Here is a 56,858-nt window from a genome sequence, read left to right on the forward strand (position 1 = left end):
CATACGACCCTCTTTATTATGCTTATTAACCAATCAATCAACATCGCACTTTCAATAAGGCGGGTAGCGATCAGTGCGAGTACGCTTGGCAGTCCGTTCAAATTCGAACGTGAGTCAAAACCGGCACGCAGCATGTCCTGCTTCAAAAAGTTATCCGACATCGATGTCTCGAATGTCGCGCCGTGGCGTTAACGTTAGGCCCAGCGCCAGAGCGGGTCCAACGACATTTGTATGGCGCTAACCATTACCTGAGGTTATCGATTGCGGGCAAAGTGCCGACGCAGAGCCTGCCGGAGTGCGCTTGACTGTAGGAGCAGCCTTGTGCTGCGAAGAGGCCGGCTCATACACTAGGGTTGGGGGCCTCTTCGCAGCACAAGGCTGCTCCTACAATTTGCGGCGCCTGGGCGGGCCTCTTCGCAGCACAAGGCTGCTCCTACAATTTGCGGTGCCTGGGCGGGCCTCTTCGCAGCACAAGGCTGCTCCTACAGAAGACCGCGTGGGCTACACCGGTATCACAAAGGACCTGCACCCTACCGACATGGTCAGACACTCCGAACCCGATCAGACGCTGATCAAGATGCCCTCGCTGCGTGCGGTCAAAGTCTTCGTCGCCGCTGCCAAGTACCAGAACTTCACCCGTGCCGCCGAGGCACTGTGCGTGACCCAGGCCGCAGTGAGCCGGCAGATACGCGAGCTGGAGACCTACCTGGGCGCCGAGTTGTTTACCCGTGTGGGGCGTGCTGTGGAGCTGACGGTGGCCGGTTCGATCTTCTTCGATGCGGTGCAGTTATCGTTCGTCAACATCTCCCAGGCGGCCGAGCGTATCCGCAGCAACACCAACACCAAGCACGTGGTCACCCTGTGCTGTTCACCGGCCTTTGCCGCCTTGTGGATGGGGCCACGCATGCCGAAGTTCTTCGCCGAACACCCGGACATCGACATCAACCTGGTAACCACGCAGAACTTTCTGTCGATGGAGCCCGGGGTGCGCCCGGACATCTACATCACCAAGTTGGGCAAGGTGCAGACAGGCTATAGCTCCCACCCGCTCAACCATGACGTGATCTACCCGGTGTGCACACCGCACTATTTGGCACAGCACCCGGAGGTCGGAACCCTGCAAGGGCTGCGCGATGGCACCTTGCTGAACCTCAGCCCCTATGGCCGTTCACAGGTTGCCGAGCATGTGGACTGGAATGTGTGGCTGGCCTTCCATGACGTCGACCTGAAAAGCCGCGCCAACACCGCACCGCATTTCTTCAATGCCAACGACTACAACCTGTTGGTGCAACTGGCCCTTGGCGGCCAGGGTGTGGCGTTGGGCTGGCACCACTTGGTGGAGCCGTTGGTGGCGCAGGGCCTACTGATAAGGCCAGTGGTAGAGGAACTGGTGCTCAAAGACACGTTCCACTTCCTGGCGTTCAATGAAGACAAGGAGCATGAAGCCAGCTGCCTGCGGTTGCGGGACTGGCTGCTGGACGAGTTTCAGCCGTTGCTTGAATCGTTGCGTAGCCGATGATCCCATTTTTCCCGAGTTACTGCACCGGTAGAAAGTTCATCAGCAGTAGGCTCTGGGCGTAATTCAAGCCAATCCGCCGATACCGCTCATCCAGCAACTCGGCCAACAAATCGAGTCGTGCGACTATCTTGCCAAATTCCACGGCAAAACTCAGGTTGCTGCCCTCCTCCGAGATTTCGTTGGAGAACAGCAGCAACACGCCATTGGCATCCTGTCGCTGGCTGAGCATCCACGTCGCCTTTTCGATATTGCGCGCGGCGTTGTTGATGAACAGCGGGTCGATGGTGTCGGTCATGTAGAACTCGGTACGCCCGCCATGCGCGGTGATCAGCATGCTGCCGATGGCGTAGATGAAGGCGCCGACGCGGTCGCCACGAAATTCCGGGCTCAGGGCGTAGCTCAATGCCGCCAGGTCGCGGCGGTTGCCCAGTTGCGGCAGCGGCTGGCGCTGCTCGATGGCGATGCGGATCTGGCGCTCGGCAGTGGCGGCGTCGACGTAGCCCGACATCTTCCACTGGTTGGGGTTGCGCAGGTACAGCTTGTTCATCAGCAGGTACAGGCTTTGCAAATTGTCGCGCATCGACAGCGTGGCCAGGCGGTCGACACTGGTCTGGAACAGCTCGCTGGGTTTGCCATTGCCGAACTGGCTGAGCATATCGCGGCCCTGTTCCTGCGTGCAGCCGCACAGGCCCGCAAGGGCGCCGGCCAGCAGCAGGCGAGTAAAGAATTTGGGGTGTCTTGCAACCATCGGCACCGGGTCGATATTCGGCGGCCGCCTTGGGAATCAGAGCAGCCTGGCCAAGCATAGAGCCCGGAAATTGGAAAAAGTGCGGTGAAAGCTTGTTCCGGTCTCTCACAAGGACCCTGCTGAACCTGTGGGAGCGGGCGAGCCCGCGAAGAGGCCGGAACAAGCAGCAATAGATCACATGGCGTGACGCAACATCTCCACCACCTGCGCATGCAGCGCCGGGTCACCACAGGCCACGACGCAACCACCGTTCTGCGCCGAGCTGCCGTCCCAGGCCGTAATGACACCACCCGCCCCTTCGACGATCGGCATCAGCGCCTGTACGTCATACGGCTGCAGGCTGGCCTCGACGATCACATCGACAAAGCCCGAAGCCAGCATGCAGTAGGCATAGCAGTCGCCACCATAACGCATCAGCCGCGCCTTGCCGGCAACGGCCTCGAACGCGGCCTTGCGCTCGGCGGTGTCGAACATGTCTGGCGTGGTGCACATCAGCGTGGCCGAAGCCAGGTCGGCACAGGCACGGGTCTGCAAGGGCGTGCCACTGCGCCAGGCGCCTTCGGGAGTGCCGACAAAGCGCTCGCCGGTGAACGGCTGGTTCATCACCCCAACCACCGGGCGCGTGCCGTCGTTCAGGGCAATCAGCGTGCCCCACAGCGGCAGGCCGGTGATGAAGGCGCGGGTGCCGTCGATCGGGTCGAGGACCCAGGTCAGCGGGCTGCTGCCGACGGCCACCCCGGCTTCTTCGCCAAGGATGCCATGCTCGGGGTAACGCGCCTGGATCAACTCGCGCATGGCGTCCTCGGCGGCCTTGTCGGCGACCGTCACCGGGTCGTACAGACGCCCGCCCTTGTCCTCGACATCCAGGCTGGCGCGAAAGTACGGCTTGATCGCCACAGCGGCAGCATCGGCCAACTGCTCGGCGAAGGTACGGAATTCGCCGATCTGTTCAGCGCTCAGGGACATGGGGCAGGCCTCGTGACAATGATGGGGCCAGCATCATACCCGACACGCCGTGCCAGCCGCACTCAAACAGCCGTCAGGTGCTCATACAGGATGGTCGCGCCCACCAGCATCAGCACGATGCCGCCGATGATCTCGGCACGCTTGCCCACCACCGACCCCAGGGCCCGCCCCAGCATGGTGCCGAGGGTGACCATGGTCATGGTCGCCAGGCCGATCGCCGCAGCCGCCACCCAGATGTTCACATCGACGAACGCCAGGCCAATGCCCACCGCCAGGGCATCGATGCTGGTCGCCACCGCCGTCACCGCCAAAATCCAGAAAGAGTGCTGGCTTTGCTTTTCTTCCTCTTCTTCATCCGGTTTCAGGCCGGCGTGCACCATGTGCGCACCCAGTAACAGCAGCAGGAAGAAGGCAATCCAGTGGTCCCATTGCTCAACGTACTGGCTGGCTGCCTGGCCCAGCAGCCAGCCAATGATCGGGGTTATGGCTTCGATGACACCAAAGATCAGGCCGGTGCGCAGGGCTTCGGCCAAACGGGGTTTGTGCAGGCTGGAACCTTTGCCGATGGCGGCCGCGAAGGCATCCGTGGACATGGCGAAGGCGAGGAAAACGAGGGAAATGGGATTCAACGATCAGGCTCCGCCGGGCTACGAGTCAACGACAGCTCCCTGCAGGCCCGGCTTGGCCACAGAAAGGTCGTTGGTCTCGCCAATCCAGCTGGATGCACAGGCCATGGCAGGTTGCCAAATATGTTGACCAGTGCGCCTTCGCTTGGGTGCGAAGGCAGGCTACTCCCCAAAGAGTGCGGCGATGATAACAGCCCTTGGTGAAAAAAGCGTGAACGGCTTTACCAGGCGCACACGGGCTAGACTGAACAGAACCAGGTGACCGGGGGGCTGCCACACGTGGAGGTGTGAGATGAGCCAATTCAAGCGTCTGTTCGTCATGCTCGGCCCGCAAATGCGCCACACGCCAGCGCTGCAACGCGCGGCGGCACTGGCGGAATCCAGTGGGGCCCTGCTGGATATCAACGTGTTCGTCGACGACGTCGACACCTTTGGCTTGATGAGCGATGGCCGCGAGCGCGAGCGGCTGCTCAGTGACAACCGCCAATGGCTGGCGGACGAGGCCGAACAGCTGGGCAATGCCGGCCTGGACGTGTCCACCGAGCTGTTGTTGACCCGTGACCCACTGGGTTCCGTGCTGGAGCGGGTCGAACGGCTGGGCTGCGACCTGCTGATCAAGGATGTACAGCACGAACCGGTGCTCAAACGCCTGCTGGTCACGCCATTGGACTGGCAGTTGCTAAAGGACAGCCCGGTCGCCGTGCACCTGGTCAGCGACATCCGCCTGCCCCTGCCTCGGCAAGTCGCCGCCGCGGTGGACTTGAACAGCCATGGCGCAGGCGAGCACCTGGACGAGCAGGTGATCCACTGTGCACATGCCTTGGCCCTGCAGTGCAACGCCGAGCTGCACCTGCTGCATGTGTGCGACGCGGCCAAGACCCACATTGCCGACTTCGGTGCTGGCACGGTGACCATGCCCGGTTTCGAGGGCAGCGTGCGCACTGCGCAGCGAGCAGCGTTCAACCGCCTGGGCGACCATCACCAGATCCCGCTGGAACGCCGGCACTTCCTGGAAGGTGCAGCGATCAAGGCCATTGCCCAGTTCGTCGGCCACAGCCGGGCCGATGTGATCGTGATGGGCAGCCACCGGCATGATGCGATGCAGACATTCCTGGGTGGGACCACGGCGCATGTGCTGGAGCATCCGCTGTGTAACGTGCTGGCGATCAAGGCCGTGCGCTGAATGTGGGTATGCCTGAACAGGTCTCGCGAAACATCCAGCTCGCCAGATTATCTCGGTAATGTGTAGGAGCAGCCTTGTGCTGCGAAGTGGCCCGCATGCCAGAAGCGCAGCTGTGGCAACAAAGGCCTCTTCGCAGCGCAAGGCTGCTCCTACAGGTACCGGGCATAGCGTTGAGCCTGGCTCAGAAACCTTTGCTGTAGAACAGCGAGTACGACTCGATCCCGTCGTTAGGCTGCTTGAGCCCGGCGTTGGAGTAGTGCATCGCGCGGATTCCCACCTTCTGCTCGCCCGGCAACTTCAGCCCAAAACCGATACGGTCTTCGAAGTTGACCGAAGAGCCCAGGCGCTGATTGCCCACGTCGGTCTTGGAAAACGCCGCCAGGCCAATACCCGCCTCGATGTACGGTGTGTAGGTGAAACCGCTGAACTCATACGTGAATACCGGGCTGAATGACAGCGAGTGCGCACCACTGGCGTCACCGCCCTCCCAATAGGTGTAGGCAGCATCCCAGTAACCGGTGACATAGCCGGTACTGCTTTCCAGCCATTTCTTGTCCCAGTCGAACGAAAGGCCAATGCGGTAGGTCATATCGCCCTGGCCTGTGGCACCCACGGCACCGGACACCTGCGCGGCCTGGGCCAGGTTGGCCCCTGCAAAGGCCAGCATTGCAGCGGCCAGCGAAGCTGCGAGACGGGTTTTCATCAACGACTCTCCTGATGGTCTACACGGCAAGCGGGGGCTTAGGCCCCTCGATCTTTTAGGGTGGACCGGCGCATCCAGACCGGTCACACGAAGTAATAGTTTTTTGATTATTGTCCAGATAATCAGAAAGTTGAAAGTGTATTGCCACTATTGGCTAAATCGCTTGCTTAAGATGTGCCCTGCCGTGCACAACGCTTCAGTCGTATTCCGCCTCTTCATGTTCACCCAGCAAGCGCCTTTGCCGGGGTGTAGCTTCCTCCAGCACTTGCGGGTTGAAACGCCAGTTCAAGTACGGCGAGAACTTCTGCGCGACCATGCGCCGGCCATAGTGCACCTGCAGCATGTCGCGCTCGCGGGCCTGGCTGCAGTTGGCCCCGCCGCTGTGCCAGACATCGCTGCGAAACACCAGCGCGTCGCCCGCCTTGCACAACACTGGCTGTGCTTCACGCCCCTGCCAGTGGTCCTCCCCTGCCTGGGGTGGCCGCGCCGCGCGGTGGCTGCCGGGTACGATCCAGGTCGGCCCGATGCCGTGGTCGATGTCGCTGAGGTACAGCTGCGCAGTCAGGATCTGTGCGGGTTGGGTGAAGTCGCCTTGCGCGCTTAGCCAATCGGGCAGCTGCATGGGCAGATGATCCAGGTGCAAGGCCATGCCTGGGTAACCCGGATGGCTGCGCCAGGCAGTTTGCCCGATCACATGGCAATCAGCGCCGAGCGCCGCTTCAGCCAGTGTTATCACAGGCGGCAGATCGAGAAAGGGCAACCACAACGGGTTGCGATTGAACACGCACTTGTAGTGTTCCAGCAGCCCCTGGTAGTCCCAGTGAATCGGCTGCAGGTCATCGATTGCGCAGCGCAACAAGGCGATACGCAGGGGTTCGAGCACACCGGGGAGCAACACATAGCCCCGCTCGTCCAACATCGCCAGTTGAAGGTCCAGGCTCATGGCTATGTGCTCCATCAGGGCAGGAGTACATCTGTACCCCTGCCGTTATTCCATCAACGCCAGTTCAGGCTCACGGTTGTAGGGGCCTTGCCGTTCACGGTCACCAATTGCTGCACCGTCTCACCCTGGGCGTTGCCAGTGATTTTGTACTTGCCAGGCGGCAGCTGCACATACAGCAGCGGCCCGGCATCCGTGACGCTCAGTACGGGCTGGCCCTGTGCGTTGTGGATATCGACTGAGGCCCCGCTCTGGAATTTGCCTTCCGGACCCGTGGAAAGTTCTACATGCAGGTCATAGCCGGAAGTCTTGCGCAGTGCATTGGCTTCATCCTGGCCAATACCGCCTTGCACGTAGTGCACACCGTTCTGTTCCTGCGGTTGCAGCTGAACGGCCTGCATGTCGATGGGGGCATTGAGGTCGGCGGCGGCCGCCAGGGTCCATGGCAAGGCCAAGGTAATCAGCAACGCGGCGCCGAGTGCATAGTGATGGTTACGCATGGTACGACCCTCATTTAGAGGATGGCTTACCTATTATCTGATCCTCCGGGGGGGGTTGGTGTTCGTGGCTGATGCATGGTCGTCACCGTGACATTCGGCACTTATTCATGAAGCAAAGATAAATTTATCTATTAATCAGTAGGTTACTAGACCTTCCTCAAGCAGTTTCACAAACATACTCAAGCTGCGCGATACCGTGCCCCGTCGCCATACCAGCCAGGTTTTCAGGTAGCGGAAATCTTCCGACATGGGCCAGGCACTCACGGTGCTGCACCCCGGCATATTGTCGAGCATGCTGCGGGGCATCATGGCCAGCCCAGCGCCGGCACTGACGCAGGCCAACATGCCGTGGTAGGACTCCATCTCGTGGATCTTGCCCGGTACTGCCTGGTCCTTCACGAACCAGTTTTCGAAATGATGGCGGTACGAACAGTTGGCTCGGAAGGCGTAGATGCTTTCGCCGTTTACGTCCTGGGCGCGTGTCACCGGTGCATGGTTGAGCGGGGCAATGACCATCATCTCTTCCTCGAACACTGGCATGCCTTCCAGTGTCGGGTGCAGCACCGGCCCGTCGACGAACGCGGCCACCAAGCGGCCAGACAGCACCCCTTCGAGCATGGTCCCGGAAGGCCCGGTAGACAGGTCCAGGTCAACCTTGGGGTAGCGCTGGTTGTAGGCTGCCAGCAAAGCCGGGATGCGCACCGCCGCAGTGCTTTCCAACGAGCCGAGGGCAAAGGTGCCCTGTGGGTCTTCACCCGCCACTGCCAGCCGCGCCTCGTGCACCAGGTCAAGAATACGCCGAGTGTATTCGAGAAAATTCCAGCCCGCGGGTGACAGCCGCAGGCGGCTCTTCTCGCGGATGAACAGCTCCACACCCAGGTCTTCTTCCAGCTGCTTGATGCGCGTGGTCAGGTTCGACGGCACCCGGTGGATGTGCTGCGCGGCGGCGCTGATGCTGCCCTGCTCTGCCACGGCTTTGAAGATCTCCAGTTGCACCAGGTCCACAGCCTTTCTCCAAACGTGAATGTTTCGCTCATTATTATTCAGTTTTCATTAAAGCCATAGCCCACTAGTCTGGCGCCACTGATTAACAACAACGAGAGTGTCCCGCCATGAGCGCGATCAGCAGCCTGACCCACGCCATCTCCCTCGACCCGTACAGCGGCGAGCAGATCGGCGCCTACCCGTTCGACACCGACGCCGCACTGGAAGCGGCGCTGCAACGTGCCAAGGTTGGCTACCGCCAGTGGCGCCAGGTGTCGCTGGGTCAGCGCAGCGAGTACTTGCTCGCCCTGGCCAACACCCTCGAAACCAAGGCCGAAGCCTTCGCGCAAATGATCAGCCGCGAAATCGGCAAGCCAATCGCCCAGGCACGCGGTGAAGTCAGCAAGTGCGTGGGGCTGTGCCGTTGGTACGCCGAACACGGCCCGGCCATGCTTGCAGCCGAACCGACCCAGGTGGAAAAAGCCCGCATCGAATACCGCCCGCTGGGCCCGATCCTGGCGGTAATGCCGTGGAACTTCCCGGTCTGGCAGGTACTGCGTGGCGCCGTGCCGGCGATTCTGGCGGGCAACACCTACGTGCTCAAGCACGCACCGAACGTGATGGGCAGCGCCTACCTGATGGGTGAGCTGTTCAAGGATGCCGGCCTGCCCGAAGGCGTGTTCGAAGTGCTGAACGTGACCCCGGATGGCGTCACCCGCGCCATCAACGACCCACGTATCGCCGCCGTGACCCTGACCGGCAGCGTACGTGCCGGCATGGCGATCGGTGCCCAGGCCGGTGCCGCGCTGAAGAAGTGCGTACTGGAGCTGGGTGGTTCCGACCCGTTCATCGTCCTGGCCGACGCCGACCTGGATGCCGCCGTCAAGGCTGCGGTGATCGGCCGCTACCAGAACACCGGCCAGGTCTGCGCCGCCGCCAAGCGCCTGATCGTGGAAGCGAGCATTGTCGAGGCGTTCACACGCAAGTTCGTTGAAGCCACGCGCCAGCTGAAAATCGGTAACCCGCTGGAAGACGACACCTACATCGGCCCGATGGCGCGCTATGACCTGCGCGACGAGCTGGATGGCCAGGTCCAGGCGACGCTGGCCGAAGGTGCCACCCTGCTGCTGGGCGGCAACAAGGTCGAAGGCGTGGCCAACTTCTACGCCCCCACTGTGTTCGCCAACGTTACCCCGGACATGACCGCATTCAAGCAGGAGCTGTTCGGCCCGGTGGCAGCGATCATCACTGCACGCGATGCTGATCATGCCGTGGAACTGGCCAACGACAGCGAGTTTGGCCTGGCCTCGACCATCTACACCGCCGACTACGCGCTGGCCGAGCGCATGACCGCCGCGCTGGATACCGGTGGCGTGTTCATCAACGGCTACTGCGCTTCCGACCCCCGCGTGGCGTTTGGTGGCGTGAAGAAGAGCGGGTTTGGCCGTGAACTGTCGCACTTTGGTGTACGTGAGTTCACCAATGCCCAGACCGTGTGGCTGGATCGCAACTGATGTTGTGAATGGGGCACAGGTACAGCGCATGCCTTCTGGTCGGCGCCGTACCTGTAGGAGCAGCCTTGCGCTGCGAAGAGGCCGGCAAGGCTAAAGATCATCTTCGGCTGCAATGGCCTCTTCGCAGCACAAGGCTGCTCCTACAGATTCCTCGCATGCCTTATACCCGAACCTGGTCCTTGACCCAGTCCAGCATCCCTCCCGGCACGATCAACTCATGCCGCGCCCGCGAACAGGCGGTATACAACCCCGCCAGCATCCGCGCCCGCTCATTGCGGTTCCCCGCCACCAGGGGCGCGACCATCAGCTCCGGCGACACCATCACCCGGGCAAACTCCATGTTCTTCACATCCCTCACCCGCCCCAGAAACAGTTTCGGCGCCTTGTCCCAGCGGTAACGGCTCTTGGCCTTGGCAAAGTGCTCTGGCGTATAGCCCTTGCGCAGCATGCTGGCCACCGCCAGAAACGCTTTGTCGTCACCCTTCTCCTGCTCCAACGCCTGCCAGCTGGGATAACGGAACAGCATCGGATGGCGTGCCCGAGTGCCGTAGCGGTACAGCTCGATACAGTCCTCGACGAACAGCTCGAAGTCCTTGCGTGCGCTTTTCAGCAGGATGAACGGTACGCCTTGATGCGTCAGGCGCTGGAACCAGCCAAACAGGCCCCATTCGTCATCGACGATCAGCGCCGTGGGCTGCTGCGGCACCGTCACCGTGTCGAAGAAGCTGACCCGGGTGTAATGCTCGGCACTGCCACTGAAGGCTGCCTGGATTGCCGCCGGGTGCGCCTGGATCAGCGGGTTGAGCACATTGTCCATCGCCGGCCCGGCACGCAATGAGTGGTCGATGCAGCGTTGGCGGATGAAGCTGCCATGGTGCGGGCTGAGGCCGTTTAGGTTCTGCAGTTCGTCGCCCAGGGCGATGATCGACTGCGGGCTACGATCAAGCACGGCAAGCATCGGTGCCGACAGCTCGTGAGCCTCGTCGACGATGACGTGGGTGTAGCGGCTATCGATCACATAGTCGGTCAGCGACAGCAACTTGACCCGGTGATAGTCGCGCACCGGCAGCTGAATGTCCCGCGCGGACGGGCGAATCAGCTCCTGCCAATACAGGCGCGCCTTTTCCAGCAGCACCTCCTGATCCAGCGGCGAGGTGCCAGGCCCGGCCCAGGGCAAATGGTGCAACTGCAACTGGGTATCGGCACTGTGGCAGAACGTGCGCACCGCGCGGACGCACAAGGCAACCACGTCGCGCGCGGCCAGCGGGCCGATGTCGGGGATAGCCAACCAACGCACCACCTGCGCATCCTGCGGGCGCCATGACAACTTGGTGCGATACGGGTCACGCAGGCGCCAGCCGTTGCTGGTGAGGTCGCGGTTGAGCAGCTCGTCAGCCAGTTGACCGAAGGTCAGCGCGGTGTACGCGGCAGCGTCCTTGACGCGCGCCTGCAGGGCGCGCAACTGGCCTTCGGTCAATGCCAGCAGCAACGTGCGCTGTGGCTCCAGCAGGCGGGCGAACTGGTGAATCAGAAAGGTCTTGCCGGTACCGGCAAAACCCTGCACGGCCACCGACTCGTCGATGCCACTGAGGAATTCGCGCAGCAGACGGTTCTGCTGGTCGCTGAGCAGCAGATCGCTGGCCAACGACGGCAAGTACACCGGGTGCAGCGGGGTGGCCCGTTGGCGGTAACTGTCGGCGAACTGGAAGTTCCACTGGCCCTCGCCATCGAGCAGCTCGACGGCCTGGTACTCCACTTCGGCCGACAGCAACCCAATGCCATTTTCGCCGAGCATGCCCAGGCCCATGGCGAACGCTTCATGATCGAAGTGCTGCGCCACCTGGCCCTGGAATCGCCCAGGGGCGACGCCTTCGACTTCGTTGGCAAGGCGCACGATTTCGGCAAAACGGCGCTCCTGCGCGTCGGCCGAGGCGGTGGTGGGCTGGCGTGGCAGGTTTTGCACAAACAGTACCGCGGCGGCATCAAGAATGCTGGCAGCAGCGAAGAAGTCGGTATCGGGCGCGCTGGCGAGGCGGTCGGCCTGGTCGCTGGGCAAAGGCAGGTAGAACATCGGCACCTCGGGTGGAAACAGGGCGGCACGATAGCAACTTTCAGTGGGTAATGCTGGGTTTAACCCCTGCCCCGCTTCAATGTCTCGCTCGGAAACTCCTTGAACAATTGACGGTAACTCTCTGAAAACCTTCCCAAATGCCAGAATGACCAGCGCATCGCCACCTCGGCCACGGTCACCCCGCCCCCGCGCAAAAGATCGCGCCGAGCACCGTTCAGCCGGCGCAAGCGCAACCAGTGCGCAGGCGGCATGCCGGTGAACGCTTTGAACGCCTGCTGCAACTGGCGCAATGAGACCTTGGCTACCGCCGCCAACTCCACCAGGTTCAGCGTCTCTTCCGGGCAGTCGGCCGCCCATTCGCTGACCCGGCGCATGATCGCCCGCTCCTCGTCACGCCGCCCCAGGGCCACGCCCTGCAAGCGCTGGCAGGCGTTGTCGAGTATGAACAGGCAGTCCTCCAGCAATTGTTCTGCCAGGGCTTGCCCCTGCAGCGGGCAACCGGCCTCGCCCAGCCGGGTCAGCGTCGCGCTCAGCCAACTGCCGAACAACGCATTCTGCCCGCTACCCAACGGAACCATGAACAACCCTTCCAGCCGTTGCGGGTCTAGCCCATGGCGGGTCAGGAAGGCCTGGTCGAACACCACCGCCACTTCCTGGTAGTTCTCCGGCGTGATCCAGATATTGCGGCTTTGTTCGTTCAGCAAGTACAGGCTGTTCTCGCTGCGGTCGAAGCAGAATGCCAGGGAACCGCTTGGCGCACGGAAGAACTGCTCTACCCGGGTGTTGAGCCGTTCTTCGTAAACCTCCACACCGTCGAGCCCCAGGCAACGCAGCTCACCGCTGAAATGCCCGGGAGACATCTGCCGGTACTGTTGCTGCCAGCCAGGGGTGGCGCGCACCAGCTCGGTGACATCGGTGGTATGGAAAGCCTGGACCTGCAACGCATTGGCGGTTGTCACGCATCGTCCTGTATGCACTCTTTTGGTGCATTAACTGCCGAAGAAAGTGGATAGATTGCCCCGGGGGGCTGCGACCAAGATAGTCTCCAGCGCGTCACCTGGGAAGCGCAACGCCTTCGCAACCGTACAACGGCTTGCGCAAGGGGCCACGCTCCCACACTAAAACCCAACCAAGAGGTCTGTATGAACGCCCCCTTCGATCAGCTGTCCACCTGGCTGAAAGAACACCGGATCACCGAAGTCGAATGCGTGATCAGCGACCTGACCGGTATCGCCCGCGGCAAGATCGCACCCACGGCCAAGTTCCTCCACGAACGTGGCATGCGCCTGCCAGAAAGCGTGCTGTTGCAGACGGTCACCGGCGACTACGTCGACGATGACATCTACTACAACCTGCTCGACGCTGCCGACATCGACATGGTCTGCCGCCCCGACCCCACCGCCGTGTACCAGATCCCGTGGGCGATCGAGCCGACCGCGATCGTGATCCACGACACCTTCGACAAACAAGGCAACCCTATCGAGCTGTCGCCGCGCAACGTCCTGAAGAAGGTGCTCAAGCTCTACGCCGACAAAGGCTGGCAGCCGATCGTCGCGCCCGAGATGGAGTTCTACCTGACCAAGCGCTGCGAAGACCCGGATTTGCCACTGCAGGTGCCACTGGGGCGTTCCGGGCGTGCCGAAAGTGGCCGCCAATCGTTCTCGATCGATGCCGCCAACGAGTTCGACCCGCTGTTCGAAGACGTCTACGACTGGTGCGAGATCCAGGGCCTGGACCTGGATACGCTGATCCACGAAGACGGCCCGGCGCAGATGGAAATCAACTTCCGTCACGGCGACGCGCTGGACCTGGCCGACCAGATCACCGTGTTCAAGCGCACCATGCGTGAGGCCGCGCTCAAGCACAACGTGGCCGCCACGTTCATGGCCAAGCCGATCACCGACGAGCCGGGCAGTGCCATGCACCTGCACCAGAGCGTGGTCGACATCGCCACTGGCAAACCGATCTTCGCCAACGAAGACGGCAGCATGAGCCAGCTGTTCCTGCACCACATCGGTGGCTTGCAGAAATACATCCCCAAGCTGCTGCCGATGTTCGCGCCCAACGTCAACTCGTTCCGCCGTTTCCTGCCGGACACCTCGGCACCGGTGAACGTCGAGTGGGGTGAAGAAAACCGCACCGCCGGCCTGCGCGTGCCCACGTCCAGCCCAGAGGCGATGCGGGTGGAAAACCGCCTGCCGGGCGCCGATGCCAACCCGTACCTGGCCATTGCCGCCAGCCTGCTGTGCGGCTACCTGGGCATGGTCGAGCGGATCGACCCGAGCGCGCCGGTACAGGGCCGTGCCTATGAACGGCGTAACCTGCGCCTGCCGATCACCATCGAAGATGCGCTGCAGCACATGGAGGACTGCGAGACCGTGCAGCAGTACCTGGGCAAGCAGTTCGTCCAGGGCTACGTGGCGGTCAAACGGGCCGAGCACGAGAACTACAAGCGGGTCATCAGCTCATGGGAGCGTGAGTTCCTGATGCTGAGCGTCTGAACCCCATTCACGGCATGCACATGTTTTGTAGGAGCAGCCTTGTGCTGCGAAGGGGCGGGTAGGGCAGAAGATCTTCTCTGGCCCCTTCGCAGCACAAGGCTGCTCCTACAGGCACATGAGCAACCTGTGAGAGCTCGACCACCCCAACTACACCGAACTCGAAGAACAAGTCCAACGAGGTGTTCCCATGCGTCATCTGCAAGCCCTGATCCCCGCCGCATTCACCCTGCTGTTCGCCACCACCACCCACGCCACGCCCTCGGTCAGCGTGTACAACTGGACCGACTACATCGGTGACACCACCCTGGCCGACTTCCAGGCCAGCAGCGGAATCAAGGTGGTCTATGACGTGTTCGACTCCAACGAAACCCTCGAAGGTAAGTTGCTGGCCGGGCGCACGGGCTATGACGTGGTGGTGCCGTCCAACCACTTCCTCGCCCGCCAGGCCCAGGCGGGTGCCTTCCTGCCGCTGGACCGCAGCAAGCTGCCGAACTGGCAGCACCTGGACCCCAAGCTGCTCAAGCAGCTTGAACAGAACGACCCCAGCAACCAGTACGCCGTGCCCTACCTGTGGGGCACCAATGGCATCGGCTACAACGTCGACAAGGTCAAGGCAGCACTGGGTGTGGACCATATCGATTCGTGGGCGGTGCTGTTCGAGCCCGAGAACCTGAAAAAGCTCAAGCAGTGTGGCGTGGCATTCATGGACTCGCCCGACGAACTGTTCCCGGCCGTGCTCAACTACCTGGGCATGGACCCACGCAGTGAGAAACCCGGCGACTATGCCAAGGCCGAGGCCCGGCTGCTCGAACTGCGCCCCTATATCACCTACTTCCACTCCTCTAAGTACGTCTCCGACCTGGCCAACGGTGACGTCTGCGTGGCGTTCGGCTACTCCGGCGACGTGTTCCAGGCCGCCAACCGCGCCGTGGAGGCGAAAAACGGCGTGAAGATCGCCTACAGCATTCCCAAGGAAGGCAGCAATCTGTGGTTCGACCTGCTGGCCATCCCCAAGGACGCCAACAATCCCGAACAAGCCCTGGCGTTCATCAACTACCTGCTCGACCCCAAGGTGATCGCCAAGGTCAGCGCCACGGTCGGCTATGCGAACGCCAACCCGGACGCCAAGGCCTACATGGATGCATCGCTGGTGACCAACCCCGAGATCTACCCACCCCAGGAGGTGCTGGACAAACTGTACATCTCCAGCACCCCGAGCCCGAAGATCATGCGCGTCATGACCCGCTCCTGGAGCAAGATCAAGTCCAACCGCTGAGTCGAGAACGCCATGACTTCGAATAACCAACACACCGCTTCGTACTACGCTGCCACGGCGCGCGACGCGGCACCTTACCCCAGCCTGGACGGCGAATTAGTAGCTGACGTTTGCGTGGTCGGCGGGGGGCTGACCGGGGTCAATACGGCACTGGAGCTGGCCGAACGCGGCCTCTCGGTGGTGCTGCTGGAGGGCCGGCGCATCGGCTGGGGCGCCAGCGGGCGCAATGGCGGCCAACTGATACGCGGTATTGGTCATGATGTCAGCGGTTTTGCCCGGCATGTCGGCCAGGACGGTGTGCGCTACCTGAAGCAGGCCGGCATCGACTCAGTGGAACTGGTGGCCGACCGTATCGCCCGCTATGACATTGCCTGCGACCTGCGCTGGGGCTTTTGCGAACTGGCCAACACAGCGGCGCAGTTCGCCGCCTTCAAGGATGAACAGGAAGACCTGGCCGCCTTGGGCTATCGCCACGAAACACGCCTGGTCGGTGCCGGGCAACTGAACGAGATCGTCGCCAGCGACCAGTACGCTGGCGGCCTGGTGGACATGGGCTCGGGCCACCTGCATCCACTTGATCTGGTCCAGGGAGAAGCCCGCGCGGCCCACAGCCTGGGCGTGCGCATTTTCGAGCAAAGCCCGGTGCTGCGTATCGAGCACGGCCCCAGCGTGACCCTGCACACCGCCCGCGGCAAGGTGCGCGCAAACAGCCTGGTGCTGGGTTGCAACGCCCACCTTGACGAACTGGAGCCGCGCCTGAGCGGCAAGGTGCTGCCTGCCGGCAGTTATGTGGTGGCCACCGAACCCCTGCCCGAAGCGCTGGCCGGCAGCCTGATCCCGCAGAACATGGCGTTGTGTGACCAGAAAGTCGGCCTGGATTACTACCGCCTCACCGCCGACCGTCGCCTGCTGTTCGGCGGCGCCTGCCACTATTCCGGGCGCGACCCCAAGGACATCGCCGGCTACATGCGGCCCAAGGTGTTGAAGGTGTTCCCGCAACTGGCCAACGTGCGCATCGACTACCAATGGGGTGGCATGATCGGCATTACCGCCAACCGTTTCCCCCAGGTCGGGCGCCTGAGCCAGCACCCCAACGTTTATTACGCCCAAGGCTATTCCGGGCACGGGCTGAACGTGACGCACTGGACTGCCAAACTGCTGGCTGAAAGCATCGCGCTTGGCCACAGCCACGGCCTGGATGTATTCAGCGCCGTACCGCACCTCACCTTCCCTGGCGGCAAGGCATTGCGCTCTCCGCTGCTGGCACTGGGCATGCTGTGGTACCGGTTGCGCGAAGCGCTGGGGTGAGTTCGGCGTGGATTTTGCGGCGCCTGGGAGATCGAGCGCCGCCCGCGCGGCGCATCGCGAGCAAGCTCGCTCCTACATTTGTTTCGGGCCAGTATCGCCTGTGGCAGGCGCGCGCGACCGCCTTGTTTGTACGACGCGACATCGAGCCATGCGCCAAGGCGCTCGCGCGCAAATCCCCCAGGAATAATTGGCCCGAAACAAATGTAGGAGCGAGCTTGCTCGCGATGCGCCGCGCGGGCGGCGCTCGGTCTCCCAGGCGCCGGATCCCCCAAGACGAGCACTTGGGATTAACCCCACCCACTGGCCAACCGTCATGCACCTGCTAGCGTTGTTGAGGCCGACCTCTCATGGATGCCTCTTCATCATGAAATCACTGCCTCGCATTACCCTGTTGTGCGCCGCCCTGCTTGCGGTGGCCGCTTGCTCCAGCAATCGCGTGGACCCCAAGGATTACTCCGGCTTCCTCAAGGATTACAGCCGGCTGCAGGAAGCCAAGAGCCCGTCGGGTGCCCCAGTGATGCGCTGGATCGACCCCAAGGTCAACGTCAACCAATACAGCCAGGTGTTCATCGAGCCCAGCCAGTTCTACCCCAAGCCGCAGCCAACGGCGGTTATCTCACAGCAGACGCTGCAGGAAATCACCCGTTACTTCAATGAAGCCCTGCGCCGCGAGATGGGCAGCGTTGTGCCCTTGGCCAAAGGCCCAGGCCCTGGCGTGATCGTGGTACGCCCGGCAATCACTGCGGTGTCGACCAGCAACGAGGGCCTCAAGCCTTACGAGGTGATTCCTATCGCGCTGATTTCGGCAGGCGTGAACACTGCCATGGGTGGCCGTGATCAGGAAGTGGATGTCGGCGTGGAAGCAGCGTTCCTTGACGGTGCCAACCAGAAGGTACTGGCCCAGGTGGTGCGCAAAGGTACTGGCCAGGAGTTGGAGAACGATACCCAGAAGCTGACCTTGAACGACGTCAAGCCAGTGCTCGATGGCTGGGCCAAGGACATGCGTGCGAGCTTCATCGAAGCCAGGCAGAAAGCCCGCTGAAAGCCGCCCGGATCCAGCACTTGTGAGAGCGGCCTTACCAAGGCGCTCTCACAAGAAGCCGCATTGTCAGCACTCGACAAACGCAACAGCCAAACCGCCGCGCGAAGTTTCCTTGTAATTGGCATGCATGTCCGCCCCGGTATCGCGCAGCGTGCGGATAACCCGGTCGAGCGAGATGAAGTGCTCGCCATCCCCTCGCAACGCCATCTGCACGGCGTTGATCGCCTTTACCGCAGCAATCGCATTGCGCTCGATGCACGGCACTTGCACCAGGCCACCCACGGGGTCACAGGTCAGCCCAAGGTTGTGCTCCAGGGCAATCTCGGCGGCGTTTTCCAGCTGGGCCGGCGTAGCGCCCAGCACTTGCGCAAGCCCGGCAGCGGCCATCGAGCAGGCTGAACCGACCTCGCCCTGGCAGCCCACCTCGGCCCCCGAAATAGATGCGTTCTTCTTGCACAAGATGCCGACCGCCGCCGCTGCCAGCAGGAAATCCACAACATCCGCATCGCTCACGGTCGGGTTGAACTTCATGTAGTAGTGCAGCACGGCCGGTATGATGCCCGCCGCACCATTGGTGGGCGCGGTGACCATGCGCCCGCCGGCGGCGTTCTCTTCATTCACCGCGAGGGCGAACAAGTTCACCCATTCCATGGCGCTGAGGGTCGAGCCGATCACGTTGGGTTTGCCCAACTCCTGCAGGCTGCGGTGCAGCCGCGCCGCGCGGCGCTTGACGTGCAACCCACCAGGCAAGATGCCTTCGTTGCGCAGCCCGTTCTGAACGCACTGTTGCATGGCCGCCCAGATACGCAACAGGCCTTCACGCACCTCGGCCTCCGGGCGCCAGGCACACTCGTTGGCCATCATCAGTTGCGCCACGCTCAAACCGTGGGTCTTGCACAAAGCCAGCAACTGGGCACCGCTGTCGAACTCATAAGGCAGAAGCACGCCATTGGTTTCGCCTGCCGGTGCATCGATCTCGGCCTGCTCGACGATGAAACCGCCGCCCACCGAATAATATGTCTGGCACAACAGGCTGCCCTGCCCGTCCATGGCTTCCAGGCTCATGGCATTGGGGTGATAAGGCAGGTTCTCGTCGAGCAGCAGCAGGTCACGGCCATATTCGAAGGCCAGCGGATGGCTACCATCGAGCATCAGGCAGTGCTCCTGCAATACCTGGCCTATACGCGACTCGATGGTGGCCGGGTCGATACGGTCCGGCCACTGGCCCATCAGCCCGAGCAAGCATGCGCGGTCGGTAGCGTGGCCAACCCCGGTAGCCGAAAGTGAGCCATACAGCCGCACTTGCACGCGCGTTACCCGCGCCAGCAGCCCCTGCTCCCGCAATGCCTGGGCAAAGGTAGCCGCCGCCCGCATCGGGCCCACGGTGTGGGAACTGGACGGGCCGATGCCGATTTTGAAAAGGTCGAAAACACTGATAGCCATGCTAATGCCTGCCCGTACCCTGATGTGCATCCAGGGTGCGGCTGTCTGGAGAAATTGAGCGTTATTGCGATTTTGCGCGATACTGACGCGCTGGCTCACGGATGACCAACGAAACTTTCTAAGCAAGGCTTTAGTGGTACTAAACGATGCGACGACAACTTAATGGTCAGATGTTCGTCTGGCTGCATGTATTCGCCTGCGCAGCCCGGCACCTGTCCTTCACCCGCTGCGCCGAAGAGCTGCACATCACACCGGGTGCGGTCAGCCAGCAGATGCGCCAGCTGGAAGAGCGCCTGGGCTACCAACTGTTTCTGCGCCGGGCGCGCGGCGTGGAGCTGAGCGCCGAGGGGCAACGGCTGGCACAGACAGTGGCCGAGGCCTACGGCAGCATCGAGGCAGAACTGCTGCGCTTGGACGCTGGGGAAATTCGCGGCACCTTGCGCGTACGCTCGATCCCCTCGTTTCTGGCCAAATGGCTCACGCCTCGCTTGCCGCGTTTTCAACAGCGCTACCCAGATATCGAACTGCGCCTGGTAGCCGAAGACAGCGCCCAGGCACTGACCCCAGGGGACTTCGACCTGGCCATCGACCTGAACGATGGCAGCTACCCGGGCATGCTCTCGACGCCACTGCTGGACGAGCAGATCTTCCCGGTGTGCTCACCCACGCTGCTGCGCGGGCGCCCGCCGTTGCACGGGCCCGCCGATCTGGCGCACTACCCGCTGCTGCACGACATCACCGCCTGGCGTGGCAGTTCGGAATATGCCGAGTGGGAGTTCTACCTGGAGGGCATTGGCGCCGCCGGCCTGGATGTGCGCCGTGGGCATACCTTCAACCGCAACCACCTGACCATCGAGGCCGCGATTGCTGGTATCGGCGTAGCGATCGCCCGCCGCACGCTGCTCAATGACGAACTGGAACGCGGCGCACTGATCGTGCCGTTCGGTGTGCCGATCGCCAACCACAAGCGTTACGTGGTGCATTACCCGCCAGGCGGGTTGAACCAGCCCGGTGCGCGGGCAGTGCATGACTGGCTGGTGGAGGAAGCGCGGGTGTTCCGCGAGTTGCACCCGCTGAACAAGGAATGACTGTTGGTTTATTGCGGCGCAATGCGCTCACTGTGGGAGCGGGCGTGCCCGCGAACACCGGCGCAGCCGGTGCCAGCCACCGCGTTGACCCCATCGCCGAGCTGGCGAAGTTTCAATAAGCCTGCTTCCCGGTAAACGCATTCAGCGTGCGCACCAGAATCACGAAGTCCAGCCACAATGACCAGTTGTTGATGTACTCAATGTCCGAGTCCACCCGCTGGATCATTTGCTCGATATCCTTGGTCTCACCCCGGAAGCCGCGCACCTGCGCCAAACCGGTCATGCCGGGTTTGATGTTGTGGCGGGCAAAGTAGTCAACGATATCCTGGGAATACAAGGTGTCATGCTGCAAGGCGTGCGGCCTGGGCCCGACCAGCGACATTTCCCCAGTCAGTACATTGAACAACTGCGGCAGCTCATCCAGGCTGGTACGGCGGATAAAAGCGCCAATGCGCGTAAGCCGCGGGTCATTTTTCTGCGCCTGTTTGACCTCGCCGTTCTCCGGTTGGTGAACATGCATGCTGCGGAACTTCCAGATACGGAACGATTCTCCAGTCCAGCCGGTACGTTCCTGGCGGAAGAACACCGGGCCACGGCTATCGAGCTTGATGGCCAGCGCGACCGCCAACAGCACCGGTGACGCGAACAGCAGAATCAACGCGGCCAGCACGCGGTCCTCGAGGTTTTTCAAGAACAGGCTCATGCCCGTCAGTGGCGTCTCCGACAAGGTCAGCACCGGAATGCCGGCAATTTCCCGCACGCTGTGGTTGATCAGGCGCAACGAGAAGATATCCGGCACCCAGTTAACCGCGATGCACTTGTCGAGCAACTTGAAATACACGTCGTTGATGACTTCGGAGCCGCCCAATGGCGTCACCAGGTACACGGTGCGGATAGCGTGCCGGGCCACCAGTTCGTCAAGGTCGGCAATATGCCCGAGCACCGGCAGGCGTTGTTTGCCTTCGGCGCCTTCGCGCCCCTGCTCTCCAGCCTTTTCGATCAGCACGCAACCCAGCACCCGCTCGCCGAACCAAGGGTTGTTGCTGATTTTCTGATACAGGAAATTGGCCAGGTCGCCGTCGCCGATAATCAGGGCATTGTCCAGGCGCGCATGCGCGGTGAACCGTTTTTGCAGTTCGCGCACGGCAAAATGCAAAAATAACTGGGCCACATAACCAATGACGAATAGCTGCCCCACCAATAGCCGCGAATAGGTTTCGCTCTGCTTGGTCAGGAAGGCCATGACTACCAGGAAGCAGAAAGTTGCCGACCAGGCTTTGAACAGGCGGAAGGCTTTGATCGAAAGCCCGACGTTGGTGCGATAGATAGCATAGTGGTCATAAATCACCGCCAGTGCGCCAATCAGCAGCAGCAGCATGATCACGTAATCGGAGGTGATGTAACCGAACTGGTCGTAGATCAGGTACCAGGCAATGCCGGTCACGGCAATGCCATCGAGGCCGGCCTGGATGGCGTTACTGACACTGCTTCTTCTCTGGAGTAAGGAACGACTGCTTCTGGGTTCGAAAACCATTTCAGACCTCATCAATTTGAGCGTAGCAAGTGCCTTCCATCAAACAGCAAGTCTTGAAAACAGCTTATGCAAAGCCAGTGAAGCACGTTCGTGGAGCCCCCAAGCCATTGATCTCACTGTAGCAGCCACCTGCCGCCGGCGTGCCCGGAATCAACGCATGTACGTGTTTTGGCCGATTCATACGGTGCGCCTGGCCGAAACCGCCGCCCGTCGATACAACAGGGTGCGCAACAGGAACAGCGGGTTGCCCAGCACATAGCGCATGAACAGGCGCTTGGGCTCACGCGCCAGCCGGTACAGCCACTCGCCCCCCAAACGCCGCAGCCACTCAGGGGCGCGGCTGACCTTGCCGCCGAGAAAGTCCAGGATCGCCCCGCCGCAAACGATCAGGCAAGGCCCGCCAATGGCTGCCAATTGTGCCGCTACCGCTTCCTGCTTGGGCATGCCCATACCCAGCACGATCAGCTCGGGTTGCTGTTCACGGGCCAGTTGCAGATAGGTTTCAACGCAGGCAAAGCCATCGTGCACCGACACTGGCACGATGCCGAACTGAGCTTCACAGCGGTGTACCGCCTGGTCCAGGTAGGGTTGGCGGGTGCCCCAGAAGGCGACCTTGCGCCCACGGTAGGCGGCCATGAGCCTTGGAATGAAGTCGGTGCCATTCATGTTCAGCCCGGGCTCCAGCCCAAGGCGGCGATACAGGATCGCCATACCGGAACCGTCTCGCAGCAGCACGTCTGCAGCCGACAGTGCCTGGCAATAGGCGCCATCGCGCACCACCAGGTTCATCGCGTGGGCATTGACAAAGCCCAGCACGGTGGCCGTTTCCGGAATGGCAAGGCGGTCGAGCAGGTGCTGCGCCGCAGCGTCGTCGGCTACCACTTCCAATTGGTCGATAACACGCTTCCAGCGATGCAGCCACTGAGCCATCAGTCGTCATCCCGTTTTGAACGCACCCACTCAACCTGGCGCTTGATGAGGAAACTCAAGTACAAGGGGATTTTCCTGGCCGCGTAGAACGGCGCGTACAACAGCACCGAGAACGGAATCAGTTCACGGCAGAAGCGCGCCCAGGCCAATAGTACGGCAAGGGCCAACAAGGCCAGACCGGCAAGGGCGAGCCACGCCGGTGCCGCCAGGCCAAACAGCAGGTACGCCAGCCAGGTCACCAGGTTAAGCCCGAGCAAAGCCAGCACCAGCAACGCCAGGGGGGGCACCAGCAGGTCCAGGGTCAAGGCTGCCAGGCTACCGTTGCGTTGGGTCAAGGCAGCCAGCGCCCGCTTCGGCGCGTCGGCCAGCATCAAACCCAGATGGCCATGCTCCCAGCGGGTGCGCTGGCTGTTCAGGCCTTGCTGGCTGAGCGGAAACTGGCTGGTAACCAGTGCCTCTGGGCAGAACACGGGCGGCTTGCCCTGCTGGCAAAGGTCCAGGCCCAGCTTCACGTCCTCGACCAGGTGACCATTGGCCAGGTTGATCAAGCTCAAGTCGTGCCAACCGAACGCCATGCCTGCCCCCATCAGCTGGCATGGCAGCCCCAGGCGCGACCAGCCGCGTGGACGCACCAGGTTCTTGACCCGCCAGGCAAACTCGGCAACCTGCACTTTCAACCCAGCACCTGCGGGTGCACGCATCAAGTACAGCGACTGTACCGGGCGAGCCACTTCACGGCAGCGGCGCGCCAGGCAGTCGATTGCCCCTTCGCCCACTTGGCAGTCGGCATCCACCACAATCACCACCTCGGGTGGCCGCTGGGCCAGATGGCGCACACCAAAGTCCAATGCATAGCCTTTGCCGCGCAACCGCGTATCGTGGCGCTCGACCACTTCGGCGCCGGCCTCGCGTGCCAGTTGCGCAGTGTCGTCAGAGCAGTTGTCCGCCACCACCAGCAAGCGGTCGCCATCGAGCAGTTGGGGGACAAGGCTGGCCAGCGTCGCACGAATGATCGAAGCCTCATCGTGCGCCGGCACCAACACCGCCACGCGCGGGCGCTCAACAATGCCTCGCGGCCTGGACCGTGCCGGCAGACATGCCAGCAGTACCTGAAGCAGCAACACCAACACCGGCACCAGGACGATGATCGCCAACAGGCCCAGTAACCAACCCAATACACTTATCATGCGTATGCCTTGAAATAGCCGGCCAGCTTGGCCGCCTCGGTGTCGATGTCATGCCGTTGCAGGACACGCTGGTAGGCCGCCTCGCCCATGCGCTGCAGGACCTCTTCTGGTTGCGCCAGGCAGTCGGCCATGGCCGCCGCGAGCGCGTCCACGGCACCGGCCGGGAACAGCCAGCCGTTCTCGCCAGGCCGCACCAGCTCTGGGATACCCGCCACATAGGTGGTCAGCACAGGCCGGCGCAGCGCCATGGCCTCCATGATCACCACTGGCAGGCCCTCGGCGAAACTCGGTAGCACCAACGCACGGGCGGCAAGGATTTCTTCACGTACTTGTGCGCTGCTGATCCAGCCGGTGATGCGCACGTAACGCTGCAAGCCATGCCGGGCAATCAACGCCTCGATCTCCCCGCGCATTTCGCCGTCACCGGCCAGCACCAGCTCGAAGGTGATCGACTGGGCGGCGAGGCTGCGCGCCGCCTCAAGCAACAGCAGTTGGCCTTTCTGTTCACATAGGCGCCCTACGCACACCAGCCGTGGCGCTGACGGCACATTGACCGGTGCCACCTCATGGAAACCACGCTCCAGGCCACAATGCACCACCTTCACTTTGCCCCAGTGCTCGTGCGCCACCCAACGGTACAGCTGGCTGCGTCCGTATGAGCTCACCGCCGCTACAAAAGCGGCACGCCGCACCTTCTCCCCCATGTGCAGGAACTGCGGCTTGTCGAACTCTTCCGGCCCGTGCACGGTAAAGCTGTACGCCGGCCCGCCCAGGACATTGGCCAGCATCACCACTTCGGTAGAATTGGTGCCGAAATGCGCGTGCACGTGTTTCGCCTCCCCAGCCTGCAGCCACTGCAGCACCTGGCAGGCTTCGGCCAGGTAGACCAGGTGGTAGGGCCAGGCGCGATCGGCCCGTAGACCAAGGCGCATGGCCAGCCACAGCGCCTGGAAAAACCGCCGCGGCTGCGCACGCAGCACCTGCCACGTTGGCCCCAGCAACCCTTTCAGCCCGCCTTTCAGCACATAGCGGGTCTTGTCCCGTTCGGTTGCATCTTCGGCATCCTGAACGTCGGCATCCCACCCGCGCAGGGCGATACGTTGCACCTCGACCCCCTGGCGCTCCAACGCCAGGATTTCGCGACGAATGAAACTGTGACTGACCTTCGGGTACTGATTGATGAAGTAAGCAATGCGCATACGAATCCAGATCCAAACCCGCTTGATGACCTACCTTCCCTGGCAACCTTCACTTCAGGCTGTCGACCACGGGCGGTCTGTCTACTGCCGATGCACTCACAGCAAATGCATCCCCCTGTTTTCCTTGTAGTCCAAGGTTGTGATTGCTGCCCGGCAATGCGGCCTGCAAGCGGGTAAAAACATCGTCGAGCAACGCCTCGCGGCGGCGGTACATCGCCCGTTTCTTTGCCGGGATGTCGGCTTGCGCCCGTTGCGCCGGGGCCAGCGGCAGGGTGAAAAAATCTTCGCGGTCAGACGCCATGGCGCCGTGCTCCTGCCAGATTACGTCGTAGTTGGCTGCCAGGTCCTGGCCCTTGTCGCTGCCAAAATAGGGATGACGATGGTGCCGGCAGCTATCGCTGACGGCGTACAGCCGCGTCACACCTAGGGTCCTGGCCAGGCATTTCAATGCTTCGAGCAGCAGGCTACGTGGGCGCAGCCCTTCGAAGTCCTTGGTCAGGTCGCGGTAGATGGCCAGTGAGGTATCGCTGTCGATGCCTTTGTGGATGCCCTGCACCGCACCGATGAACAGGCTTGGCTCACCCTGGCTATGGCCCAGGGTAAAGGCCAGGGATGCCACGCGCAGGTCGCCCTGGAACAGGTTCAACACCAACTCACCTTCGCGCTTGAACCAGATCGGCCGATCCAGCACCAGGCTACAGCCCGGCGAATGGCTGGACAGGTCACACAGCCTCAAGCTTTCGTCGCGCCCCAGCAGCAACAGCGCCGGGAACTGCCCGGCCACCCGCTCGAAGTGCGTGGCCACTGCATCCAGACGCTGCGGGGCCTCCCAACATTGGCTGATGTAAGGCCATTGCACGACACCGATGCAATCCACCCCCAGCCGCTGCAAACCATGCGGCCCCAGTGCGGCCGTCATGCGTCGCATGAACGCGTTCAGCTCAGGCCACTGCCTGGCAATCTGCCGGGTCAGCTTGTACTTGTTGTGCAACGCCCGCAACGAGTAGCCCGGTTGCAAGGTAAACACGCTTTTCACGAGGGTGCCGAGCATCATGGGTTTCTCTCACTTGTACTCGATCAAAGCCGATTTGCCGGCCGCCAGGCGGTGACGCAGGAACTTCAGCTGGCCAAGCATTTCCGGGAACTTGCCCAACACCAGAAAGACCGCCTGTAGCCAGTTCTCGCGCGCCGACTTGCCGCCACGGCGCGCCAGGCGCACGGCCTGCAGCGGGTAGATGAGTAATAACAACAGGCCCCAGCCACCCAGTAACAGGCAGGCCAGCACGATCACCACGGGTATGCCCAAGCCCCATAACCAGGCCCTACGCGACTCGCGCAACCAGTGCCGTTCGGGTGGCTGGCCATGCAGGTAGGCACCCTCGGCGTAGGCGTGCCCTGCGCGCAGACTACGCCGCCACCATTGGCTGAAACGGGTCATGCCGGCGTCGTGCAGGGTCATCTCGGCGGCCAGGCGCCAGACTTTCCAACCGTTGGCCCGCAACCGCACGCACAGTTCAGGTTCTTCTCCGGCGATCAGGTCAGGGCGAAAGCCCGCAACCGCAGCAAAGGCATCTGCCCGCATCAGCGCATCGCCACCGCAGGCCTTGGCCTCACCGATAGGGGTATCCCACTCCAGGTCGCAGAGCAGGTTGTACACCGAGCGCTGCGGATAGCGCTCACGCCGGCGGCCACAGACCACCGCCACCTCGGGGTGCTGCTCAAGAAATGCCTGCGCGGTGGACAGCCAACTGACATCCACCTCGCAGTCACCGTCAACGAACTGCACCCATTGCATCGATGGCAACAACCGCTGCAAGGCGGCAAAGCCTTCGTTGCGGGCACGTGCAGCGGTGAACGGGATACCCATGTCGAGCGCCAGCACCTCCACCCCCAGGTTGGCGGCCAGCTGCAGCGAACCGTCGGTGGAGCCAGAGTCGACATACACGACCTTGTCCGCCCCATGGGCCAGCGAGCGCAGGCAGCGCTCAAGGCGCTGGCCTTCGTTTCGGCCGATCACCACCACACCGATAGCAGTCGCCATGGGCCTCACTCGACAGGCGCCGTGGCGGCCGGTTGCCGGGCCTTGATGATGGCCGGCACCCCCACTGCCAGGGAATTGTCAGGCACGTCCACCAGCACGACGGCATTGGCGCCGATGATCACGTTGTTGCCAATACGAATGCTGCCCAACACCTTGGCCCCAGTGCCGATATCGACATTGTTGCCAAACACCGGAGCAATCGGCTCCTCGACATTCTTGAGGCCCACCACCACGCCGTTGCGGATGCGGCAATCATCGCCAAAACGGGCATAACCACTGACAACGATGCCGCCAAAATGGTCGATGACGAAGTTGCGCCCAATCACCACTTCGCATGGCAGTTCGATACCGGTGATGATCTGCACGAATTTGAAAAGCACCTTGTAGATGAGCGAGCACAGCTTGCGCAGCAATGCCGGGCGCACGGTATAGCGCCAGCGGCCAAAGCGGTACACCAGCAATACCCAAAAACCCTGGGCGCCCCAATCCCCGCCATGGGCCCGCAGGTCGGCACGAATATGTTCGAACATGGCTCCACCTACCTTGTCGGTTGGCTGGCGTACCGGGTCTTGAACAGCAGTGACCAGGTCGCCCGGCAATGACGCCAGCAGGCCTGAATCGCGCCCCAGCCGCGTCGCTTCAACAGCGCCTTGAGTGCCAGCACCAGGTCACCCAGGGTGACCAGCAGCATGTGCAGGGCAAGCCCCGCAACCCCGTGGTGCTTGCGGAAATACAGCAACTCGCTTTCGATCTGGTAAGACGAGATCTGCCGGCTGGCCGCCTCCAGTTCCGCCACCGACTTGGAGCTTTCGCCACCGATGTGCACCACCGTGGTGTGCGGGTAGAACACCACTTTCCAGCCAGCCTCCTTCACCCGTTTGCAGTGGTCCACTTCTTCGTAATAAAGGAAGTAGCGTGGGTCGAACAAACCGACTTTGTCGAGCACTTCGCGGCGCACCAGGTAGAAGCAGCCAGGCAACCAGTCGCACTCGCGCACCGAGGCGTGGTCCCAGTTCATTTCGTCGACCATCTTCAACCCAGGGAAGAAGCGGCCCAACCCGGTACGCCCTACAAACACATTGAGCGGCGTGGGGAAGTAGCGGCAACTGGGCTGCAAATCACCATCACGACCCTCCAGGCGCACCCCCAACACACCACAGTCTGGGTGGGCGTCCATGTAGTCGAGGGTTTTTTGCAGGGAATCGGCGGCAACGAAGGCATCGGTATTGAGCAACAACGCGTACTTGCCCTTGAGGTGTGCCAGCAACTGGTTGTTGGCGCGGCCAAAACCCACGTTCTGCTTGTTGCTCAGCAACAGTGCCTCGGGGCACACCTGGGCCATGCGCTGCACCGAGTCATCGCGCGAAGCATTGTCCACGACCAAGTAACTGGCCAGCCGCTCGCCGTCGGCTCGGCGCAGCGCGTCGAACATCGGCTGTAGCAGCCCGGCCGTGTTGAAGTTGACCACCATGACATCCACGGGTTTGCTACCCATTTTTACTGTCCCCGAAGAAATACTGGCGCCGTTGCGCCATCAGCAGCGGCTCTACTTCCGGGTCGTAGGCGCCATTGCGTTGCTTGACCAGATCAATCCACGGGTAACTTTCGCAACGCGCCTCGACCCGCTTGATCAACTGCTCGGTGGTGCAGATGAACTGAGCCGGGTTGCCGCCAAACACGGTGCCCGGCGGCACGTCCTTGGTCACCACCGCGCCTGCGGCAACGATTGATTCCGGCCCGATGGTTACACGGGGCATGATGATCGCACCATGGCCAATGAAGCAGTTGTCTTTGATATCAATGAAACCGACCGAGTCGAGGTGTTTGCCGAAGCGATGCTCGATCAGCAATACCACCCCGTCATGACCGATCAAGGTGCAGTCGGACAAGCCCACGCTGTTACCGATGCGGACCAGCGAAGGGTCGAGAAACTTGCAGCCGGTATTGACGAAGAAGTTGCTACCGACCGAGTGAAAGTTGCCCCACTTGGTGAGGTAGGCGCCCCACTCAAGCCCGGAAGGGTTGCAGAACCGCCTGTAGAATTTGCCCCCTCGCCCGGTTGCATGGGCATAGTGCGCCACTGCCTTGCGTATCCATCCCTTCATACTGCCTGGCCTCGTGATCTGAACAATCTGGAGTGTCCTGAGGCGTTCCGGTCTCGTTCTTCTAGGTGCTGACCGCAGCGCACTCGACCCATGTACAACCTGTATTACGCAGCGGCGCCGCTGGCCGCTCTCATCTTGCTATCGAGGTGGTCGGCCAGCCGCACGGCAAACTGCAACAGCGGCATGGTCGGGTTGGAAGCGCCGCCCTTGGCGAAGATACTGCTGCCGGCGACATACAGGTTTTCGGTACCAAACACCTTGCAATTGCTATCGACAACACCGAACTGCGGCGCGGCGGCCATGCGCGTGGTACCCATGTGGTGAGCATGGGGCGCCATTTTCAGCGGGATCGAGGTGTCATAAACGAAATCGTTGAGTTTGACGAAGCCCAGGTCCATGTCGGCGAACTGCTTGGCCAGTTCGCTGCCAATGCACTTGATGGTGTGTCGGTCATCGGCGCTGAGTGCCCAGTTGACGTTGACCTTGGCAACACCCAGTGCGTCCTTTTCGTCAAGCAGCGAAATGCGGCTGTGCAGGTTGGGGAACTGCTCGATCATGGTGCTGATCACGCCATCACCCGGGCAGCTGAACTTGGCGACGAAGGCGACCTTGCTGGCAACCCCCATGTCACAGGCCAGGTTCTCCAGAAAGTGCTTGACCTCGGCAGTACGGCCATAGGTCTGCACATCGGCCAGTAAGGCAGCGGTGACATTGCCTTTGCCGGCCTTGTACTCGTCGACGAAGGCATCGGTGGTGTAGTACTGGCGCGGCTCCGGGTCCTGGCCAGACTTGAGGATAAAGGTGCCCAAGTCGATGTTCAGGTGCTCCATGAAACACCCGCCGACCAGCCCTTCCCTGTTCACCACACCCGCCGCCACCAACGTCTGGCTGTTAAGCAACTGCCGGGCATTCTCGATGGCGCCTGTAGCCAGAATGAAGTTTCTGGCCACCAGGCGCTGACGATTGCGTTCGTAATCGGACAGCACCACTGCGGCCAGATGGCCAGAAGCCTTGTCGAACTCCAGGTCCACACAGTTGCAGTTGATGAACACGTCCAGGCCTTTGGTCTGCTCCAATGCCGTGGCGTACTTTTGCGCAAAGCGTGTCGGCGTGCTGAGCAGAAAGCGGTCTGCCTCGAAGTCGCCACCAGCAAGGCCGGTGTTCATCGCGCGAAAATCCGAGCCCGGCGGCAGGTCGACGATGTCCATGGCTGCCGGCAGGTAGCCTTCGATCTCCGAATAGGGAATGGGCCAACCCGGCAAGTCACCTGGCGGGGCGATGGTAAAGTCCGATGGGGTGAATGGCCGGCAACGGCCAGCCCAGTGATTGGAAGTGCCCCCCAGGTAGCGCAGGCGGGTTTCCTCGGCATACAGCTCAAGGCCCGTGGACGCGCAGGCGTAAAGGCCTTGCGAGTGCGGCGCATACTCGCGCCCCCCGCCTTCGGCAAGCAATACGTTCCAACCAGCGGCGGCCAGGCGCAAGCCCAGGGTGATACCTGCCGGGCCGGCACCGATGATGCAGAAATCGTAGTTGTCGCGCAGCGCCTTTTGCTGCTGATAATCCTTGATCATGCTGGCTCGTTCCGGAAATAACGGGACGGCAACACCCAACCGTTGATCACCACGAACCCGGGCTTTTCCACCGGCCGGCCAGCAACGGCCGCCGAGGCGCCAAACACCGCGCCACCTACACCGAGCAAGACGCAACTCTGGAGAAAGCCTCTACGGCCCAACTGCGCAGTACAAAAAGTAAGCTTCCCCATGATCCCGTGACCTGTACCCATGAAAGTTACACCCAGCACGCCGCTTTACAGCCAGTCGAAAAAGGCCGTTAGCAGCGCCCCGCAAAGCGCCCCGACAGCCAGCATCGGCAGCACCACCAGCTCACGTTTGAGGCTGAACATGTCCAGTTTGCAATTCACGTAAACAACCAGCACCAGCGTTGGCACGGCATGCAGGGCAACCCCCCAGATAGCCCACTGCACACCACCAATCGCCAGCAACAGCGGTAGCAGCCCCCAAAGCGAGACCAGGCGGATGATGTTGTCCATGGCCTGGTACTTGGTCAGGCCCAAGGCAATCCACACCTGATGAGCCAATGTATAGCGCATTACGATGAACGACAGCGAAAGAATTGCCAGCATCGGGCCAGCTTCGCGGTAGCGATCGTCGTACATCCAGCCAATCAGCAGCGGGCTGGCGGTGAGGAAGCCACCACAAATGAACAGCACGAGCAGGTCTATCAGCAGACGGAAGCGGTGATACAGCGCTTTCAGGCGTTCCTTGTCGTCGGCCCGGGCTGCTTCACTGAAGGCAGGCAGCGCTACGGCACCAACAATTTTCATCAGCGCGGTCTGCACCGCGCCAAGGATCAGTACGGCAATCGAATACACCCCCAGTTGCGCCGCCGACATGCTGGCGCCAAACCACATGCGGTCACCGTACATGGCCAGCACGCCGACCATGGACGACAACAGGATCCAGCGGCCAAACACGATCAGCTCGGTCAGCGCCGTGCGGTCCCAGCGCAGGTGGTTGTTCGGCCCCTCCAGGGCGGTATGCCCCAGCACGGTCCAGGCCACCGCCGAAACCAGGCCCGAGATCACCAGTGCCCAGATCGAGTGGGTCAGCAAGCCCAGCACCAGCATCACCACCAGGCCGGCCACCTGCGAGGCCAGGTCGACCAGCACCACGCGTTTTTGTTGGAAAGTTCGTACAGCCACATCTATCTTGGTGGACTGGAATCCCCAGATGGCCGCCGACAGCCCGGTTACCGCCAGCACCATCGGCAGCACCGGGGCGGCATAGGTGGAGTCCGCCGGCCACAGGTCGGCCAGTTGAGCCAACCAGGCACCCAGGGCCAGTAGCAGGGTCAGGGCGAACAACAGGAAACCGCGAATGATCTGTACGGTCCAGGCGGTGTTGAGGAAGTCAGGGTCGTCACCGCGGTGACTCTGGATGATGTTCTGGCGCAGGCCGACATCGGAAAGCAAATGCAGGAGTACCGAAACGGTGGTGGCAATGACCATCACCCCGAACATTTCCGGCAGCAGCAAGCGGGCCATGATCAGATTGCCGCCCAGGCGCATCACCTGAGAAGCCACCTGCGAGACCAGGTTCCACGACCCAGCGTTCAGGGCCCGCTTGCGCAGGCTCGCAGTGGCTGACGCATCAATCGACGGCATGACTTCATTCTCTGACTGATTGGCTAAAAGTCACTATAGTTTCAATTAGCCACGATGCTAGCCGTTGCCCACCGAGGGAAAGGTGTACATAGCCGATGCCTGAACATTTTCGTGCGTTGATCGTCATCCTGTTTTTGGCGAGCGTGGTCTTCCTGCTGGCGCGGCGGCCTGCCACCGACCTGATACCGCTCAGCGACTACAAGCGCCGGCGCAATCTGTGGTTCCTGCTGACCGTGCTGGCCTTTGCTTCGCACAGTTTCTGGCTGTACCTGGGCGCGGGCGCGGTCATCCTGTTGCTTGCCGGGCGCCGCGAACACAACCCCATGGCGCTGTTCTACATGCTGCTGTTCCTGATCCCGCCAGCGTCGGTGCAGGTGCCTGGGTTTGGCGTGGTCAATTACCTGGTCGACCTCAACCACATCCGCCTGCTGACCCTGTGCGTGCTGCTGCCGGCTGCGCTGCAGCTACGCCGGCAAGCTGACACGCTGCGCTTTGGTCGCACCTGGGCTGACAAGTTGCTGGCGGCTGGCCTGGTGCTGATGAGCGTGCTGTACCTGCGTGAAACCACGCCCACCGATACTCTGCGCCAGGCGCTGTACCTGTATGTCGACGTGTTCCTGCCGTATTACGTGGCCAGCCGTGGCCTGCGCCAGATCAGCGAGTTCAAGGACACCTTGCTGGCCTTCGTGCTCACCGCCTTCGTCATGGCGCTGATTGCCGTGGCGGAATATGTACGCCACTGGCTGTTGTACAGCGCCCTGGTCGATGCCATGGGCGTGCCTTGGAGCATGTCCGGTTACCTGAGCCGCGGTGGCGCACTGCGGGCCAGCGTCACCACCGGCCAGGCGATTGCCCTGGGTTATGTGATGAGCGTGGCGATTGGGTTGTTCCTGTTCGTCCAGGGGTATGTGCAACGCCCGCTGCACAGGGCCATGGGCGCGCTGCTGCTGGCCGCCGGGCTGTTCGCGCCGTTGTCACGTGGGCCGTGGATCGGCGTCGTGGTCATCGTGGTGGTGTTCATCGCCTTGGGCAAAGGCGCCGTCAAGCGTCTGGCGCTGCTAGGCGCGGCTGGCATGCTGGCGTTGCCCTTGCTGACCGTCGTGCCTGGTGGCGACAAGGTGCTGGACCTGCTGCCGTACATCGGCAACATCGAAAAAGAGAACATCACCTACCGCGAACGGCTGATGGACAACTCCTGGATCGTCATCCAACGCAACCCGCTGTTTGGCTCGTTCGATTTCCGTAATACCCCAGAAATGCAGTCGATGATCCAGGGCGAAGGCATCATCGACATCGTCAACACCTACATCAACCTGGCGCTGAGGGTCGGGCTGGTCGGGCTCGGCCTGTTCGTGGCGTTCTTTGCCGTGGTACTCAGGGGCATCCGCAGGGCCATGCTCAGTTTCCCCGACAAGGATGACGAGCGACGACAGCTCGGTCGGGTGTTGCTGGCGACGCTGATCGGCATTCTGGTGATCATCTTCACCGTCAGCAGCATCACCTTCATTCCGGTGGTGTACTGGTCGATCGCCGGACTGGGCGTGGCCTATATCCAGATGGTTCGCCGGCTGCACGACAGCCAGGCCATGGAACTGGCCGAACCCGGCCTACAACCCAGGTAATGTTCATGAATGTGCTCACCCTGCGTCATTTCGTGCGCCTTTCGGCCATTGCCGGCCTGGCCCTGCTGCCGTTGGCCGGCTGGGGTTCAGACTGGCAGGTCAGTGTCGATGAGCAGAATGGCTTGCCTACCGTGACACGCGGCGGCGGCCCGGTAATGAAAGCCAAATTCGACTTCTGGGCCGCCAACTGGAGCTGGACCGGCTTTTATACCGACTTCAAGGTCAATGGCCCCTACCACTACACGCTGCAGGGCAAGAACAAAGAACTGGACTTCGACCTGTTGGCAGATATCCGCAAGGAACAGGCGCAAACCCTGAGCTGGGCCTTCGACCTCAACGCCCACAGCCGCCAGAGCGGCGTGATGGGTGGCGGCATGGTGTTCCAGTTCGACCCGGCGCAGATCGCCGGCGACATGGGCGCCCCGCAACTGCTGCCCGGCAACCGCGGCTGGACGTGGGGCAAGGGCGACCAGGGTCGACGTATCGAGATGCGCTTCGACCCGCCCCTGGCCAAGGTGTATTTCGAGCGCGGCAACCCATCCGAGCTGCGTGCCTTTCTCTACGCAGACCCGATCAGCGCCGGCCACCAGCAACTCAAGGCCGTGCTCAACGTGACCGGCGACATCGACCTGGGCCCTACCTCCAGCGAGCGCTTCGGCTTGGCCGACCCCGCCAGCTGGCCTGATGACCAGTTGGACTGGCGCACCTCGCCTGTAGACCTGTCGTTTCTCAACGCCGCAGAAAAACCCGCCGGCAAGCGTGGTTTCGTCAAGGCGGTCGGTGACCAGTTGATGTTCGCCGACAACACCCCGGTACGCTTCTGGGGCACTAACCTGTCTGCCTACTCGCTGTTCAAAAGCCCCGACGAAGAAATTCGCCAACAGGCCAAGCGCCTGTCGGCACTGGGTTTCAACCTGGTGCGCCTGCATCACCACGATTCGCCCTGGGTCAGCCCCAACGTGTTCGGTGACGGCACCCTGGTGCGCGATACCCAGCAGCTCAGCGCCGAATCGCTGCGCAAGCTGGACCTGTGGATCAAGGCACTCAAGGACGAAGGCATCTACACCTGGCTGGACATGCATGTGCAACGTGCGTTTACCGCCAACGACAAAATTGAAGATTTCAAAGAGCTACCCGAGAAGGACGGTCGCGTCGACCTGAAGGGCTACGCCTATGTGAACGACAGCATCCAGCAAGCGATGAAACGCTTCGCCGAGCAGTACATGAACCATGTGAACGAGTACACCGGCCTGGCCTACAAGGACGACCCGGCCATCGCCGCCGTGCTGATCACCAACGAGAACGACCTCACCCAGCACTACGGCAACGCCCTGTTGCCGGACAAGGATGTACCGCGCCACAGCGAGCGCTACATGGCGGCCGCCAAGACCTTTGCCAGGCAATATGACCTGCCTGCCGACCTCACCTGGCGCGCTTGGGAGCATGGGCCGTCCAAGCTGTTCCTCAATGACCTGGAGCAGCGCTTCAATGCCGACATGATCGGCCACCTGCGCAGCCTTGGCGTGAAAGTGCCGATCGCCACCACCAGCACCTGGGGCGGCAATGGCCTGAGCGCGCTGCCGGCGCTGACCGCAGGCGATGTCATCGATGCCCACAGCTACGGCGCCAATGGCCAGTTGGAGAAGAACCCGCTGACCAGTGACGGCATGATCGACTGGATCGGCGCTGCCCAGGTGGTCGGCAAACCGCTCACCGTCACCGAGTGGAACGCCGAACCTTTCCCGCTGCCCGACCGTCACTCGCTGCCGCTTTACGTGGCCGGCACCGCCAGCCACCAGGGCTGGGACGCCATGATGCAATACGCCTACAGCCAGCAGGGGTTCAACCCAGGCTGGCGCACGGCGGACAACTGGCACGCGTACAACGACCCAGCGATGATCGCCACCCTGCCCGCCGCCGCCCTGCTCTACCGCCGCGCGGACGTCAAGCCAGCCACCACTCGCTACGTGTTCGCACCGACGCCTGCCACGCTGTACAACCAGGAAATCACCCCGCGCAATTCAGTGCTGTTGCGCACGGCCATGGAAAAGGGCCAGTTGCAGATCGCGCTGCCACAAACACCGCAACTGCCCTGGCTGAAACCCGCTGCCATCCCGGCAGGTGCGCAGGTGCTGCAGGACCCGGAGCAATCGCTGCTGCCCGCCGATGCCAGCGAGTCGGTCACCGACACTGGCGAGCTCAAGCGCAATTGGCAACAAGGCCTGTACACCATCGACACGCCGCTGACCCAGGCTGCCACTGGCTGGCTGGGTGGCCGCCCAATCAGCCTGGGTGCCATTGAGGTACAAACGAAAACACCTTATGCCAGCGTGGTGGTGCAGAGCCTGGACGGCAAGCCTTTGGGGCAGTCGCGTGAGCTGCTGCTGTCTCTGGGCACCCGCGCCATGCCCAAGCCCGATGACAAGACGCCCTTCAATGTCGAACCCCTTGAAGGCAGCCTGACCATCAAGGCACCCGCTGGCCTGAAACTGTTCGCCCGCGATGCACAGGCTCAGCTCAAGCCGCTGCCGGCGCCCTACAAGGATGGGCAATACACCCTGACGTTCGACGGTAGCTACATGTCCAACTGGCTGTTCTTGAAATAGAGCATATGGCCATCTACGCTCAGGTCACCTGTCGCTGATCATCCCACCTGCACGTTTCAGGGAGGGTTCGCTGCGTCTGTAATCAGCAGTTTCCAGGAGGTAGGGATGAAGTTTCTGGTGGTGGGTGGTGCGGGCTACATTGGCTCGCACATGGTCAAGCACCTGCTCGCTGCAGGCCATGACGTGGTAGTGGCGGACCTTGTCTCCCCGGGCGCCGGCATCCAGTGGGCGAAACTCGACATTGCCGACGAAGCCGCACTGGATGTGTTGTTTGGCGTTTGCCGCTTCGATGCAGTGTTCCACTTCGCCTCGTTCATTCAAGTGGGTGAGTCGGTCAGCGCGCCCGGCAAGTACTACCAGAACAACGTTGCCGCCACCCTTGCCCTGCTGCAAGCCATGGTGAATGCCGGTATCAAGCACCTGGTGTTTTCTTCGAGCGCCGCGGTGTACGGCAACCCTCAATATGTGCCGATCGATGAAGCGCACACCAAGGGGCCGATCAACCCCTACGGGCTGAGCAAATGGATGGTCGAGCAGATTCTCGAGGACTTCGACCGGGCATACGGTTTGAAATCTGTCTGCCTGCGTTACTTCAATGCCGCCGGTGCTGACCCCGATGGGCAGCTGGGCGAACGCCACGAGCCGGAAACCCACTTGATTCCGTTGATTCTGCAGGCTGCATCCGGCCGGCGTGAGGCGGTAACAGTGTTTGGCCGCGATTACGACACGCCAGATGGCACCTGCATACGCGACTACGTGCATGTGGCGGACCTGGCGGCAGCCCATGCGCTGGCAGTGGAGTATTTACTGGCGGGTGGCGAGCGCACCGCGTTCAACCTGGGTAATGGCTTGGGCTTTTCGGTGCAGGAGGTGATCGATACGGCCCGGGCGGTGACTGGGCGGCAGATCCTTGCCCTTGATGCACCACGCCGCGAGGGTGACCCGCCACGGCTGGTGGCCGATGCGAGCAAGGCGCTGCAGGTGCTGGGCTGGCGACCGGAGTTTGCCTCGCTGGAGCAGATTGTGCGGCATGCGTGGCATTGGGAATTGCAGTATCCCTGGAGCCGTTGAATCGGCCTCGTGTTCTCGCTGAATTGGCTTCGTTCTCTGTAGGAGCAGCCTTGTGCTGCGAAGAGGCCGGTGCTGCCAGTCACATAATGTGCTGTCTGTACCGGACTCTTCGCAGCACAAGGCTGCTCCTACAGGATGACGTCAAGGCTTAGTAGTAGGTTCGTGGCTGCTCGTCGGCCTTGTTCAATACTGTCCCGAGCAGGTTCACCGTTGCCAGGTGGTGCAGGCAATCCTCGATCTCCTTCTTGTTGTTCATTCCGTTGGCCACCACCAGCAATACACAGTCGAACTTGGGTATCACAGTGATCGCATCATCCGAACTGAGCAACGGCGGCAAATCGAAAATGCAGATGCGCGACTCGTAGCGGTTGCGTAAATCGCTGATCAGGTTGTTCACCTTGGGCGACGACAGCATCTCGGTCGACAGTGGCACCGGCACCCGTGTCGGCAGCACCACGAAGCGCGGCAAGGTTGGGTTGACCAGGCAGTCCTGCAGCTCGGCCTTGTCTGTCAAGAACTCGTTCAATGCATGTTCCATTGGCAGGCCCAGGCTGCTGCCGACCTTGGGCCGACGCAGGTCGAAGTCCACCAGTAACGCAGTCTTGGTGGTGTGGTGGGCAATACTCATGGCCAGGTTGATCGCCAGCACCGTCTTGCCCGCTTCAGGCGTTGGCGAGGTGATCGCCAAGGTGCGCCAGCCGTTCTCCTCCATGGCCCTGAGCACCTGCGTGCGCAGCAGGTCGATCGGCCCGTTCATGTTGGAGTTCTTGTTGTACGCCACGATGCGGTGGCGCTCCAGGTGGTCCGCGCGCAGCGGCACTACCTTGGTGTTCACGTAATCGAATTGCCCCGGCACTTCCGTCAACGCCGTACCGGGTGCGGGAGACAGTGCCTGGGGGGTACCCGGGGTAACCTGATGAAGATTATTGCCAACAGCCGGCTTGGTCCTGTCCATCACTGCTTTCCCTATACAAACCGAGACATGACTTTGAACAACAGCACATCCAATGGCATGTAGAACATGTGCACCAACACTACCATGATAGCCGCCAACGCCAGTGCCGCCAGGATCAGCCGGTTGCGCCAGCGCTTGCGCCTGGCCACGTCGGCTCTGGTATCGATATACGGCACCGCTACCAGTACCCGTTTACCCAGCAGGTTTTCCAGGGCGCCAACACCGCGCACGCGCTGATTGAGCATCTCCATCAACATCACCAGCGCACCGCCACCGGCCGGGGCCAGCACCAGGCCCAGCGCCGCGATTTTCTTGCGGTTGGGCTTGATCGGCTTCTCAGGCAATAGAGGGGGCTCCAGCAGCACGAAGCGTTCGGCCTTGTTTTCCTGCTCGAGGCTTTCGGTAATCTTGGCGCCCATTTCCTTGGCGCGGATTTCTTCGTATTTTTTACGCGCGTTGTCGTGGTCACGCATCAAGGTCACCAGGCCACGCTCGACCTGCGGCGCTTCAAGTATCTCGGCTTCGTAGCCTTCCATCTTCTTGGTCAGTTCACGTTTCTGCTCGGCCAGCGAGGCAATGCGCTCCTGGGCGGCGCTCATCTTGGCGCGCACACGGGCTACGTCAAGGCTGACCGTGGAGGCTGCCGCCGTGCGACCACCACTGGCTTCGAGCGCCTGGATCTTGCGTTTGATCGCCACTACATCCGGGTGGGCATCCTTGTAGCGGGTCAACAGACGGGCATACTCGGCCTTCAGGCTTGCCAGGTCCTGGGGCTGGTCGGCACTGGTTGGCCGGGTGCCTTCAGTCGTTTTGGTCGCCAGGCCGGCATTGGCCGCGGACAGTTCCAGCTCCAGGTAGCGCAGCTCTTCCTGGGCAGCCTTGTAATCACGGTCGACCTCACGGAACTCCAGCTCCGAACGCGACAACATGTTCATGCGCAGGGTCTGGTGCTCGGGCAAGGCATTGGCATGGGCCTGCTTGAAATCGGCCAACTGGTTTTCCAGGCTGGCCAGTTCGGCACCCAGCTTGTTGGCTTCCTGGGTGAGAAACTCGGTGGTTTCGTTGGCCCGCTCGGTACGCTGCTTGAGGTTTTCGTTGAGGAACAGCGTCACCAGTTCGTCGGCGACTTCCTTGGCCACTTGCGCCTGCTTGTGCTCGAACGACACGTTGAACGCCACGGTCGCTTCGCCACGGCCACGGACAAAGGTGGTGAGGGTTTCGACCACGATAGCGTTGCGCATCTGGTCGATCTTGTCGCTTTCGCTGAGGCGTTTGTCGGCGAACAGGTCGTACTTGCCGATGATGCGCAGCAGGTTCTCACGGGTCATCACCCGTTGGCGGATCACCTCGATGCGCTCATCGGCAAAGCTGGTGTTGTTGGTGGACACCAGTTCGGGCGAGATCTGCTGCGACTCCACCAGGATGGTGCCGGTCGACTGGTAGATCGGCGGCACCATCAACGCGACGGCAACGGTCGCGGCAAGAATGACTGCGGCACTCACCCCTAACACCAGGGCCCTGTCCTTGATAATGGCGATGTAATCTCTGAGGGAGAGCTCGTAGTCAGACTTCATGGGGCCACCTGCCTGAAATTCAGATGTCGGGGTACCTGTACGTCAACGTCAAACCAACGATCGTAGCGGTCGCATCCGGTACATGGTCTTGCTGCCGTTCCTTGTACATCAGCGACAGGCGCAAGTCCCAGTAAGGCGAAAACTGGCGGCTGGCCCATACGCTGTAAGTCTGCAATGTGTTGGGCGACTGCCCTTTGCTGTCTTGCCAGGCGGCGTCGGCACCCACCCGGGTCAACTCGGCCACCGCGTAGCTCCATACACCCCGCACCTGGTCCAGCTCGGCGAAGCCGCCTTCGGCGCTGGCCACCGTGCTGCGTTCGGCGGTGAAGCTGGCATCGGCACGCGGGCCGGTGTACAGCAAGGCAACCCCACCCTCCCCGCGTCGGCCACCATCGTCACCAGACACTTGGTTGACGCCAACGTGGGCATCGGCGCTCAAGCCTTCGGCAAGCTGGTACTTGATGCCAACCGCCGGGGTGTAGCTGTTGGAAGCGGTCGCGGTCAGGTCCTGCTCGGGCTCATAACGTCGAGCACCAAAGCGGGTGTACAGATCGGCCCGCTCGCTCCAGGCGTAAGTCCAGGTGAATACGTTCGCCAGTTCCTCGTAGCCCGTCAGCGTACTGATGTCATAGCGAGCACGGTTGTAGGTGGTTTCGTTGCTCAAGGTACTGCGTTCGGTAACTGCCTGGCTCCAGTTGCCCGTCAGGGTGTAGAGCTTTTGCGTACCGTCGGTGGTAATCACCCCGGTATCCAGCACGGTCCCCGACAGCGTCGAGCTTTCGTTGTAACGCGCCACCAGGCCGAAACGCCCACGCTCGGTGGTGCGCTGCCAGCCCAGGCTGATATCGGGGTCTTCACGGTCATCGACAATGTCCGTGTCGGACGAGCGCAACACATGCATGCCCAGCCCCAACCTCAATTCGTCGCGGTCGAAAGTACCGATCAGGGTGTAATCAGGCGCAATGATCGTGCGCGTTATGCCCTTCTCCCCCGAGGTCAGCAACAAAGGGTTGCTGTCGTATTCGACAGACGTCGGTACCACCACCGTAGACTGCCAATTTGCCGCCAGGACCGCGTCCGTGAACGGCAAAGCCAAGATTGCCGTTGCAATGCTAGTTGTTCTAAGAAGAGGCATTAAATGTTCTTATTAAAAGGCAAGATCAAGGAACGACCAGCGTATCGCCAGCCTGAAGTTGGATGTTGGTGGACATGTCCCGTCCAGACACCAGGTCCTTATATCGCACGGGCAGGATCTTTTGGGAAGCGCCGGTGCCACGGACTACCTTGATTTCGCTTTCGTCGGCAAACTTGTCCAGGCCACCCGACATGCTCAACGCCTGAAGCACCGCCGTAGGGCCTGCCATTTGCACCGGCCCAGGTTTGATCACCTTGCCTTGGACATAGACCATATTGCCGGCGATGCTCTTGACGACAACGCTGACGTTAGGGTCGGGGAGGAATTTTTCGAGTTTGGCAGCCACTTGCTTTTCGACTGCCGTCACGTCCAGCCCGGCGACATTGATGCGCCCGGCCAGGGGGAAGGTGATACTGCCATCGGGAAGAACGGTGGCTTCTTGACGCAGGCTGTCTTCCTGCCACACCGAAACCATTACCACATCGCCGGGGCTGAGCAGGTAGGCAGCACTGCTCTGGTCGGCGTTACCGGCGCCGGACCACACCGTCAGCATGCAGAATGCGGCAAACATTGAACGCATCATGAGGGTCCCTCCGGCCAAATGGCCCGACAAAGAGCACTGAATGAGAACAACACACCAACTCTCGCTCCGCTTCGCGGCATACAACTACCGCGATGGCCTCGACCTTCCTGGAGGCCCTTACCTTGACGCTGTAGAGGTGGGCTGTAACGCCCTGTAAACGTGGCCCCAACAGGCTACTGGGAATATAGCAACGGTTGGGGAATTCACAAGCCAGGCCTTGGGCTTGCGACATTGGGTAGCCGTTTCAGGCACCCGATATCCGGCTCAGATCTTTCTGCGGTTGGCAACGGCTACAAAGCCGATGACAGCGAAGGCAAAGAACCAGCCGGCGGTTGAAACAGGAATGATACTGTTTTGATTTATATACGAATCTGCCGCGCGCGCCGCGCCACTCAGCATTACCAGCAAAAACATCGATTTGATAATCAGAGTCGTGCGCATACGCCCCTCCAAAAAACAGGAAAATCAAATAGTTATTAGCATGGTGTGGCGGGAGTTGCTTCGTTGCTGATTTGAGCTTATGGGCACAATGACATTACGTCAATGATCCGACACCATAATAAAATTCAATCGACGATGGGCGTACTCGTCAAAATATCGACATGCAAATTATGCAAGGAAGCGCGGTTGGGATGGAGGCTGCGTTTCACGGTTGAGAACGCATGGGGGCACCGCCTGCCCCCCTGAGCTTTCACTCGTCGGCGTGATGGACAACCACCAGCAATTGCGCCGGCGTGCCACCTACCGAGCGTAGCCGATGCGGTGTCTGGGCGTTGAAATGAAGGGCATCGCCTTGCTCCAGCAACACGCGCTCGTTCATGAAGTCCACCTCTACCTGGCCGGCGTGCACGAACAGAAATTCCTCGCCCTGATGTTCCTTGAAGGTGGGGTCGCTGAATTCGGACGGCGGCTGGATCAGAAACGGTAGCAAACTGCGCTGGCCGACCTGGCTGGTGAGGGCCGCGTACCCCGGCCCCTGCCCGTCGCCTACCAGGGCCTGGCGCTCGCCATGGCGCACCAGGCTATAGCGGCTCTGCCCGGCCTGTTCTTCGGCGAACAATTCTTCGACATTGACGTTCAGCGCCCGCGCCAGTTTCAGCGCTGCGGCGATCGAGGGCGTGTTGAGGCCGCGCTCGACCTTGGACAGGTAGCTTTTGGTCATGCCGGTCTTTTCGGCGAGCATTTCCAGGGTCATCCCCAGTTTCTTACGCAGCAGTTTCAATCGGATAGACATGTGACGCAGGTTCCCAGGCTGAACAGCCTGGCCATGATACGTGGACTGCCGAGGAAATGCTGGGGCTGCTTTGCAGCCCCACACCTTTACGGCATCACGGGTGGAACATACTGCAGCGTCGTACCCAGTGCCCACAGCAACACCAGCACCAACGGCACATGCACCAGCAACTGCACGAACGAGAAGCCGATCAGGTCGCGTGCCTTGAGCCCTAGCACGCCCAGCAACGGCAGCATGTAGAACGGGTTGATCAGGTTCGGCAACGCTTCGGCAGCGTTGTAGATCTGCACAGCCCAGCCCAGGTGGTACTGCAGGTCATTGGCCACCAGCATCACGTAAGGGGCCTCGATGATCCACTTGCCACCGCCCGAAGGGATGAAGAACCCCAGCACCGCCGAATACACCCCCATCAGCACGGCATAGGTGTCATGGGTGGCAATCTGCGTGAAGAACAGCGAAATATGATGGGCCAGAGTCTGTTCGTCGACACCCTTCACCTGGGTGAGGATGGCGGCAATCGAACCATACAGCGGGAACTGGATCAGCACCCCCGTGGTGGTCGGTACGGCGCGCGCCACCGCGTCGAGGAAGCTGCGCGGACGCCAGTGCAGCAAGGCACCGAGCATGATGAACAACAGGTTGTAGGTGTTCAGCCCGGAGATCGCGGTAATCGCCGGCTTGGTCGCGAACTCTTGGTACAGCCAGCCTGCGGCCAGGGCCACCAGCAGCAGGATGAGGATCGGGCTGTGCTCCAGCCACTCACCCGGGCGGGTGCGTTGCGGTGCAGGTGGTGCTGTGAAGCTGGGGTCGACACCACAGTCCTCGGCACTACGTGCGCTGTTCGGGCCCGGCGCGGTGGCGTAGGCGATCACCAGCGAGACCACCACCAGCGCCGCCAACATCACGCCGGACTGCCAGAGGAAGATGGTTTCAGTGAACGGGATAACCCCAGTAATCGACAGGATCGAAGGCGGCAGGCTGGCCGGGTTGGCCTGCAGTTGCGCCGCCGACGATGACAGGCCCAGCGCCCACACCGCGCCCAGGCCCAGGTAGGCGGCCGCGCCGGCGGCGCGGTAGTCCATCTTCAGGTCGGTGCGCCGCGCCAGGGCGCGCACCAGCAGACCACCGAACACCAGGGACAGGCCCCAGTTGAGCAAGGAGGCCAGCATCGAAATCAGCGCTACCCAGCATACCGCCGAGCGACCATTGGCGGGGATGCGCGCCAGGCGATCGATCAGTCGCGCGGCGGGCGGCGAGCTGGCCACCACATAACCGCCAATGACCACGAAAGCCATCTGCATGGTGAACGGGATCAAGCTCCAGAAACCGTCGCCAAAGGCCTTGGCAGTGTCGGTCGGTTTGGCCCCCATGGCCAGTGCGCCGATACACACCAGCAGCACCGCCAGGGCGGCGAACACCCAGGAATCGGGGAACCAGCGTTCGGCCCAGTTGGAGCAGCGCAAGGCAAAGCGCGCGGAACGGCTGTCTTGAATTTCAGCGGCCACAGTTGAATTCCTTTTATTGGTTTTATCGGATAAATCAGCAAAAACACAAAACCCCTGTAGAAGCAGCCTTGTGCTGCGAAGGGGCCAGTACCGACAAACATTGCGTTAATGTCTGCGCTGGCCCCTTCGCAGCGCAAGGCTGCTCCTACAGGGGACGTTGTATTGCGAGTGATTAGAAGGTCATTTCCTTCACATCATCCGGCACGATCAGCTTGCCGGCGGTTTTCTCGATGATTTCTTCGACGCTCACCCCTGGCGCGGTCTCGCGCAGGATGAAAGCACCGTCTTCGATCTCCAGGTAAGCCAGGTCGGTCAGCACCTTGCGGATGCAGCCGGCACCGGTCAGCGGCAGGCTGCACTGGGGCAGCAGCTTGGACTCGCCATCCTTGGAAGCGTGGGTCATGGTAACGATGATGTTGTCGGCGCCGGCCACCAGGTCCATGGCACCGCCCATGCCCTTGACCAGCTTGCCCGGGATCATCCACGAGGCGATGTTGCCTTGCACGTCCACCTCGAAAGCACCCAGCACGGTCAGGTCGACGTGACCGCCACGGATCATGGCGAACGACTGCGCCGAATCGAAGATCGAGGCACCGCGGCGGGCGGTGACGGTTTGCTTGCCGGCGTTGATCATGTCGGCATCGAGGGTGCTTTCGGTCGGGAATTCGCCCATGCCGAGCAGGCCGTTTTCCGATTGCAGCATCACATCCATGTCGGCGGGTACGTAGTTGGCCACCAAGGTCGGAATACCGATGCCCAGGTTCACGTAGTAACCGTCCTTCAGTTCACGGGCGACGCGTTGCGCCATCTGTTCGCGGGTCAGTGCCATGGTCAGGATCTCTTTGTTGTTCTGGTGGATGGCGCTCAGGCCTTGACGGTGCGCTTTTCGATACGCTTTTCGAAGGTGCCGACGATGACACGGTCCACGTAGATGCCCGGGGTGTGGATTTCGCTGGGCAGCAGCACGCCAGGCTCGACGATTTCTTCCACTTCGACCACGGTGATCTTGCCGGCGGTGGCCGCCAGTGGGTTGAAGTTTTGCGCAGTGTTGCGGTACACCACGTTGCCGTAGTGGTCGGCCTTCCAGCCCTTGACGATGGCGAAGTCACCGGTGATGGATTCTTCGAGGATGTACTTGCGGCCCTTGAACTCACGCACTTCCTTGCCGTCGGCGACCGGGGTGCCGTAGCCGGTGGCGGTGAAGAACGCCGGGATGCCGGCGCCACCGGCGCGCATTTTCTCGGCGAGGGTGCCCTGCGGGGTGAGCTCCACCTCCAGTTCGCCGCTGAGCAATTGGCGTTCGAACTCGGCGTTTTCGCCCACGTAGGAGGCGATCATCTTGCGAATCTGCCGGTCTTCCAGCAGCACGCCCAGGCCGAAGCCGTCGACGCCACAGTTGTTGGAAACCACCGTCAGGCCCTTGACGCCACGCCGCTTGATTTCGCTGATGAGGTTTTCCGGGATGCCGCACAGGCCGAAGCCACCGGCCAGTACCGTCATGTTGTCGGTCAGGCCTTCGAGGGCCTGTTCATAGGTTGCAACGCGCTTGTCCAGTCCGGCCATGCTGATCCGCCTTTTGTAGTTGTTGAACCGACGAGGCTGTCGGTGAGCGTGTGCAGACATCTTCACCGCAAGCGACTGATTTGTTAATTTTGTTTTCGTCATCGATTGATAACTTTTACAAAACAAACGATAGGCCCGACATGAACGTCAAGCAACTGCGCGCCTTTGTCGCCGTGGCCAAGTACCAGAGCTTCGCCCAGGCCGGTGAACACCTGCATGTTTCGCAACCGGCCCTGAGCCTGACCATCAAGGCCCTGGAAGAAAACCTTGGCGGCGCCCTGCTCAGCCGCACCACGCGCAGCGTCAGCCTGACCGCCGAAGGTGAAGTGCTGCTGCCACTGGCGCGGCGCCTGCTGGCCGACTGGGACGACACCGAAGAGATGCTGCGCCAGCGCTTTACCCTGCAACTGGGTCGCGTGTCGGTGGCGGCCATGCCGGCCTTCGCCGGCAATTTGCTGCCCCATTCGCTCAAGGTGTTTCGCCAACGCTACCCCAAGGTCAACGTCACCGTGCATGACGTGATCAACGAACAAGTACAGGAACTGGTACGCCATCGCCGCGTCGAACTGGGCATCGGCTTCGAGCCGGACAACATCGATGGGCTGGACTTCCACCCGTTGTACATGGACCGCTTCGTTGCGGTGGTACCCGCCGACTCGCCCTTGGCACTACTCCACCAGGTCAGTTGGGCACAGCTGATGGCCGAAGATTTCGTCGCCCTGCAACGCCCTTCGGCGGTGCGCCTGCTGATGGAGCAGAATGTGGCGGCCCACCACGGCAAGCTGGCCGTGGCGTTCGAAAGCCACCAGCTGGCAACCATCGGCCGCATGGTCGCCAGCGGCCTGGGGGTCAGTGCCGTGCCGGCGCTGTGCATCAACCAGATGCAGGAGCTGGGCGCCCGTTGCGTGACCTTGGTCGAGCCTACCGTCGAGCGGCGCATCGGCGTGATTGCCCTCAGCGAACACAAGCTTTCCACCGCAGCGCAGGCGCTGCTAGAGGTTCTGCTTTCCAATACCCACATCCCGGAGGTGACATGCGTTACGTGAAACTGGCAGGTTCGAGCGTTCCGGCCATCGGCCAGGGCACCTGGTACATGGGGGAAGACCCTGGGCGCAAGGCTGCCGAAGTGGCGGCCCTGCAACAGGGTATCGAGCTAGGCCTGAACTTGATCGACAGCGCCGAAATGTATGCCGAAGGGGGAGCGGAAGCCGTCGTTGGCCAGGCCATTGCCGGACGCCGCGACCACGTGTTTCTGGTCAGCAAGGTCTACCCGCACAATGCCGGCCGGCGCAACATGGCGGCTGCCTGCGAACGCAGCCTCACGCGCCTGGGCACCGACTGCATCGACCTGTACCTGCTGCACTGGCGTGGCCAGCACCCGCTGGAGGAAACCGTCGAAGCATTCGAGCGCTTGCGCGAGCAAGGCAAGATCAAGCGCTGGGGCGTGTCCAACTTCGACGTCGACGACCTGCGCGAACTGCACAACCCTGACTGCGCCACCAACCAGGTGCTGTACAACCCGGCCCAGCGTGGCATTGAATTCGACTTGCTGCCGTGGTGCGAAAAGCGCGCGTTACCGACCATGGCTTACTGCCCGCTAGCCCAGGCCGGGCGCCTGTTGCAGCACCCGGTGCTGGCGGAAATCGCCGAGCGCCATGGCGCCACACCGGCCCAGGTCAGCCTGGCCTGGGTGACCCGCGATGACGGGGTCATTGCCATCCCCAAGGCGGTGACGCCCGAGCATGTACGGCTGAATGCCGCAGCGGGTGCGTTGACCTTGACCCGCGAAGACCTGCGCGCGATCGACCGGGCGTTTCCGGCGCCAACGCGCAAGCAGCGCTTGGCGATGGTCTGACCGCTACACGCGCTTAACCTGTAGGAGCAGCCTTGTGCTGCGAAGAGGCCAGCACAGACATCACACCTTGTGAATGCCTGCATCGGCCTCTTCGCAGCACAAGGCTGCTCCTACAAGGGGTAGCGACAGGTTCGCAATCAGTGGAAGTCGCGGCTTCGCACATCCAGCCCTTGCAACAATGGGCTTAAATCCTCCAGCCGCCGCGCAATCAAGTGCCGCACGCCATTCTCCTGCTCCAGCCGCCCGTTGACCTTGAGCAGCCGCGACCCCACCAGCGCTCTGCGCTGCCGCTCGGCAAGCGCCCGCCACACCACCACATTGACCATGCCGTGCTCATCCTCCAGGGTAACGAAGGTCACCCCACTGGCGGTTTGTGGACGTTGCCGCCCCACTACCAGCCCGGCCACGGCAATGCTGTCGCCATGCGCCACGCCGTGCAATTCGCTGGAGCCGCGACACCCAAGCGCCCTCAGGCGTGAGCGCAACAGGGCCAGTGGATGGGGCCCAAGCGTAGTGCCGAGGGTTTGATAATCGGCCAACAGGTCCTCGCTCACGGTTGGCACAGGCAAATCCACCGTTTCCTCAGGCAAGGCTTGCACATCGGCGAACAGCGGCAGCTGCGGCTGCACCGCCGCCACCTGCCAGCGCGCCTGGTGTCGATCACTGGCCAAGCTACGCAGCGCCCCGCCATCGGCCAGGCGTGCACGGGCGCGTGAGTCGAGCCCGGCACGCAAGCACAGGTCTTCGACATCGCGCCAAGGCCGCTGCGCCCTCGCCTGCTCCAGGCGCCTGGCATCGGCTTCGGCCAGGCCACGCACCAGGCGCAAGCCCATGCGAATGGCCAATACGCCGTCAATATCAGGCTCGAGGGTGCAGTCCCACTCACTGTGGCAGACATCCACCGGCCGAACCTCGATCCCTTGGCGGCGAGCCTCTTGCAGCAACTGGTCCGGGCTGTAGAAACCCATCGGCCAGCTGTTGACCAACGCGCAAGTGAAGATCGCCGGCTCATGGCACTTCAACCAACTGCTGGCATAGCACAGCAAGGCAAAGCTGGCCGCATGCGATTCAGGGAAACCATAGCTGCCAAAGCCCTTGATCTGTTCGAAGATGCGCTCGGCAAACGCCAGTTCATAACCATTGCGCAACATGCCCTGCACCAACCGCTCGCGGTGCGGCTCCAGGCCACCGTGGCGTTTCCAGGCCGCCATGCTGCGGCGCAACTGGTCAGCCTCGCCCGGCGTATAATCGGCTGCGACCATGGCCAGTTCCATCACCTGCTCCTGGAACAGCGGCACGCCCAAAGTACGTTCGAAGACTGCCTTGAGTTGCGCGGACGGGTACGTCACCGGCTCTTGTTTCAGGCGCCGGCGCAGGTACGGATGAACCATGTCGCCCTGGATCGGACCGGGGCGCACGATGGCCACTTCGATGACCAGGTCGTAGAACGTGTTGGGCCGTAGCCTCGGTAGCATGGCCATTTGCGCGCGCGACTCGATCTGGAACACACCCATGGTTTCGGCGCGGCTGATCATGGCGTAGGTGGCAGGGTCCTCGCTGGGGATGGTCGCCAGGGTTAGCTGCCGGCCACGGTGGCGCTGCAGCAGGTCGAAGCAACGGCGCAAGGCACTGAGCATGCCCAGCGCCAATACGTCGACCTTGAGCAGGCCGACCATGTCCAGGTCATCCTTGTCCCACTGGATCACCGTACGCTCCGCCATGGCTGCATTCTCCACTGGCACCAACTGGTCAAGCGGTTGCTGGGAGATGACAAAACCACCCGGATGCTGGGACAAGTGCCGGGGGAAGCCGATCAGCTCACCGGCCAGTACCAGCACCCGACGCAGCGAAGGGCTGCCCGCCTCGAAACCGGCCTCGGCCAGGCGCTGCTCATCGGGCATGCGGTCGCTCCAACGGCCACAGCACTTGGCCAACGCATCCACCTGGTCGGCCGGCAGCCCCAGCACTCTCGCCACATCCCGCACTGCTCCGGCGGCATGATAGGTGTTGACCACCGCCGTCAGCGCCGCACGGTGCCGACCATAGCGGCGGAACACGTACTGGATCACTTCTTCGCGTCGATCATGCTCGAAATCCACGTCGATATCGGGCGGTTCATTGCGTTCGCGAGACAGAAAACGCTCGAACAGCAGGCGGTGTTCCATGGGGTCGAGCTCGGTGATGCCCAGCACGAAACACACGACCGAGTTGGCTGCCGAGCCGCGGCCCTGGCATAGAATGCGCTGGCTGCGGGCGAAGGCGACAATGTCGTGCACGGTCAGGAAGTAGCTTTCGTAGCCCAGCTCTTCGATCAGCGCCAGTTCCTTGGCCAGCACATCACGCACCTTGCCACTCGGCCCGTCTGGCCAGCGCAGCGGCAAGCCTTGCTCGCACAGCTCGCGCAGCCAGCTTGCCGGGGTATGACCCTGAGGTACCAGTTCGCGCGGGTACTGGTACTTCAACTCACCGAGGTCGAATTGACAGCGCTCGGCAATGGTCAGGGTTTCTGCCAGCAGGTGGGCCGGGTACAGTTCGCCCAATTGCGCCTGGCTGCGCAAGTGCCGCTCGCCGTTGGCAAACAGAAAGCGCCCGGCCTCGCTCACCTGGCAATGCTGGCGGATGGCAGTCATGCAGTCCTGCAAGGCACGGCGGCCACGCACATGCATATGCACGTCGCCGCAGGCCACGGCGCGGATGCCCAGATCAGCCGCCAGCGCCTGCAGCCGTTGCAGGCGCATGCCATCGTCACACCCCCGGTGCAGGTGCACGGCCAGCCACAGGCGCTCGGCGAATACGTCGTGCAGCCACGTGCCGGTGGCCGTATCGCCGCTGTCATCGGCCACCCACAAGGCCAGCAGGCCTTGATGGTGCTGTTGCAGATCGTCACGAAACAACTGGTACTCACCCTTCTCTGCCCGCCGCCGGGCACGAGTGATCAGTGCGCACAGGTTCTGGTAGCCGCTCAGGTTCTCGACTAGAAGCACCAGTTTGGGCCCGTCGAACAACTGCACCTCGCTGCCGACGATCAGCCGCAGTTGATGCGCCTTGGCAGCCTGCCAGGCGCGGACGACACCGGCCAACGTACACTCGTCAGTGATCGCCAAGGCCTGGTAGCCCTGCTCGCGCGCACGCCGGAACAGCTCGTCGGCGCTCGACGCACCGCGTTGGAAACTGAAGTTGGAGAGGCAATGCAGCTCGGCATAACCCGCGGTGCTCATGCGAACCAGCCCTGCAGCCACAGCGGGCCGGCCTGGCTCAAGTCGCGATAGGCCCAGCCGCGCAGGCCATCACGGGTTTCGATGCGGTAGTAGTCGCGGCGCACATCGCCGCCATCCCACCAGCCGGATTCGATGCGTTCGGGGTAGCCCTGCACCTGGTAGCCTGCGTCATCCAGCGCCATCGGTGCCGACAGCAGCCAGCCTGGGCGACTGCCCGGGGCTACCGGGGTGTGGCCTTGGGCGCCCTGCTCTGCCAATTGCCAGGCGCATTCGGGGCGGTGGTCGGCCAGCGCGCTCAGCCCCTTGACGGCCTCATCCCCCAGGCGCGCGCGTAGCCGCTCACGCAATTGCTCCCAGGGTTGCGCCTGTTGCGCCCGTGGGTCGAACAACGCCTGATGCTGTGGCACGAACGCTGGCAAGTCTTCGGCAACCAGCCGCAGGGTGCGCACAGGTGCGGGGATGCGCAGTGGCTCCAGGCGCCCACGGGCCAACTCGAACAGCATCGCAGCATCGCGCTCGGCTGCCAGCAGGCCCACCTTGAGCAAGGTGTCCGGCCCCTCGGCGTGCTCCAGGTGCAGGCAAAAACGCTGTACGCCGCAGTCGCGCCCGGCCAGAAATGCAGCAAGATCATTGAGCATGCGGCGCAGCGGGAACAACAGTGCCTGGTGCGATTCAACGTCGAAATTCAGCTCCAGCCGGGTTTCGAAGCGATCCGGTGGTTGGTAGAAGTCCAGCCCCAGGTTGCGCAGGCCGAGCAACTGGTCGAGGTGCAGCTGTACCTGTGCGGGAAAGCGCCTGGCCAACGTATCACGCGGCAAGGCGAGTACCTGCCCCAACTGCCGCAGGCCCATGCGGGCAAAGGCTTCAGCCGCCTCTGCCGGCAAGCCGATGCGCGTGATGGGCATGCTCAGCAGCGCCGCTCGGGTGGCGTCGGCATCGCTCACGGCCAAGCCGTCGTGAGCATTGGCGAGCATGCGCGCCGCCACTGGGTTGCTGGCCAGAACAATGCGTTGGCTCAGGCCCAGTTCAGCCAGCTCCTGGCGCAGACGCGCCTCGAACAAGGGCCAGGGGCCGAACAGCTGCAGGCTGGAGCCCACTTCCAGCAACAGCGCCCGAGGGTAATGCAGGCTGACTTGGGCGCTGAAACGGTAGGCCCATGCCGCCAGCAGTTGCTGCACCTGGTCGATGCGTTTGGGGTCGGCTTCGATGCAGGTGAAACCCTCCGCCAAGGCACGCGCTGCGGTCAGGGTTTGCCCAGCCCGCAGGCCAAGTGCAGCGGCCGCCGGGTTGACTGCCTGCAGCACGCGTCGCTGGGTAGGCCCGCCAATCAGTACCAGGGGCGTGTCAGGGTCGTCACGCTCACGCAGGACGGTGTCCAGCGCCAGCTGCGGGAGCAGAATGCAGGCCCAGAGCATGGTGCATCAGCCCCGCCCCGGACAGGCGATGGGAAGCGCTGGCGGCATGCCGCCACGGCTTTTCAGTACGCGCCATTGCGCCGGGCGAGTGTCGACGGCAATGCGCAGTGCTGCCGGTGAAGGGTTGTGCGCAGCCTGTTGCGGCCTGCAGGCAAACGCCAGCGCCTGCCCGGTTTCGGCGGCCACCTGCAAGCGCCGCAGGGCGCGGTCATCGGCGCGTTCCGGCCAGCACAGCACCGCCGCGCAACTGCCCGAGCGCAGGCACTGCTCGGCGGCCCACAGGGCCTCGCTAGGTTCGGCATCCACCTGCACCAGCCAGCGCAGGTCCACCCCTGCTGCCTGCCAGGCCGGCGCATAAGGAATGAAGGGCGGTGCCACCAGCACCACGCGACTGGCTTGGGCACTCAGCCGGGCCAGGGTTGGCCACAGCAACTGCAACTCGCCACAGCCGGGGCTGGCCAACAACAGCTCGCTGAGTGCCGCCGCCGGCCAGCCGCCTTCGGGCAAGCGTTCGTCGAGGGCAGCATGGCCGGTTGGCTGCAGCCCGAGTGGACGCGCCTGGGCCTGTCGACCGCGCCATACCCGGCGCTGGTCGAGCAGCCTGTCGAGGTCGATCACCGCGCCCATCAGTCGCGCCTCAGCAAGCCGCAGAACACGCCTTCGATGAAGAATTCCTGTTCGGGCTGCACATCGATGGGCGCATACGCCGGGTTACGGGGCAAAAGCCGGTAATTGCCGCCCTGGCGTTGCAAGCGCTTGATGGTCACTTCGCCGTCCAGGCGCGCCACCACGATCTGCCCGTCGCGGGCGTCGGGCTGTTGCAGGATGCCGACCAGGTCACCGTCGAAGATGCCGTCGTCGATCATCGAGTCGCCACGCACTTTCAGCGGGTAGTCGGGGGTACGGCGGAACAGGCTGGGGTCGAGCAGCAGCTGCTCGTGGATATCCAGGTCCGGGCCGATGGGGGCGCCTGCCGCTACCTGGCCCAGCACCGGGATTTCGAGAATCTCCGGCCGGCGCAGCGGTTCGGCCAGGCGAATGCCCCGCGCCTGGTTAGGCGTGACATCGATATAGCCGGCTTGGCATAGGGCTGTGATGTGCTTGCGCGCCACGCTGCGCGAGGCAAAACCGAAGCGCGTGGCGATATCGGCCAGGCTGGGTGGCTGGCTGTGCTCGGCGATGCGCTCGCGGATGAATTCGAAAATGGCGCGGCGTTTGGGGGTAAGATTGTCCATGGAGCACATTTGTACTCTTTTCGGAGTACGCTGAACAGCCCCCTTTGTCGTCGGCTTTGGTTATGATCGCCTGGCTTGTGTTTTCTTGATCTGGATATCCCATGCTGACCGCCCTGCTGTTCGACCTCGACGGAACCCTCACCGACACTGACACCTTGCACTTGCAGGCCTTTCGCCAACTGCTGCGTGAGCACGACGGCCGTGAGCTGAGCCAGGCGCAGTTCGACGCCCAGGTCAGCGGCCGCGCCAACGGCGAGTTGTTCGCCGAGCTGTTCAGTGGCGCCAGTGTCGAACAGTGCCAGGCGCTGGCCGACCGCAAGGAAGCCTTGTTCCGTGACCTGTCGCCGTCGCTTGAGCCGATGCCAGGCCTGTTGCGCCTGTTGGAGTACGCCAAGGCCCGTGACATCGGCATGTGCGTGGTGACCAACGCACCGCGGCTGAACGCCGAGCACATGCTCAGTGCCATGGGCCTTGCCCAGCGCTTTGAACATGTGTTGGTGGCCGAGGAGCTGGCGCGGCCCAAACCAGACCCGCTGCCCTACCTCACCGGGCTGCGGCGGCTGGGGGCCGAGGCCAGGCAGGCGCTGGCTTTCGAGGATTCATTGCCGGGGGTGGCGGCGGCCAGTGGAGCGGGGATCTTTACCGTGGGCGTGGCTACGACGCAGACGCCGGAGCGGTTGCTGGCGGCGGGGGCTAGGCTGGTTGTCGATGATTTCAATGATCCGGCATTGTGGGCGTTGATCGAGGGTATGGCTTGAGGTGTGTGTTGGGAGTGAGATCGAGCGCCGCCCGCGCGGCGCTTCGCGAGCGAAGCTCGCTCCTACATTTGTTTCGGGCCAGTAACACCTGTGCCAACGCGCGCGACCGCCTTGTTCATACGACGCAATATCCAGCCATGCGCCAAGGGGATCGCGCGCAAATCCCCCAGGAATAATTGGCCCGAAACAAATGTAGGAGCGAGCTTCGCTCGCGATGCGCCGCGCGGGCGGCGCTCGATCTCGACCCCACCATAACCCTCAAACCTTACACCTCAGGCCCCCATGCTGATCGACGAAGAACTGACCCTTAAAAAGCTGGAAACCTTCCTCGCCTTCATGCGCACCGGCAACCTCGGCCGCGCCGCCGCCGAGCTGTCCACCAGCGCAGTCAGCGTGCACCGTGCCATCCATTCGCTGGAAAGCGCCCTGCGCTGCCCGTTGTTCAAGCACGAAGGTCGCCAGCTCATCCCACTCGAAAGCGCCTACGTGCTGGAAAAGAAAGCCCGGCAACTGATCCAGGACGCCGAACAGATGGTGCGCCAAACCCGCGAAGCCGCCGGTTTCTACGCCGAACGCTTCCGCCTCGGCGCACTCTACTCGCTGACCGTGAAAACCGTGCCAAAGCTGGTCATGGGCCTCAAACTGCGCCGCAGCGAACTGAACATCGACCTGACCCTGGGCTCCAACGTCGACCTGCTGCAGCGCCTGAAGAACCACGAACTGGAGGCCATCCTCGTCTCCCTCGACGAAAGCGCCAGTGACCCGGCCTGCGAGCAACTGCCGCTGTTCTCCGACGACATTTTCCTTGCCGTACCTACGGATTCGCCCTTCGCCGGGCAGGCCGAGGTAGACCTGGCCGACCTCGCCGACTCCACTTTCATCACCCTCACCCAGGGCTTCGCAACCCACCGCGATGGTGCGCGGGTGTTCCAGCAGGCCGGGTTCGAGCCGAAGGTGGCCATGCAGGTGAACGATATCTTCACCCTGCTGAGCATGGTCAGTTCAGGCGTGGGCTTTGCCCTGCTGCCTGGGCGCATCGCGGCGGTGTACGAAAACCGCGTCAGGTTGATTGCCTTGAAGCCGCAATATCGCCTACAGCAGCATATTGGGGTGGTGTTCTTGAAGGCACGGGAGCGGGAGCCGAACCTACTGGCGTTGCTGGCGGAGTGCCGGATGTACAGCCTGGAGCGCTAACCCGTGCCTTGGCATGTCGACCCTGCAGCCATACCGCCAAGGCTGCCAGCCCAGCAGGCAACAGCAGCGAAGCGAACACCTGGGAGAAACTCCAGCCCAATGCCAGCATCTGAGCCCCGGCAAACGCGCTGAGCACGGCGCCAATGCGCCCGATACCGCTCATCCAACTGGCCCCGGTCGCCCGCGCGGGTGTCGGGTAGAAGGCCGCCGCCAAAGCATTCATGCCAACGCTCGCGCCATTGAGGCCAAAGCCCACGGCACAGGCAACGGCGCACAACCAGGCGAAATCACCGGCCACCTGGCCGATGGTGAAGATGACCGCGCCGCTGAACAGAAAAGTCAGCATCAGTACACGTTGCGGATTACAGCGGTCCATGGCCCACCCCACAGAAATCGCCCCCACCGGGCCACCAACCTGGAAGCAGGCCGTGACGATGGCCGCTTCGGACACCGAAAAACCGCCGCCCTCCTTCACCAGCGTCGGCAGCCAGCCGCTGAACAGGTAAACCAGGAACAGCGCCAGCACGTAGCCGCTCCAGAGCATGCAGGTACCAAAGCGATAGCGCGGCGAGAGGATGGTGGCGATTGCACCGCCAGCGGCCTGGGCTTTACTGGGCATGACAAAAGTGGTGTCGGCGTTGACATGCTCAGGGGCCAGGCGGCGGACAATGGCCAGAATGCGCTTGCGGTCCGCGCCCTTGCTGACCAGAAAGGTCACCGACTCCGGCAAGCGCCAATACAGC

Annotated in this window: 50 protein-coding genes, 1 pseudogene and 1 riboswitch (2 of these 52 cut by a window edge); of the genes and pseudogenes, 15 read left to right on the forward strand and 36 right to left on the reverse strand. The window is 62.2% G+C overall.

Annotation, left to right across the window (positions count from 1 at the left end; all coding sequences use genetic code 11):
- On the reverse strand, positions 1 to 3 hold the beginning of the coding sequence (locus ACNFBR_RS22055; protein ID WP_416736758.1) for a quaternary amine ABC transporter ATP-binding protein. Its footprint begins 1,158 nt before the window's first position; 3 of the gene's 1,161 nt are visible here — the first part of the coding sequence; the start codon lies at positions 1 to 3; its stop codon lies off the left edge, out of view.
- A 535-nt stretch (positions 4 to 538) separates the two neighbouring features.
- Here ACNFBR_RS22055 and ACNFBR_RS22060 point away from each other — a divergent pair.
- Positions 539 to 1,519, forward strand: a complete 981-nt coding sequence (locus ACNFBR_RS22060; RefSeq protein WP_416736759.1) for a LysR substrate-binding domain-containing protein — start codon at positions 539 to 541, stop codon at positions 1,517 to 1,519.
- 16 nt (positions 1,520 to 1,535) lie between these two features.
- On the opposite strand, the gene ACNFBR_RS22065 is transcribed toward ACNFBR_RS22060, so the two are convergent.
- The 3 genes from ACNFBR_RS22065 to mntP all read right to left on the reverse strand — a co-directional run bounded on the left by ACNFBR_RS22065 (position 1,536) and on the right by mntP (position 3,862).
- Positions 1,536 to 2,267, reverse strand: coding sequence for a hypothetical protein (locus ACNFBR_RS22065; RefSeq protein ID WP_416736760.1), 732 nt, complete (start codon positions 2,265 to 2,267; stop codon positions 1,536 to 1,538).
- Positions 2,268 to 2,441: 174 nt separating this feature from the next.
- A complete protein-coding gene (gene hisN / locus ACNFBR_RS22070) occupies positions 2,442 to 3,233 on the reverse strand; it encodes a histidinol-phosphatase (protein WP_416736761.1) in 792 nt (263 codons plus the stop codon).
- A 62-nt stretch (positions 3,234 to 3,295) separates the two neighbouring features.
- Positions 3,296 to 3,862 carry a manganese efflux pump MntP gene (gene mntP, locus ACNFBR_RS22075; protein ID WP_264317261.1) on the reverse strand — a complete coding sequence of 189 codons (567 nt, stop codon included), beginning with the start codon at positions 3,860 to 3,862 and terminating at the stop codon, positions 3,296 to 3,298.
- Between the two features lie 2 nt (positions 3,863 to 3,864).
- A riboswitch (yybP-ykoY riboswitch) is annotated at positions 3,865 to 4,042 on the reverse strand.
- A gap of 109 nt (positions 4,043 to 4,151) precedes the next feature.
- Here mntP and ACNFBR_RS22080 point away from each other — a divergent pair.
- On the forward strand, positions 4,152 to 5,042 hold the full coding sequence (locus ACNFBR_RS22080; RefSeq protein ID WP_416736762.1) for a universal stress protein: 891 nt from the start codon (positions 4,152 to 4,154) through the stop codon (positions 5,040 to 5,042).
- A 181-nt stretch (positions 5,043 to 5,223) separates the two neighbouring features.
- On the opposite strand, the gene ACNFBR_RS22085 is transcribed toward ACNFBR_RS22080, so the two are convergent.
- From ACNFBR_RS22085 to ptrR, 4 genes are all read right to left on the reverse strand, one after another.
- Entirely contained in the window at positions 5,224 to 5,709 is a 486-nt protein-coding gene (locus tag ACNFBR_RS22085) for an acyloxyacyl hydrolase (RefSeq protein ID WP_416736871.1), read from the reverse strand.
- Between the two features lie 232 nt (positions 5,710 to 5,941).
- Complete coding sequence (locus ACNFBR_RS22090; RefSeq protein WP_416736763.1) at positions 5,942 to 6,688, reverse strand: phytanoyl-CoA dioxygenase family protein; 747 nt, start codon at positions 6,686 to 6,688, stop codon at positions 5,942 to 5,944.
- Positions 6,689 to 6,741: 53 nt separating this feature from the next.
- Entirely contained in the window at positions 6,742 to 7,185 is a 444-nt protein-coding gene (locus ACNFBR_RS22095; protein WP_416736764.1) for a carboxypeptidase regulatory-like domain-containing protein, read from the reverse strand.
- Between the two features lie 135 nt (positions 7,186 to 7,320).
- Positions 7,321 to 8,190, reverse strand: a complete 870-nt coding sequence (gene ptrR / locus ACNFBR_RS22100; protein WP_416736765.1) for a putrescine utilization regulator PtrR — start codon at positions 8,188 to 8,190, stop codon at positions 7,321 to 7,323.
- 107 nt (positions 8,191 to 8,297) lie between these two features.
- On the opposite strand from ptrR, the gene ACNFBR_RS22105 reads away from it, so the two are divergent.
- Positions 8,298 to 9,683: an aldehyde dehydrogenase family protein gene (locus ACNFBR_RS22105; protein ID WP_416736766.1), complete on the forward strand. Its 1,386-nt coding sequence runs from the start codon at positions 8,298 to 8,300 to the stop codon at positions 9,681 to 9,683.
- 160 nt (positions 9,684 to 9,843) lie between these two features.
- Here ACNFBR_RS22105 and ACNFBR_RS22110 read toward each other — a convergent pair whose 3' ends face one another.
- Complete coding sequence (locus ACNFBR_RS22110; protein ID WP_416736767.1) at positions 9,844 to 11,754, reverse strand: hypothetical protein; 1,911 nt, start codon at positions 11,752 to 11,754, stop codon at positions 9,844 to 9,846.
- A gap of 59 nt (positions 11,755 to 11,813) precedes the next feature.
- Positions 11,814 to 12,713, reverse strand: coding sequence for a helix-turn-helix domain-containing protein (locus tag ACNFBR_RS22115; protein WP_416736768.1), 900 nt, complete (start codon positions 12,711 to 12,713; stop codon positions 11,814 to 11,816).
- A gap of 183 nt (positions 12,714 to 12,896) precedes the next feature.
- Between ACNFBR_RS22115 and ACNFBR_RS22120 the strand changes: the two genes are divergently transcribed.
- The 4 genes from ACNFBR_RS22120 (at position 12,897) to ACNFBR_RS22135 (ending at position 17,881) form a co-directional block, all read left to right on the forward strand.
- On the forward strand, positions 12,897 to 14,255 hold the full coding sequence (locus ACNFBR_RS22120) for a glutamine synthetase family protein (protein WP_416736769.1): 1,359 nt from the start codon (positions 12,897 to 12,899) through the stop codon (positions 14,253 to 14,255).
- A 187-nt stretch (positions 14,256 to 14,442) separates the two neighbouring features.
- Positions 14,443 to 15,531, forward strand: coding sequence for a polyamine ABC transporter substrate-binding protein (locus tag ACNFBR_RS22125; RefSeq protein WP_416736770.1), 1,089 nt, complete (start codon positions 14,443 to 14,445; stop codon positions 15,529 to 15,531).
- A gap of 12 nt (positions 15,532 to 15,543) precedes the next feature.
- Positions 15,544 to 16,839 (forward strand): NAD(P)/FAD-dependent oxidoreductase, encoded by a 1,296-nt coding sequence (locus ACNFBR_RS22130; RefSeq protein ID WP_416736771.1) that lies wholly within the window; start codon positions 15,544 to 15,546, stop codon positions 16,837 to 16,839.
- A 364-nt stretch (positions 16,840 to 17,203) separates the two neighbouring features.
- Positions 17,204 to 17,881, forward strand: coding sequence for a DUF3313 domain-containing protein (locus tag ACNFBR_RS22135; protein ID WP_416736772.1), 678 nt, complete (start codon positions 17,204 to 17,206; stop codon positions 17,879 to 17,881).
- 66 nt (positions 17,882 to 17,947) lie between these two features.
- On the opposite strand, the gene ACNFBR_RS22140 is transcribed toward ACNFBR_RS22135, so the two are convergent.
- Entirely contained in the window at positions 17,948 to 19,324 is a 1,377-nt protein-coding gene (locus tag ACNFBR_RS22140; protein ID WP_416736773.1) for an L-serine ammonia-lyase, read from the reverse strand.
- 146 nt (positions 19,325 to 19,470) lie between these two features.
- On the opposite strand from ACNFBR_RS22140, the gene ACNFBR_RS22145 reads away from it, so the two are divergent.
- A complete protein-coding gene (locus ACNFBR_RS22145) occupies positions 19,471 to 20,412 on the forward strand; it encodes a LysR substrate-binding domain-containing protein (RefSeq protein ID WP_416736774.1) in 942 nt (313 codons plus the stop codon).
- A 112-nt stretch (positions 20,413 to 20,524) separates the two neighbouring features.
- On the opposite strand, the gene ACNFBR_RS22150 is transcribed toward ACNFBR_RS22145, so the two are convergent.
- From ACNFBR_RS22150 to ACNFBR_RS22200, 11 genes are all read right to left on the reverse strand, one after another.
- Positions 20,525 to 21,946 (reverse strand): undecaprenyl-phosphate glucose phosphotransferase, encoded by a 1,422-nt coding sequence (locus ACNFBR_RS22150; RefSeq protein ID WP_416736775.1) that lies wholly within the window; start codon positions 21,944 to 21,946, stop codon positions 20,525 to 20,527.
- Positions 21,947 to 22,123: 177 nt separating this feature from the next.
- Positions 22,124 to 22,876 (reverse strand): WecB/TagA/CpsF family glycosyltransferase, encoded by a 753-nt coding sequence (locus tag ACNFBR_RS22155; protein WP_416736776.1) that lies wholly within the window; start codon positions 22,874 to 22,876, stop codon positions 22,124 to 22,126.
- A complete protein-coding gene (locus ACNFBR_RS22160; RefSeq protein ID WP_416736777.1) occupies positions 22,876 to 24,063 on the reverse strand; it encodes a glycosyltransferase family 2 protein in 1,188 nt (395 codons plus the stop codon). Before ACNFBR_RS22160 ends, ACNFBR_RS22155 begins: the two co-directional genes overlap by 1 nt.
- Positions 24,060 to 25,262, reverse strand: a complete 1,203-nt coding sequence (locus ACNFBR_RS22165) for a glycosyltransferase (RefSeq protein ID WP_416736778.1) — start codon at positions 25,260 to 25,262, stop codon at positions 24,060 to 24,062. The genes ACNFBR_RS22160 and ACNFBR_RS22165 overlap by 4 nt, the downstream gene beginning before the upstream one ends.
- A gap of 49 nt (positions 25,263 to 25,311) precedes the next feature.
- On the reverse strand, positions 25,312 to 26,316 hold the full coding sequence (locus ACNFBR_RS22170) for a VirK/YbjX family protein (protein ID WP_416736779.1): 1,005 nt from the start codon (positions 26,314 to 26,316) through the stop codon (positions 25,312 to 25,314).
- 9 nt (positions 26,317 to 26,325) lie between these two features.
- A complete protein-coding gene (locus tag ACNFBR_RS22175) occupies positions 26,326 to 27,303 on the reverse strand; it encodes a glycosyltransferase family 2 protein (protein ID WP_416736780.1) in 978 nt (325 codons plus the stop codon).
- A gap of 5 nt (positions 27,304 to 27,308) precedes the next feature.
- On the reverse strand, positions 27,309 to 27,833 hold the full coding sequence (locus ACNFBR_RS22180; RefSeq protein ID WP_416736781.1) for a serine O-acetyltransferase: 525 nt from the start codon (positions 27,831 to 27,833) through the stop codon (positions 27,309 to 27,311).
- An 8-nt stretch (positions 27,834 to 27,841) separates the two neighbouring features.
- Positions 27,842 to 28,798, reverse strand: a complete 957-nt coding sequence (locus ACNFBR_RS22185) for a glycosyltransferase family 2 protein (RefSeq protein ID WP_416736782.1) — start codon at positions 28,796 to 28,798, stop codon at positions 27,842 to 27,844.
- On the reverse strand, positions 28,791 to 29,408 hold the full coding sequence (locus ACNFBR_RS22190) for an acyltransferase (RefSeq protein WP_416736783.1): 618 nt from the start codon (positions 29,406 to 29,408) through the stop codon (positions 28,791 to 28,793). The genes ACNFBR_RS22185 and ACNFBR_RS22190 overlap by 8 nt, the downstream gene beginning before the upstream one ends.
- A 104-nt stretch (positions 29,409 to 29,512) precedes the next feature.
- Positions 29,513 to 30,979, reverse strand: coding sequence for an FAD-dependent oxidoreductase (locus tag ACNFBR_RS22195; protein ID WP_416736784.1), 1,467 nt, complete (start codon positions 30,977 to 30,979; stop codon positions 29,513 to 29,515).
- A 236-nt stretch (positions 30,980 to 31,215) separates the two neighbouring features.
- Positions 31,216 to 32,592, reverse strand: coding sequence for an oligosaccharide flippase family protein (locus ACNFBR_RS22200; protein WP_416736785.1), 1,377 nt, complete (start codon positions 32,590 to 32,592; stop codon positions 31,216 to 31,218).
- A 95-nt stretch (positions 32,593 to 32,687) separates the two neighbouring features.
- Between ACNFBR_RS22200 and ACNFBR_RS22205 the strand changes: the two genes are divergently transcribed.
- From ACNFBR_RS22205 to galE, 3 genes are all read left to right on the forward strand, one after another.
- On the forward strand, positions 32,688 to 34,214 hold the full coding sequence (locus ACNFBR_RS22205) for an O-antigen ligase family protein (protein ID WP_416736786.1): 1,527 nt from the start codon (positions 32,688 to 32,690) through the stop codon (positions 34,212 to 34,214).
- 5 nt (positions 34,215 to 34,219) lie between these two features.
- Positions 34,220 to 36,820, forward strand: a complete 2,601-nt coding sequence (locus ACNFBR_RS22210) for a cellulase family glycosylhydrolase (protein ID WP_416736787.1) — start codon at positions 34,220 to 34,222, stop codon at positions 36,818 to 36,820.
- A 105-nt stretch (positions 36,821 to 36,925) separates the two neighbouring features.
- Positions 36,926 to 37,891: a UDP-glucose 4-epimerase GalE gene (gene galE / locus ACNFBR_RS22215; RefSeq protein ID WP_416736788.1), complete on the forward strand. Its 966-nt coding sequence runs from the start codon at positions 36,926 to 36,928 to the stop codon at positions 37,889 to 37,891.
- 148 nt (positions 37,892 to 38,039) lie between these two features.
- Here the strand turns inward: galE and ACNFBR_RS22220 are convergent, their stop codons facing one another.
- The 9 genes from ACNFBR_RS22220 to ACNFBR_RS22260 form a co-directional block, all read right to left on the reverse strand.
- The gene (locus ACNFBR_RS22220) at positions 38,040 to 38,846 is read right to left on the reverse strand and encodes a CpsD/CapB family tyrosine-protein kinase (protein WP_416736789.1); all 807 of its coding nucleotides are present in this window, start codon (positions 38,844 to 38,846) and stop codon (positions 38,040 to 38,042) included.
- Between the two features lie 11 nt (positions 38,847 to 38,857).
- Complete coding sequence (locus tag ACNFBR_RS22225) at positions 38,858 to 40,420, reverse strand: GumC family protein (protein ID WP_416736790.1); 1,563 nt, start codon at positions 40,418 to 40,420, stop codon at positions 38,858 to 38,860.
- A gap of 19 nt (positions 40,421 to 40,439) precedes the next feature.
- Positions 40,440 to 41,555 (reverse strand): hypothetical protein, encoded by a 1,116-nt coding sequence (locus ACNFBR_RS22230; protein ID WP_416736791.1) that lies wholly within the window; start codon positions 41,553 to 41,555, stop codon positions 40,440 to 40,442.
- Positions 41,556 to 41,580: 25 nt separating this feature from the next.
- Positions 41,581 to 42,138 (reverse strand): polysaccharide biosynthesis/export family protein, encoded by a 558-nt coding sequence (locus ACNFBR_RS22235; RefSeq protein ID WP_416736792.1) that lies wholly within the window; start codon positions 42,136 to 42,138, stop codon positions 41,581 to 41,583.
- Between the two features lie 264 nt (positions 42,139 to 42,402).
- Positions 42,403 to 42,579, reverse strand: coding sequence for an EPS-associated small membrane protein EppA (gene eppA / locus ACNFBR_RS22240; protein ID WP_012272368.1), 177 nt, complete (start codon positions 42,577 to 42,579; stop codon positions 42,403 to 42,405).
- A 250-nt stretch (positions 42,580 to 42,829) separates the two neighbouring features.
- A complete protein-coding gene (locus tag ACNFBR_RS22245) occupies positions 42,830 to 43,372 on the reverse strand; it encodes a helix-turn-helix domain-containing protein (RefSeq protein WP_416736793.1) in 543 nt (180 codons plus the stop codon).
- An 86-nt stretch (positions 43,373 to 43,458) separates the two neighbouring features.
- The gene (locus ACNFBR_RS22250; protein ID WP_416736794.1) at positions 43,459 to 44,877 is read right to left on the reverse strand and encodes a short-chain fatty acid transporter; all 1,419 of its coding nucleotides are present in this window, start codon (positions 44,875 to 44,877) and stop codon (positions 43,459 to 43,461) included.
- Between the two features lie 172 nt (positions 44,878 to 45,049).
- On the reverse strand, positions 45,050 to 45,706 hold the full coding sequence (locus tag ACNFBR_RS22255; protein WP_004576290.1) for a CoA transferase subunit B: 657 nt from the start codon (positions 45,704 to 45,706) through the stop codon (positions 45,050 to 45,052).
- Positions 45,707 to 45,741: 35 nt separating this feature from the next.
- The gene (locus ACNFBR_RS22260) at positions 45,742 to 46,440 is read right to left on the reverse strand and encodes a CoA transferase subunit A (RefSeq protein ID WP_400618978.1); all 699 of its coding nucleotides are present in this window, start codon (positions 46,438 to 46,440) and stop codon (positions 45,742 to 45,744) included.
- A gap of 140 nt (positions 46,441 to 46,580) precedes the next feature.
- Between ACNFBR_RS22260 and ACNFBR_RS22265 the strand changes: the two genes are divergently transcribed.
- Both ACNFBR_RS22265 and ACNFBR_RS22270 read left to right on the forward strand, forming a co-directional pair.
- Positions 46,581 to 47,486, forward strand: coding sequence for a LysR family transcriptional regulator (locus ACNFBR_RS22265; RefSeq protein ID WP_416736795.1), 906 nt, complete (start codon positions 46,581 to 46,583; stop codon positions 47,484 to 47,486).
- Complete coding sequence (locus ACNFBR_RS22270) at positions 47,474 to 48,295, forward strand: aldo/keto reductase (RefSeq protein WP_416736796.1); 822 nt, start codon at positions 47,474 to 47,476, stop codon at positions 48,293 to 48,295. The genes ACNFBR_RS22265 and ACNFBR_RS22270 overlap by 13 nt, the downstream gene beginning before the upstream one ends.
- Positions 48,296 to 48,432: 137 nt before the next feature.
- Here ACNFBR_RS22270 and ACNFBR_RS22275 read toward each other — a convergent pair whose 3' ends face one another.
- Genes ACNFBR_RS22275 through lexA form a run of 4 tightly spaced genes read right to left on the reverse strand, consistent with a single transcriptional unit; the run spans position 48,433 to position 54,172 of the window.
- Positions 48,433 to 51,513 carry an error-prone DNA polymerase gene (locus ACNFBR_RS22275; RefSeq protein ID WP_416736797.1) on the reverse strand — a complete coding sequence of 1,027 codons (3,081 nt, stop codon included), beginning with the start codon at positions 51,511 to 51,513 and terminating at the stop codon, positions 48,433 to 48,435.
- The gene (locus tag ACNFBR_RS22280) at positions 51,510 to 52,928 is read right to left on the reverse strand and encodes a Y-family DNA polymerase (protein WP_416736798.1); all 1,419 of its coding nucleotides are present in this window, start codon (positions 52,926 to 52,928) and stop codon (positions 51,510 to 51,512) included. Before ACNFBR_RS22280 ends, ACNFBR_RS22275 begins: the two co-directional genes overlap by 4 nt.
- 6 nt (positions 52,929 to 52,934) lie before the next feature.
- Positions 52,935 to 53,555, reverse strand: coding sequence for a translesion DNA synthesis-associated protein ImuA (imuA, locus tag ACNFBR_RS22285; protein ID WP_416736799.1), 621 nt, complete (start codon positions 53,553 to 53,555; stop codon positions 52,935 to 52,937).
- A complete protein-coding gene (gene lexA / locus ACNFBR_RS22290; protein WP_416736800.1) occupies positions 53,555 to 54,172 on the reverse strand; it encodes a transcriptional repressor LexA in 618 nt (205 codons plus the stop codon). Before lexA ends, imuA begins: the two co-directional genes overlap by 1 nt.
- Positions 54,173 to 54,264: 92 nt before the next feature.
- On the opposite strand from lexA, the gene ACNFBR_RS22295 reads away from it, so the two are divergent.
- Together ACNFBR_RS22295 and ACNFBR_RS22300 are read left to right on the forward strand one after the other, a co-directional pair.
- Positions 54,265 to 54,921 carry an HAD family hydrolase gene (locus tag ACNFBR_RS22295; RefSeq protein ID WP_416736801.1) on the forward strand — a complete coding sequence of 219 codons (657 nt, stop codon included), beginning with the start codon at positions 54,265 to 54,267 and terminating at the stop codon, positions 54,919 to 54,921.
- A 282-nt stretch (positions 54,922 to 55,203) separates the two neighbouring features.
- A complete protein-coding gene (locus tag ACNFBR_RS22300) occupies positions 55,204 to 56,115 on the forward strand; it encodes a LysR substrate-binding domain-containing protein (RefSeq protein ID WP_416736802.1) in 912 nt (303 codons plus the stop codon).
- Here ACNFBR_RS22300 and ACNFBR_RS22305 read toward each other — a convergent pair.
- Positions 56,051 to 56,858: pseudogene (locus ACNFBR_RS22305) on the reverse strand (MFS transporter) (its annotated part continues 575 nt past the right edge of the window); the annotation flags it as partial. The gene ACNFBR_RS22300 and the pseudogene ACNFBR_RS22305 sit on opposite strands and share 65 nt — an antisense overlap.

Origin of the sequence: Pseudomonas sp. NY11955, assembly GCF_048068035.1 — a bacterium.
In the GTDB taxonomy this organism is placed as follows: Bacteria; Pseudomonadota; Gammaproteobacteria; order Pseudomonadales; family Pseudomonadaceae; genus Aquipseudomonas.

Excerpts from the sequence above, each read along its gene's own strand:
- ACNFBR_RS22255 (WP_004576290.1), bottom strand. The coding sequence starts at position 45,706 with ATGGCACTGACCCGCGAACAGATGGCGCAACGCGTCGCCCGTGAACTG.
- galE (WP_416736788.1), top strand. The coding sequence starts at position 36,926 with ATGAAGTTTCTGGTGGTGGGTGGTGCGGGCTACATTGGCTCGCACATG.
- ACNFBR_RS22280 (WP_416736798.1), bottom strand. The coding sequence starts at position 52,928 with ATGCTCTGGGCCTGCATTCTGCTCCCGCAGCTGGCGCTGGACACCGTC.
- ACNFBR_RS22145 (WP_416736774.1), top strand. The coding sequence starts at position 19,471 with ATGCGACGACAACTTAATGGTCAGATGTTCGTCTGGCTGCATGTATTC.
- ACNFBR_RS22175 (WP_416736780.1), bottom strand. The coding sequence starts at position 27,303 with ATGGCGACTGCTATCGGTGTGGTGGTGATCGGCCGAAACGAAGGCCAG.
- ACNFBR_RS22230 (WP_416736791.1), bottom strand. The coding sequence starts at position 41,555 with ATGCCTCTTCTTAGAACAACTAGCATTGCAACGGCAATCTTGGCTTTG.
- ACNFBR_RS22225 (WP_416736790.1), bottom strand. The coding sequence starts at position 40,420 with ATGAAGTCTGACTACGAGCTCTCCCTCAGAGATTACATCGCCATTATC.
- ACNFBR_RS22270 (WP_416736796.1), top strand. The coding sequence starts at position 47,474 with ATGCGTTACGTGAAACTGGCAGGTTCGAGCGTTCCGGCCATCGGCCAG.
- ACNFBR_RS22085 (WP_416736871.1), bottom strand. The coding sequence starts at position 5,709 with ATGCTGGCCTTTGCAGGGGCCAACCTGGCCCAGGCCGCGCAGGTGTCC.
- ACNFBR_RS22200 (WP_416736785.1), bottom strand. The coding sequence starts at position 32,592 with ATGCCGTCGATTGATGCGTCAGCCACTGCGAGCCTGCGCAAGCGGGCC.
- ACNFBR_RS22110 (WP_416736767.1), bottom strand. The coding sequence starts at position 11,754 with ATGTTCTACCTGCCTTTGCCCAGCGACCAGGCCGACCGCCTCGCCAGC.
- ACNFBR_RS22140 (WP_416736773.1), bottom strand. The coding sequence starts at position 19,324 with ATGGCTATCAGTGTTTTCGACCTTTTCAAAATCGGCATCGGCCCGTCC.
- ACNFBR_RS22170 (WP_416736779.1), bottom strand. The coding sequence starts at position 26,316 with ATGATGCTCGGCACCCTCGTGAAAAGCGTGTTTACCTTGCAACCGGGC.
- lexA (WP_416736800.1), bottom strand. The coding sequence starts at position 54,172 with ATGTGCTCCATGGACAATCTTACCCCCAAACGCCGCGCCATTTTCGAA.
- ACNFBR_RS22235 (WP_416736792.1), bottom strand. The coding sequence starts at position 42,138 with ATGATGCGTTCAATGTTTGCCGCATTCTGCATGCTGACGGTGTGGTCC.
- ACNFBR_RS22210 (WP_416736787.1), top strand. The coding sequence starts at position 34,220 with ATGAATGTGCTCACCCTGCGTCATTTCGTGCGCCTTTCGGCCATTGCC.
- ACNFBR_RS22180 (WP_416736781.1), bottom strand. The coding sequence starts at position 27,833 with ATGTTCGAACATATTCGTGCCGACCTGCGGGCCCATGGCGGGGATTGG.
- ACNFBR_RS22295 (WP_416736801.1), top strand. The coding sequence starts at position 54,265 with ATGCTGACCGCCCTGCTGTTCGACCTCGACGGAACCCTCACCGACACT.
- ACNFBR_RS22265 (WP_416736795.1), top strand. The coding sequence starts at position 46,581 with ATGAACGTCAAGCAACTGCGCGCCTTTGTCGCCGTGGCCAAGTACCAG.
- ACNFBR_RS22150 (WP_416736775.1), bottom strand. The coding sequence starts at position 21,946 with ATGGTTTTCGAACCCAGAAGCAGTCGTTCCTTACTCCAGAGAAGAAGC.
- ACNFBR_RS22300 (WP_416736802.1), top strand. The coding sequence starts at position 55,204 with ATGCTGATCGACGAAGAACTGACCCTTAAAAAGCTGGAAACCTTCCTC.
- ACNFBR_RS22185 (WP_416736782.1), bottom strand. The coding sequence starts at position 28,798 with ATGGGTAGCAAACCCGTGGATGTCATGGTGGTCAACTTCAACACGGCC.
- ACNFBR_RS22105 (WP_416736766.1), top strand. The coding sequence starts at position 8,298 with ATGAGCGCGATCAGCAGCCTGACCCACGCCATCTCCCTCGACCCGTAC.
- eppA (WP_012272368.1), bottom strand. The coding sequence starts at position 42,579 with ATGCGCACGACTCTGATTATCAAATCGATGTTTTTGCTGGTAATGCTG.
- ACNFBR_RS22165 (WP_416736778.1), bottom strand. The coding sequence starts at position 25,262 with ATGCGCATTGCTTACTTCATCAATCAGTACCCGAAGGTCAGTCACAGT.
- ACNFBR_RS22190 (WP_416736783.1), bottom strand. The coding sequence starts at position 29,408 with ATGAAGGGATGGATACGCAAGGCAGTGGCGCACTATGCCCATGCAACC.
- ACNFBR_RS22260 (WP_400618978.1), bottom strand. The coding sequence starts at position 46,440 with ATGGCCGGACTGGACAAGCGCGTTGCAACCTATGAACAGGCCCTCGAA.
- ACNFBR_RS22195 (WP_416736784.1), bottom strand. The coding sequence starts at position 30,979 with ATGATCAAGGATTATCAGCAGCAAAAGGCGCTGCGCGACAACTACGAT.
- ACNFBR_RS22275 (WP_416736797.1), bottom strand. The coding sequence starts at position 51,513 with ATGAGCACCGCGGGTTATGCCGAGCTGCATTGCCTCTCCAACTTCAGT.
- ACNFBR_RS22080 (WP_416736762.1), top strand. The coding sequence starts at position 4,152 with ATGAGCCAATTCAAGCGTCTGTTCGTCATGCTCGGCCCGCAAATGCGC.
- ACNFBR_RS22065 (WP_416736760.1), bottom strand. The coding sequence starts at position 2,267 with ATGGTTGCAAGACACCCCAAATTCTTTACTCGCCTGCTGCTGGCCGGC.
- ACNFBR_RS22125 (WP_416736770.1), top strand. The coding sequence starts at position 14,443 with ATGCGTCATCTGCAAGCCCTGATCCCCGCCGCATTCACCCTGCTGTTC.
- hisN (WP_416736761.1), bottom strand. The coding sequence starts at position 3,233 with ATGTCCCTGAGCGCTGAACAGATCGGCGAATTCCGTACCTTCGCCGAG.
- ACNFBR_RS22220 (WP_416736789.1), bottom strand. The coding sequence starts at position 38,846 with ATGGACAGGACCAAGCCGGCTGTTGGCAATAATCTTCATCAGGTTACC.
- ACNFBR_RS22135 (WP_416736772.1), top strand. The coding sequence starts at position 17,204 with ATGAAATCACTGCCTCGCATTACCCTGTTGTGCGCCGCCCTGCTTGCG.
- ACNFBR_RS22205 (WP_416736786.1), top strand. The coding sequence starts at position 32,688 with ATGCCTGAACATTTTCGTGCGTTGATCGTCATCCTGTTTTTGGCGAGC.
- ACNFBR_RS22090 (WP_416736763.1), bottom strand. The coding sequence starts at position 6,688 with ATGAGCCTGGACCTTCAACTGGCGATGTTGGACGAGCGGGGCTATGTG.
- ACNFBR_RS22160 (WP_416736777.1), bottom strand. The coding sequence starts at position 24,063 with ATGATAAGTGTATTGGGTTGGTTACTGGGCCTGTTGGCGATCATCGTC.
- ACNFBR_RS22155 (WP_416736776.1), bottom strand. The coding sequence starts at position 22,876 with ATGGCTCAGTGGCTGCATCGCTGGAAGCGTGTTATCGACCAATTGGAA.
- ACNFBR_RS22095 (WP_416736764.1), bottom strand. The coding sequence starts at position 7,185 with ATGCGTAACCATCACTATGCACTCGGCGCCGCGTTGCTGATTACCTTG.
- ACNFBR_RS22120 (WP_416736769.1), top strand. The coding sequence starts at position 12,897 with ATGAACGCCCCCTTCGATCAGCTGTCCACCTGGCTGAAAGAACACCGG.
- ACNFBR_RS22130 (WP_416736771.1), top strand. The coding sequence starts at position 15,544 with ATGACTTCGAATAACCAACACACCGCTTCGTACTACGCTGCCACGGCG.
- imuA (WP_416736799.1), bottom strand. The coding sequence starts at position 53,555 with ATGGGCGCGGTGATCGACCTCGACAGGCTGCTCGACCAGCGCCGGGTA.
- ACNFBR_RS22060 (WP_416736759.1), top strand. The coding sequence starts at position 539 with ATGGTCAGACACTCCGAACCCGATCAGACGCTGATCAAGATGCCCTCG.
- ACNFBR_RS22245 (WP_416736793.1), bottom strand. The coding sequence starts at position 43,372 with ATGTCTATCCGATTGAAACTGCTGCGTAAGAAACTGGGGATGACCCTG.